The 55,639-nt window shown below is 71.5% G+C and carries 52 protein-coding genes and 2 pseudogenes (1 of these 54 only partly in view); 23 read left to right on the top strand and 31 right to left on the bottom strand.

Annotation, left to right across the window (positions count from 1 at the left end; all coding sequences use genetic code 11):
- Positions 1-666, bottom strand: the 5' portion of a protein-coding gene (locus ACIP79_RS27360) for an SDR family oxidoreductase (protein WP_401227346.1). The gene continues 213 nt to the left of window position 1, outside the view; 666 of the gene's 879 nt are visible here — the first part of the coding sequence; its start codon is at positions 664-666; the stop codon falls past the left edge of the window.
- Between the two features lie 131 nt (positions 667-797).
- Here ACIP79_RS27360 and ACIP79_RS27355 point away from each other — a divergent pair, with 131 nt between their 5' ends.
- Complete coding sequence (locus ACIP79_RS27355) at positions 798-1,643, top strand: pentapeptide repeat-containing protein (RefSeq protein WP_401227344.1); 846 nt, start codon at positions 798-800, stop codon at positions 1,641-1,643.
- Here ACIP79_RS27355 and ACIP79_RS27350 read toward each other — a convergent pair.
- The gene (locus ACIP79_RS27350; protein WP_401227342.1) at positions 1,605-3,089 is read right to left on the bottom strand and encodes a cytochrome P450; all 1,485 of its coding nucleotides are present in this window, start codon (positions 3,087-3,089) and stop codon (positions 1,605-1,607) included. The genes ACIP79_RS27355 and ACIP79_RS27350 overlap by 39 nt on opposite strands.
- A gap of 107 nt (positions 3,090-3,196) precedes the next feature.
- Between ACIP79_RS27350 and ACIP79_RS27345 the strand changes: the two genes are divergently transcribed.
- Positions 3,197-3,805 (top strand): TetR/AcrR family transcriptional regulator, encoded by a 609-nt coding sequence (locus ACIP79_RS27345; protein WP_383687838.1) that lies wholly within the window; start codon positions 3,197-3,199, stop codon positions 3,803-3,805.
- Positions 3,806-3,916: 111 nt separating this feature from the next.
- The gene (locus ACIP79_RS27340) at positions 3,917-4,642 is read left to right on the top strand and encodes a DUF2470 domain-containing protein (RefSeq protein ID WP_401227340.1); all 726 of its coding nucleotides are present in this window, start codon (positions 3,917-3,919) and stop codon (positions 4,640-4,642) included.
- Here ACIP79_RS27340 and ACIP79_RS27335 read toward each other — a convergent pair.
- From ACIP79_RS27335 to ACIP79_RS27320, 4 genes are all read right to left on the bottom strand, one after another.
- Entirely contained in the window at positions 4,610-5,845 is a 1,236-nt protein-coding gene (locus ACIP79_RS27335; protein WP_401227338.1) for a lactonase family protein, read from the bottom strand. The two genes, ACIP79_RS27340 and ACIP79_RS27335, sit on opposite strands and share 33 nt — an antisense overlap.
- Before the next feature lie 128 nt (positions 5,846-5,973).
- A complete protein-coding gene (locus tag ACIP79_RS27330) occupies positions 5,974-7,032 on the bottom strand; it encodes a hypothetical protein (protein ID WP_401227337.1) in 1,059 nt (352 codons plus the stop codon).
- A gap of 45 nt (positions 7,033-7,077) precedes the next feature.
- Entirely contained in the window at positions 7,078-8,289 is a 1,212-nt protein-coding gene (locus ACIP79_RS27325) for an aromatic acid exporter family protein (protein WP_401227365.1), read from the bottom strand.
- Between the two features lie 186 nt (positions 8,290-8,475).
- Entirely contained in the window at positions 8,476-9,135 is a 660-nt protein-coding gene (locus tag ACIP79_RS27320) for a CGNR zinc finger domain-containing protein (RefSeq protein WP_401227336.1), read from the bottom strand.
- Positions 9,136-9,261: 126 nt separating this feature from the next.
- Here ACIP79_RS27320 and ACIP79_RS27315 point away from each other — a divergent pair, with 126 nt between their 5' ends.
- Positions 9,262-10,260, top strand: coding sequence for a zinc-binding alcohol dehydrogenase family protein (locus tag ACIP79_RS27315; RefSeq protein WP_401227334.1), 999 nt, complete (start codon positions 9,262-9,264; stop codon positions 10,258-10,260).
- Between the two features lie 111 nt (positions 10,261-10,371).
- Here the strand turns inward: ACIP79_RS27315 and ACIP79_RS27310 are convergent, their stop codons facing one another.
- From ACIP79_RS27310 to ACIP79_RS27295, 4 genes are read right to left on the bottom strand one after another with little or no spacing between them, the layout of a single operon-like run.
- Complete coding sequence (locus ACIP79_RS27310) at positions 10,372-11,730, bottom strand: GH1 family beta-glucosidase (RefSeq protein ID WP_401227332.1); 1,359 nt, start codon at positions 11,728-11,730, stop codon at positions 10,372-10,374.
- A 29-nt stretch (positions 11,731-11,759) separates the two neighbouring features.
- Entirely contained in the window at positions 11,760-12,599 is an 840-nt protein-coding gene (locus ACIP79_RS27305; RefSeq protein WP_401227364.1) for a carbohydrate ABC transporter permease, read from the bottom strand.
- A 28-nt stretch (positions 12,600-12,627) separates the two neighbouring features.
- Positions 12,628-13,626 carry a carbohydrate ABC transporter permease gene (locus tag ACIP79_RS27300; protein ID WP_387181082.1) on the bottom strand — a complete coding sequence of 333 codons (999 nt, stop codon included), beginning with the start codon at positions 13,624-13,626 and terminating at the stop codon, positions 12,628-12,630.
- 14 nt (positions 13,627-13,640) lie between these two features.
- On the bottom strand, positions 13,641-14,957 hold the full coding sequence (locus tag ACIP79_RS27295; protein WP_401227331.1) for an ABC transporter substrate-binding protein: 1,317 nt from the start codon (positions 14,955-14,957) through the stop codon (positions 13,641-13,643).
- A gap of 202 nt (positions 14,958-15,159) precedes the next feature.
- On the opposite strand from ACIP79_RS27295, the gene ACIP79_RS27290 reads away from it, so the two are divergent.
- On the top strand, positions 15,160-16,494 hold the full coding sequence (locus ACIP79_RS27290) for an ROK family protein (RefSeq protein ID WP_401227330.1): 1,335 nt from the start codon (positions 15,160-15,162) through the stop codon (positions 16,492-16,494).
- 138 nt (positions 16,495-16,632) lie between these two features.
- Positions 16,633-16,875 (top strand): hypothetical protein, encoded by a 243-nt coding sequence (locus tag ACIP79_RS27285; RefSeq protein WP_401227328.1) that lies wholly within the window; start codon positions 16,633-16,635, stop codon positions 16,873-16,875.
- Between the two features lie 60 nt (positions 16,876-16,935).
- Here the strand turns inward: ACIP79_RS27285 and ACIP79_RS27280 are convergent, their stop codons facing one another.
- Together ACIP79_RS27280 and ACIP79_RS27275 are read right to left on the bottom strand one after the other, a co-directional pair.
- Complete coding sequence (locus tag ACIP79_RS27280; RefSeq protein WP_401227327.1) at positions 16,936-17,895, bottom strand: SDR family NAD(P)-dependent oxidoreductase; 960 nt, start codon at positions 17,893-17,895, stop codon at positions 16,936-16,938.
- Between the two features lie 542 nt (positions 17,896-18,437).
- Positions 18,438-19,469, bottom strand: coding sequence for a PHP domain-containing protein (locus tag ACIP79_RS27275; RefSeq protein ID WP_401227325.1), 1,032 nt, complete (start codon positions 19,467-19,469; stop codon positions 18,438-18,440).
- Between the two features lie 172 nt (positions 19,470-19,641).
- Between ACIP79_RS27275 and ACIP79_RS27270 the strand changes: the two genes are divergently transcribed.
- Entirely contained in the window at positions 19,642-19,878 is a 237-nt protein-coding gene (locus tag ACIP79_RS27270; protein ID WP_387181134.1) for a hypothetical protein, read from the top strand.
- Between the two features lie 97 nt (positions 19,879-19,975).
- Here the strand turns inward: ACIP79_RS27270 and ACIP79_RS27265 are convergent, their stop codons facing one another.
- The 3 genes from ACIP79_RS27265 to ACIP79_RS27255 all read right to left on the bottom strand — a co-directional run bounded on the left by ACIP79_RS27265 (position 19,976) and on the right by ACIP79_RS27255 (position 22,767).
- Positions 19,976-21,229: a ricin-type beta-trefoil lectin domain protein gene (locus ACIP79_RS27265; protein WP_387181137.1), complete on the bottom strand. Its 1,254-nt coding sequence runs from the start codon at positions 21,227-21,229 to the stop codon at positions 19,976-19,978.
- A gap of 138 nt (positions 21,230-21,367) precedes the next feature.
- A complete protein-coding gene (locus ACIP79_RS27260; RefSeq protein WP_383688995.1) occupies positions 21,368-22,009 on the bottom strand; it encodes a VanZ family protein in 642 nt (213 codons plus the stop codon).
- Positions 22,010-22,116: 107 nt separating this feature from the next.
- Positions 22,117-22,767, bottom strand: coding sequence for a DUF4230 domain-containing protein (locus ACIP79_RS27255; RefSeq protein ID WP_383688994.1), 651 nt, complete (start codon positions 22,765-22,767; stop codon positions 22,117-22,119).
- 525 nt (positions 22,768-23,292) lie between these two features.
- On the opposite strand from ACIP79_RS27255, the gene ACIP79_RS27250 reads away from it, so the two are divergent.
- Positions 23,293-24,246 (top strand): ribose-phosphate diphosphokinase, encoded by a 954-nt coding sequence (locus ACIP79_RS27250; protein WP_387181143.1) that lies wholly within the window; start codon positions 23,293-23,295, stop codon positions 24,244-24,246.
- Positions 24,247-24,282: 36 nt separating this feature from the next.
- Here the strand turns inward: ACIP79_RS27250 and ACIP79_RS27245 are convergent, their stop codons facing one another.
- From ACIP79_RS27245 to ACIP79_RS27235, 3 genes are all read right to left on the bottom strand, one after another.
- Entirely contained in the window at positions 24,283-24,666 is a 384-nt protein-coding gene (locus tag ACIP79_RS27245; RefSeq protein WP_401227322.1) for an anti-sigma factor antagonist, read from the bottom strand.
- Positions 24,667-24,918: 252 nt separating this feature from the next.
- Entirely contained in the window at positions 24,919-25,356 is a 438-nt protein-coding gene (locus ACIP79_RS27240) for a MarR family winged helix-turn-helix transcriptional regulator (protein WP_401227320.1), read from the bottom strand.
- A gap of 80 nt (positions 25,357-25,436) precedes the next feature.
- Positions 25,437-26,387, bottom strand: a complete 951-nt coding sequence (locus tag ACIP79_RS27235) for an NADP-dependent oxidoreductase (RefSeq protein ID WP_401227318.1) — start codon at positions 26,385-26,387, stop codon at positions 25,437-25,439.
- Between the two features lie 70 nt (positions 26,388-26,457).
- Here ACIP79_RS27235 and ACIP79_RS27230 point away from each other — a divergent pair, with 70 nt between their 5' ends.
- Together ACIP79_RS27230 and ACIP79_RS27225 are read left to right on the top strand one after the other, a co-directional pair.
- Positions 26,458-27,405, top strand: coding sequence for a GlxA family transcriptional regulator (locus tag ACIP79_RS27230; RefSeq protein ID WP_401227317.1), 948 nt, complete (start codon positions 26,458-26,460; stop codon positions 27,403-27,405).
- A 77-nt stretch (positions 27,406-27,482) separates the two neighbouring features.
- A complete protein-coding gene (locus tag ACIP79_RS27225) occupies positions 27,483-28,343 on the top strand; it encodes a hypothetical protein (RefSeq protein WP_401227315.1) in 861 nt (286 codons plus the stop codon).
- Positions 28,344-28,347: 4 nt separating this feature from the next.
- Here the strand turns inward: ACIP79_RS27225 and ACIP79_RS27220 are convergent, their stop codons facing one another.
- Both ACIP79_RS27220 and ACIP79_RS27215 read right to left on the bottom strand, forming a co-directional pair.
- Positions 28,348-28,902, bottom strand: a complete 555-nt coding sequence (locus ACIP79_RS27220) for a TetR/AcrR family transcriptional regulator (protein ID WP_401227313.1) — start codon at positions 28,900-28,902, stop codon at positions 28,348-28,350.
- On the bottom strand, positions 28,899-29,261 hold the full coding sequence (locus tag ACIP79_RS27215) for a DUF1304 domain-containing protein (protein WP_401227312.1): 363 nt from the start codon (positions 29,259-29,261) through the stop codon (positions 28,899-28,901). Before ACIP79_RS27215 ends, ACIP79_RS27220 begins: the two co-directional genes overlap by 4 nt.
- Positions 29,262-29,416: 155 nt before the next feature.
- On the opposite strand from ACIP79_RS27215, the gene ACIP79_RS27210 reads away from it, so the two are divergent.
- From ACIP79_RS27210 to ACIP79_RS27180, 7 genes and pseudogenes are all read left to right on the top strand, one after another.
- A complete protein-coding gene (locus ACIP79_RS27210) occupies positions 29,417-31,009 on the top strand; it encodes a hypothetical protein (RefSeq protein WP_401227311.1) in 1,593 nt (530 codons plus the stop codon).
- A 439-nt stretch (positions 31,010-31,448) separates the two neighbouring features.
- Positions 31,449-33,104: pseudogene (locus ACIP79_RS27205) on the top strand (ATP-binding protein); the annotation flags it as partial.
- Between the two features lie 773 nt (positions 33,105-33,877).
- Positions 33,878-34,135 (top strand): hypothetical protein, encoded by a 258-nt coding sequence (locus tag ACIP79_RS27200; protein WP_401227309.1) that lies wholly within the window; start codon positions 33,878-33,880, stop codon positions 34,133-34,135.
- Positions 34,132-34,542 carry a roadblock/LC7 domain-containing protein gene (locus tag ACIP79_RS27195; protein ID WP_383689063.1) on the top strand — a complete coding sequence of 137 codons (411 nt, stop codon included), beginning with the start codon at positions 34,132-34,134 and terminating at the stop codon, positions 34,540-34,542. The genes ACIP79_RS27200 and ACIP79_RS27195 overlap by 4 nt, the downstream gene beginning before the upstream one ends.
- Positions 34,539-34,910 (top strand): DUF742 domain-containing protein, encoded by a 372-nt coding sequence (locus ACIP79_RS27190; RefSeq protein WP_383689062.1) that lies wholly within the window; start codon positions 34,539-34,541, stop codon positions 34,908-34,910. Before ACIP79_RS27195 ends, ACIP79_RS27190 begins: the two co-directional genes overlap by 4 nt.
- Positions 34,891-35,496, top strand: coding sequence for an ATP/GTP-binding protein (locus ACIP79_RS27185; protein ID WP_383689061.1), 606 nt, complete (start codon positions 34,891-34,893; stop codon positions 35,494-35,496). The genes ACIP79_RS27190 and ACIP79_RS27185 overlap by 20 nt, the downstream gene beginning before the upstream one ends.
- The gene (locus tag ACIP79_RS27180) at positions 35,493-36,809 is read left to right on the top strand and encodes a cytochrome P450 (RefSeq protein ID WP_401227307.1); all 1,317 of its coding nucleotides are present in this window, start codon (positions 35,493-35,495) and stop codon (positions 36,807-36,809) included. Before ACIP79_RS27185 ends, ACIP79_RS27180 begins: the two co-directional genes overlap by 4 nt.
- A 102-nt stretch (positions 36,810-36,911) precedes the next feature.
- Here ACIP79_RS27180 and ACIP79_RS27175 read toward each other — a convergent pair whose 3' ends face one another.
- The 3 genes and pseudogenes from ACIP79_RS27175 to ACIP79_RS27165 all read right to left on the bottom strand — a co-directional run bounded on the left by ACIP79_RS27175 (position 36,912) and on the right by ACIP79_RS27165 (position 41,541).
- Complete coding sequence (locus tag ACIP79_RS27175; protein ID WP_401227306.1) at positions 36,912-37,943, bottom strand: 7-epi-alpha-eudesmol synthase; 1,032 nt, start codon at positions 37,941-37,943, stop codon at positions 36,912-36,914.
- A 434-nt stretch (positions 37,944-38,377) separates the two neighbouring features.
- Positions 38,378-40,009: an amidohydrolase gene (locus ACIP79_RS27170; protein ID WP_401227304.1), complete on the bottom strand. Its 1,632-nt coding sequence runs from the start codon at positions 40,007-40,009 to the stop codon at positions 38,378-38,380.
- 39 nt (positions 40,010-40,048) lie between these two features.
- A pseudogene (locus ACIP79_RS27165) lies at positions 40,049-41,541 on the bottom strand (APC family permease).
- 159 nt (positions 41,542-41,700) lie between these two features.
- On the opposite strand from ACIP79_RS27165, the gene ACIP79_RS27160 reads away from it, so the two are divergent.
- The 4 genes from ACIP79_RS27160 (at position 41,701) to ACIP79_RS27145 (ending at position 44,670) form a co-directional block, all read left to right on the top strand.
- Entirely contained in the window at positions 41,701-42,432 is a 732-nt protein-coding gene (locus tag ACIP79_RS27160) for a TetR/AcrR family transcriptional regulator (protein WP_401227303.1), read from the top strand.
- Positions 42,433-42,480: 48 nt separating this feature from the next.
- The gene (locus tag ACIP79_RS27155) at positions 42,481-42,951 is read left to right on the top strand and encodes a pyridoxamine 5'-phosphate oxidase family protein (protein ID WP_401227302.1); all 471 of its coding nucleotides are present in this window, start codon (positions 42,481-42,483) and stop codon (positions 42,949-42,951) included.
- A gap of 83 nt (positions 42,952-43,034) precedes the next feature.
- Complete coding sequence (locus ACIP79_RS27150; protein ID WP_401227301.1) at positions 43,035-43,427, top strand: VOC family protein; 393 nt, start codon at positions 43,035-43,037, stop codon at positions 43,425-43,427.
- Between the two features lie 124 nt (positions 43,428-43,551).
- Complete coding sequence (locus ACIP79_RS27145; RefSeq protein ID WP_401227300.1) at positions 43,552-44,670, top strand: cation diffusion facilitator family transporter; 1,119 nt, start codon at positions 43,552-43,554, stop codon at positions 44,668-44,670.
- Between the two features lie 61 nt (positions 44,671-44,731).
- Here the strand turns inward: ACIP79_RS27145 and ACIP79_RS27140 are convergent, their stop codons facing one another.
- Positions 44,732-45,178 (bottom strand): nitroreductase family deazaflavin-dependent oxidoreductase, encoded by a 447-nt coding sequence (locus ACIP79_RS27140; RefSeq protein ID WP_401227299.1) that lies wholly within the window; start codon positions 45,176-45,178, stop codon positions 44,732-44,734.
- Between the two features lie 97 nt (positions 45,179-45,275).
- Entirely contained in the window at positions 45,276-45,878 is a 603-nt protein-coding gene (locus tag ACIP79_RS27135; protein WP_401227298.1) for a TetR/AcrR family transcriptional regulator, read from the bottom strand.
- A 91-nt stretch (positions 45,879-45,969) separates the two neighbouring features.
- Between ACIP79_RS27135 and ACIP79_RS27130 the strand changes: the two genes are divergently transcribed.
- Together ACIP79_RS27130 and ACIP79_RS27125 are read left to right on the top strand one after the other, a co-directional pair.
- Positions 45,970-46,428: a DUF1348 family protein gene (locus tag ACIP79_RS27130; RefSeq protein WP_383687846.1), complete on the top strand. Its 459-nt coding sequence runs from the start codon at positions 45,970-45,972 to the stop codon at positions 46,426-46,428.
- A 32-nt stretch (positions 46,429-46,460) separates the two neighbouring features.
- Positions 46,461-47,000: a flavoprotein gene (locus tag ACIP79_RS27125; protein ID WP_401227297.1), complete on the top strand. Its 540-nt coding sequence runs from the start codon at positions 46,461-46,463 to the stop codon at positions 46,998-47,000.
- On the opposite strand, the gene ACIP79_RS27120 is transcribed toward ACIP79_RS27125, so the two are convergent.
- The 6 genes from ACIP79_RS27120 to ACIP79_RS27095 form a co-directional block, all read right to left on the bottom strand.
- Entirely contained in the window at positions 46,978-48,651 is a 1,674-nt protein-coding gene (locus ACIP79_RS27120; protein ID WP_401227296.1) for a phospholipid carrier-dependent glycosyltransferase, read from the bottom strand. The genes ACIP79_RS27125 and ACIP79_RS27120 overlap by 23 nt on opposite strands.
- A 107-nt stretch (positions 48,652-48,758) precedes the next feature.
- Positions 48,759-49,736 carry an endo alpha-1,4 polygalactosaminidase gene (locus tag ACIP79_RS27115; protein WP_401227295.1) on the bottom strand — a complete coding sequence of 326 codons (978 nt, stop codon included), beginning with the start codon at positions 49,734-49,736 and terminating at the stop codon, positions 48,759-48,761.
- Positions 49,737-49,970: 234 nt separating this feature from the next.
- Entirely contained in the window at positions 49,971-50,777 is an 807-nt protein-coding gene (locus ACIP79_RS27110; protein WP_401227294.1) for a phytanoyl-CoA dioxygenase family protein, read from the bottom strand.
- 78 nt (positions 50,778-50,855) lie between these two features.
- Positions 50,856-51,350 (bottom strand): universal stress protein, encoded by a 495-nt coding sequence (locus ACIP79_RS27105; RefSeq protein WP_401227292.1) that lies wholly within the window; start codon positions 51,348-51,350, stop codon positions 50,856-50,858.
- 5 nt (positions 51,351-51,355) lie between these two features.
- Positions 51,356-52,654: an arsenic transporter gene (locus ACIP79_RS27100; protein WP_401227290.1), complete on the bottom strand. Its 1,299-nt coding sequence runs from the start codon at positions 52,652-52,654 to the stop codon at positions 51,356-51,358.
- A gap of 401 nt (positions 52,655-53,055) precedes the next feature.
- A complete protein-coding gene (locus tag ACIP79_RS27095) occupies positions 53,056-55,425 on the bottom strand; it encodes a SpoIIE family protein phosphatase (protein ID WP_401227289.1) in 2,370 nt (789 codons plus the stop codon).
- Positions 55,426-55,639 lie beyond the last annotated feature (214 nt).

Below are 55,639 nucleotides of genomic sequence, written 5' to 3'. Positions count from 1 at the left end.
CCGGTCCAGGCTGCCGCGGATGTCGTCGGTCATGTCCTGGTGGGGCATCAGCCCGGGGACCAGCCCGTTGACCTGGATGCCGTACGGCCCCCACTCCACGGCCAGTGTCTCCACCAGGTTGTGCACCCCGGCCTTGGCCGCCGCGCTGTGCGCGAAACCCGGGCCGCCCGTCCAGGCGTACGACGCACCGACGTTGACGACCGAACCGGGGGTGCCCGCCGCCAGATGGCGCCGGGCGAACTCACGGGTCATCAGAAACGTTCCGGTGAGGGTGATGTCGACGACCGCGCGCCAGGCGTTGGGAGACATCTCCTCCGCGGGTACGGGGAAGTTGGCGGCGGCGTTGTTGACCAGCACGTCCGGGAGGCCGCAGGCGTCGTACACCTCGCTGATCCGGTCGGGGTCGCGCACGTCGCACACGGCCGCTGTCACCCGTCCGCCCGAGGACGCCAACTCCTCCTGCGCGGCGCGCAGATGATGCTCACCGCGGCTGGCGATCACCAGATCGGCGCCGAGTCGCGCGAACTCCGCCGCGATGGCCTTGCCCAGTCCGGTACCGCCGCCGGTGACCAGGACCAGCGAGCCGTCGTACGTCCCCGGAGGCAGCGCGCTCGCGCCCAGCGGGGGAGGGGCGGGAAGGCCAGGGAGCGACGGGGTCTCATCCATGGCCGTCTCGATACCCCCTGTGCCGCCAAACCTCCAGAGGCAGGGCGGCGCCGTTCGCACCCGCTCGGCGCCGTTCGCACCGGCTCGGGGACGGCGGAAAACGCGTTGCCCCAGTTCAGTAGGCTGGAGCCATGCGAGAAGACGGTGGGACGGCTCATGACCGGCTCGGTGAACTGCGGGCCGACTGCGGCGAGTGCTTCGGACTCTGCTGTGTCGCGCTGCCCTTCAGCCGCTCGGCCGACTTCGCGATCGACAAGAGCGCGGGGAAGCCGTGCCCGAACCTGCGGACCGACTCCCGGTGCGGCATCCACACCGAACTGCGGGAGAAGGGCTTCTCGGGCTGCACGGTGTACGACTGCTTCGGCGCGGGCCAGAAGGTCTCGCGGATCACCTACGGAGGCCGGGACTGGCGCGAGGGGACCGGTGAGCGGGCCCGGCAGATGTTCGAGGTGTTCCCGGTGGTGCGCCAACTCCACGAACTGCTCTGGTATCTCGCGGAGGCGCTGACCCTGGAGGCCGCCCGGCCCGTGCACGGAGACCTGCGCCTGGCGCTCGACAGGACCGAGCTGCTCACCCGCCGAACCCCGGAGGAACTCGGCGAGTTGGACGTGGGAGCGCACCGGCAGGAGGTCAACGTGCTGCTGCTGCGGACCAGCGAACTCATGCGGGCCGGGACAGGCCGGGCAAGGACGAAGGACCGCCGGGGCGCCGACCTGATGGGCGCCCGCCTCAAGGGCGCCGATCTCCAGGGCGCCGACCTGCGCGGCGCCTACCTCATCGCAGCCGACCTGACCGGTGCCGATCTGCGGGGCGCCGACCTGATCGGCGCGGACCTGCGGGACACCGACCTCACGGACGCCGACCTGACGGGCGCCTTCTTCCTGACCCAGCCGCAGGTGAACGCGGCCCGGGGAGGCGCCGGGACGAAGCTGCCGGGATCAGTCACCCGCCCGGGCCACTGGACGGCCGGGCACTGAGTCCGGCGCGGGAGTGCGGGCCTCCAGGCGCAGCCGCAGCCCTTCCGGTATCAGCGTCAGCCGCTCGGCCACCCGGAGCCGGTAGCCGGGATCGGGCCGAAGCTCGTAGCGGCGCAGCAGCAGCCCCAACACCAGCGTCGCCTCGTGCAGCGCGAACTGCCTGCCGATGCAGGCCCGCGCCCCCGTGCCGAACGGCTTGAAGGTGTGCGCGGCCCGGGACCGTACCGCCTTCGCGTCGAAGCGCTCCGGGTCGAACTCCTCGGCGTCCGCGCCCCACACCTCCCGGTCGCGGTGCAGCATCGCCGTCAGGACCAGCGTCCAGGCGCCCCGCCGCATCGGGTGCACGCCGCCGAGGACCGTGTCCGCGCGGGCCTCGCGCGCGAAGGCGGGGGCGGTGGGCCACAGCCGCAGCGACTCGTCCAGCACCCGGCGCACGTAACGCAGCCTGGCTATCTGGTCGTAGCCGGGCCGGGCCGTGTCGCCCCACACCCGGTCCACCTCGGCCCGCGCGCGGGCGGCGACCTCCGGGTGGCGGGCGAGGTAGTGCAGGGCGAAGGAGAGCGCGCCCGAGGTGGTCTCGTGGCCCGCGACCAGGAAGGTGATGACCTGGCGGCGGATGTTCTCCGGCGAGAGCCGTTCCCCGGTCCGCGGGTGCGCGGTGTCCAGCATCCGGTCGAGCAGATCGCCGTCGCCGCTGGAGGACCTGCGTTCCGCCACCACCGCGTCGACCGTGCGGTTGAGGTACGCCATGTCGGCCTCGTTGCGACGGGCGGGGCCGCGCAGCAGCAGCGGGGCCAGCGGCGCGGGGACCGCGTTGAGGCGCTGGGCGTAGGTCAGGGTGCCCACCATCGCGGTCACGAAGGGGTGCGGCCGGGAACGCTCGAAGGACCCGAAGTCGTGGCCGAAGCCGGTCCGCGCGATCGTCTCCAGCGTCAGCTTCGTCATGTCACCGGGGACGTCCACGGCACGCCCGGCCGCCCGTTCCCGGTCCCAGCGGTCGATGAGGCGCTCGGTCACCGCGAGCATCATCGGGTGGTAGCCCTCCATGGCCTCGCGGCTGAAGCCGGGCGCCAGGACGTCGTGGGCCAGCTGCCAGTTCGGCTCGTGGTTGTACGCCGTGAACAGCCCGTCGCCGGCGACCGGACGGAGGTTGGCCACCCCGAGGCCCACATGCTTGGCGAACCGCGACTCGTCGGCCAGCTCCGCCGCGAGTTCCGCGCCCCCGACGAACACGATCTCCTTGCCGAAGCCCCTGCGCCGGAAGATCGGCCCCAGTTGACGCCCGAGCCGCAGCGAATCCTGGATGGGGGTACGGACGTTGGCGCCGATCGCGTCGCCGATCAGCGGGAGCCGGTGGGGTGGATGCGGAATACGGTGCAGCTCCGGCCAGCCGAGCTCCGCACTGCGGAACCCCTTGGGCAGCGTGGCCGCCTTCGCCTCCGCCATGACGCCATCTCCCTTTGTATCGCGGCAGGTTGAGTCTGTTGTACGTCAGTTCAATAGCGGGTTCAGTGTCGTCCCCCTGTTGAACCGGCGTCAAGTAAAGTGCGGGCATGTCCGGGACCCAGGGCGAGCGGGTGCGCCGTCGCCTCAGCACCGAGGAGCGCCGGGAGCAGCTTCTCTCGGTCGGGGCCCGGCTGTTCTCGGAGAGCCCGTACGACGAGGTGTGGATCGAGCAGGTCGCCGAGATCGCCGGAGTCTCGCGCGGACTGCTCTACCACTACTTCCCGACCAAGCGGGACTTCTTCGCCGCCGTCGTCGAGCGTGAGAGCGGGCGGATGCTGCGGATGACGGCCGCGGTGCCTGGCATCCCGGTACGCGAGCAGCTCGGCGCGGGTCTCGACACCTTCCTCGGCTATGTCGAGCAGCACGCGCACGGTTTCCGCGCCTTCCACCGTGCGGACGCGGCCGGCGACCAGGCTGTACGGAAGGTCTATCAGCGGGCGCTGGCCGCGCAGGAGCGGCAGATCCTCGCCGCCCTGGCCGCGGACCCGGAGATCGGCCGGGCGCCGCAGGAGCGGCCTGAGCTGCGGATCGCCGTCCGGGGCTGGCTGGCGTTCACCACCGCCGTCTGCCTGGAGTGGCTGCGAGGCTCGGAGCTGACGAGGGAACAGGTGCGTGATCTGTGCGCACGGGCTCTGCTGGGCGCGATCGCTCCCTGAGGCCGGCTCCGGTCACCGCTCCGTCAAAGCGTTCTCAAAGGTCGGCGTGTGTGGTTGGCGTACACCCGGATCTTCGATAAGTTAGGCAAGCCTTACCTAAGGAGGACTCTGATGGGTGACCGTCACACCTGGACGGCCGCGCCTGCCGCGGCGGAGCGCGCACGTTCGGTGCTCGCCGCGGCATGGTCGTGCGCCGTGACCGCGGAGGGCGGCCGGGAGGAGTTCGTCGGCGCGCACTCGGTGGCCGCGGACGGCAGGATCCTCCTGCACGTGCCGGACGACAGCGCGTTGCTCACGGCCGCGATCTGCGCGCCCCGCGGCGAGCCCTCGGCGGTCCTGGAGTTCGCCGACGTCGCGCCCGTTCCGGTACGCAACCGGATCCGCGCCCGCCTGTGGCTGGCCGGCTGGTTCGCCCCCGAGGACGGTCATCTCGCGTTCCGTGCCACGCGCGCGGTGCTGCGCCAACCGTCCGGGACGGTCGTCGTGGACCTCGACGAGTTGGCGCGGGCCGATCCGGACCCGCTGGCCACCGGCGAGGCGGCACTGCTCACGCATCTCGCCGACGCCCACCCGGACGCGATCGACCGGCTGACCCGCCTGGTCGAGCCGGACAGCCTGCACGGCGCGGTGCGGGTCCAGCCCCTCGCCGTCGACCGGCACGGACTCACGCTGCGCGTCGAACGGGCCCGCGGCAACGGCGACGTACGCCTGCCCTTCCACAAGCCCGCCGACACCGTCGCGCAGCTCACCGAGCGGATGCACGTCCTGCTCAACCAGGCCGCCTCCGCGTCCTGCCCCCGCGCCCTACAGCGGCACCGCACAGACAGCGACGGGTGAGGCGAACGGCTCGCCCGCGAGCAGGAGTTCACCGCTGTCGCCGTCGACGTGGAACACGCTGACCGTGCCCGACCGCTGGTTCGCCGTGAACAGCAGCCGCTCGTCGGGCGAGAAGGCGATCTGGCGCGGGAAGTCGCCGCCGACCGGGACGGTGTCCAGCAGTCGCAGACGGGCGCCTGCCGCCTCGACCGCGTAGCGCGTCAGGCTGTTGTGGCCCCGGTTGGCGAGATAGGCGTACGACCCGGTCGACGTCACCAGGATCTGCGCCGGATAGCTCGTGCCCGCGCCCGTGCCCGTCGGCTGTGGGTCGCCCGGTGTGAGCCGCCCGGTGGCCGGGTCGTAGGCGCAGACCGCGACCGTGTTGTCGACCTCGTTGGCGAGGTAGGCGAAACGGCCGCCGGGGTGGAACGTGAGGTGACGCGGTCCCGCACCCGGGCGGGTGTGCGCCTGGGAGACCGCGGTGAGCGTGCCCCTGGACTCGTCCAGGAGGTAGGTGTAGACGGTGTCGGTGCCCAGGTCGACGGCGAGCACATGCCCGCCGTCCGGGCTGGTGACGAACTGGTGGGCGTGCGGCCCCTGTTGGCCCGGACCGGGCGCGGGACTCGAGTGCGTGACCAGTGTGGTTCGCTCGCCGAGCGCGCCCGAGGCGTCGATCGGGTGCACGGCCACGCTGCCCGAGCCGTAGTTGGCGCTCAGCAGCCACCGCCCGCCCGGATGCACGGAGAGGTGGCAGGGGCTCGCGCCCCCGGTGCTCCGCGTGCCGAGAACCTTGTCGTCCGCGAGCCGTACGGCCGTCACCGCGCCCGCCTCCCGCTCATCGACGGCGTAGAGCGTGCCGCCGTTCGGATGCGGTGCGAGATACGAGGGGTCGCCGACGCCGGTGACGACGGCGCCCGTACCGGTGACACGGCCCGACTCCGGGTCGTACGTGGCCAGGCCGATGCCCTTTCCGCCGCCCTGGACCGAGGCGTACGTCCCCACGAACAGCGGGCGGGGTTCCGAACCGCCGACAGGCGGCCCGGACGCGCTCTCGCTCGGGCCGGCCGTCGGTGGAACCGCCCCGGAGGGGACCGCCGACGGCCCGGGTGCGGCGGGCGCCGCGACCGTGGCCACCGCGGCGACACCCGTCAGCGCGCCGACGAAACGGCGTCTGGTCCAGCCGCCGTCGTCCGGGCCGCGCGTCGGATCTGCCCCACTGCTCATGCCTGCACCTCGGGTGTCGGTCGGCTCACCTGTGACACCCACCTTGACGTGCGGCGCCGGACAAGTGCAAGAACGGCAACGGCCGTTGCGTACGCCGCAACGGAAGCCCGCCGCCTACCGCCTCCCGCTTACCAGTCCCCGTCCCCGACCGCCTTGCCCGGCGCGTCCCCGAGCGGCTTCACCTGGCCGGGTGAGGGCTGCTGCCAGGGCTCGTGGTCGTCGCCGAGCCAGTCGCCGACCGGCTGCACCGAGCCGAGGGCGTCCGTGGGGGAGAGGTCGGCGGCGTCCTGGTCGTAGTAGTCGAACCACGGCAGCCCCGCCCTCGTGTACGCCGCGCGGTCCACGGGGGAGGGCGGGGGCGCCTCGCCCGTGATCCGGCGCCACTCCGGAGGCGTCACCAGGTGCACGAACACGCGCCCGGCGGGCTCCTCGGCCCAGGCACCGAGCGGCCGGTCGTCGCGGTAGACCTCCTGGCGCATCGAACCGCCGACTCCGAGCCCCATCGCCGGGGAGCGCCTCGGCGCGCCGCCCGGGGGGCCACCGGCAACTGGTGCCGCGCCCGGCGCGGGAGGCGCGGCCATCGGGAACGCGCCGCCGTAGCCACCGGCGGACCCCGCCCGCTCCCTGAGCGACCGGGCCCTGCGGAGCTCCGCCTCGCGCCAGGCGCGCAGCTCCTCGTCGCGCAGCGGGAACGACTGCAACTGCACGCCGCCCCACACCTCCTCGCCGGTGACCTGGCCCTCGACGGTGGCGCCCAGGCCGAGGGGCACGGCCACGAACTGCCGGACCGTCCCCTTGCCGGAGTTGATCCCGTCGAGCCACGGCTGACGCGGCAGCACCACGTAGTTCTGCGGGTCCCGGGTGAGCCGGGAGCTCCACGGTTTGCCCGAGACCGCGCACACCTTGCCCACGCCGACCTGGAGCGCGGCAGGTTCCGCCGTGCCCCCGAAACTCAGCCACATCGCCTCGCGCAGATACACCGGCAGCATCACACCGCCGCGCGCCCGCCATTCGGCGGGAACCGTGTCCGCGTAGTCCTCGACGCGGCGGACCGGGAACTCGCCGAGTCCCGGGGGCAGCGCGTGCGTTCCCGTCTCGGGCAGCCGCAGGGTGCGGATGAACCGCACCCTCACCTCGCCCGGAAGGTGCAGTGTGTTCCCGTCGATCCGCACGGCACTGTCGCTCATCCGTCCGCTCCCCTCGTCCATGTGAATCTTCCTGATGCGGCTTCCTCAGCTAGAACGACGGCGAGCTGGCCGCCGGTTCCTGCGAAGCCGCCGCGGAACTCGCAGATACGAGCGCAGCCGGGTGAGCCGGGGCCACCGTTCGCGCTGCTCGCGGCTGCACCGGTCCAGCTCCTCCAGGAGCCGGTGGCTGCGGTGCTCCGTGTCGAGCTCGGCGATGACGCGGTTGACCTCGGTGAGCACCGCGCCGTGCAGCTCCCACTGGCTGGCGTCGCGCTGGACCTCATCGAGGAAGAGCTGGGCCAGTTTGTCCCGGGTGGCGGCGGCCGTGACGAGTTCCGCGGCGAGCCGTTCCTCCGCCGACTCGGCGCTGCGGGTCACGTCGGTGGTCACCAGCACGGCGAAACTGACGATGGCGTCGGCGACCTCGGACAACAACTGCTCAAGCACGGCCCCGGACTGCGGCTCGAACAGGGGCTCGGGCTCGCGCTGCTTGGCGAGATCGGTGAGGCTGCGGGCGAGCACACGCAGGACCACGGTGCAGATCTCCAGCGTGTCCAGGCCGGTGCGCAGCACGACCCGGTGCAGGAGCCCTTCGCGCACTCGGGGATTGAGCTTCAGGCTGTCCTCGGCCTGCCGCAGCGCCGCGTCCACCTCGACGATGTCGTGGTCGAGGCGCCGGGCCTCGTGCAGCCGGGCCGCCGCCAGTGAGGCGGGAGTGCGGCCCGCGGCCTCCTCGCCGATCCGCAGCATCAACTGCCGCATCCGGCGCGCCAGGTCCGCGATGGATTCACCGGCCACGCCCACCCACACCGGAGGCGCGAAAAAGAGGTTGAAGGCAAGCCCCACGACCGCCCCGATCAGCGTCTCGAGGACCCGGGCCCACGCCGTGTCACCCACCCGGGTGACGCCGAGGATCAGCATGGCGCTGATCGCCACCTCGGGAACGAACTCGCTGACCCGTACGAGATGGCCGACGGCCAGTGACGTGACGATCAGCAGGGCCAGACTCCACCAGGTCAGCCCCACCAGAGCGCTGAAACCGATGGCGATGAGCACGCCGGTGACCACCGAGTTCACGCGCCGGATGCCGGTGGTGATCGTGGCGTACAGGGTGACCTGCACGACCAGCAGGGCCGTCAGCGGCGCGGTGAGCGGCGCCGGCTCGGGACTGAGATGCAGGGCGATGACGTACGCGATCGTCGCCGCCCCCGCCGATCTCAGGGCCTGGACGACCACCGGCTCCCGTCGGCGTTTCACGAGCTGGGCGACGGACGTCGCCCACTCACCACGGTCCTCACTGCGTTGCTCTTGCACCCTGAGGCCCTTCCCGTTCCTAGGTGCAGTGAACGTGTGGGGAAAACCACATCCCCACCCCGAGTTTCCCCCCGTCCCGGCGCCGGGGCCCGCCGGACGGTTCGTACGGGTCCTGGAACGCGTCGCGCTTCACCGGGTGGAGGCGGCCCGGCTGCGGTTGCGGTAGCCGGCCACCTTGGCGAGGTTGCCGCAGCGGTCCATCGAGCACCAGCGCCGACGCCGGGCCTGGGAGTCGTCCAGGAACAGCAGGGAGCAGGTGGGGTTCTCGCACTCCTTGACCCTGGCGGACAGCGGGCCGCCGAGCAGGAGGACGGCGTCCCGGGCCACGGTCGCGAGGGCCGCGGGTCCGGGCCGGTCGGCCTTCCAGTGCAGGGGCGGCACGGAGCCGGGTCCGGCCGTGCCGAGCTGGGGGGCGAGGTCGGCGCGGGCCGCCGCCGCGTTGACCTCTGCGATGTCCTCCGGCTCCGGTGTCTCCCCGTCCATCGCGGCGCGTACGAGGCGGTGGACGGCCTCGCGCAGGGTGCGGGCGTGGGTCAGGTCGCCGGGGGTGACGTGGAGCGGCGCGGTCTCGTCCGGCGTGTGCAGGCCCGCCTCGCCGATCCACCGTGCGAGGGCGGCGGGGTCCGGGAGCCGTTCGAGGGGGGTGACGCCGTGCCGTTTGCCGAGGGTGGCCACGAAGTCCAGGCAGGGGCGCCCGCCGATGAAGGGAAAGGCGAGGGCCGGGTCGGTGGCATCCGGCGCCGGATCGGAGCCGCTCGGCGGCGGTGGGGAGGCGGGTACGCGGGGCATGGCCCGAGTCTAGCGCTTGACACCGGTTCAGGGGGTGTCGCATGGTGACACCAGTTCAACCGGTGTCGCCGCTTCGAGTGCCGAGGCGCCGCTCCGGTGGGTCCTCCCGAGAGAGCAGGTACACGGATGCGTGCGGTACGGATCGACGAGTTCGGCGGGCCTGAGGTGCTGGTGTCAGTGGAGGTGCCCGACCCGGTCGCAGGGCCCGGCCAGGTGCTGGTGCGGGTTGCCGCGGCGGGCGTGAACCGGGCGGACGCCCTGGTCCGTGCCGGGACGTACCACCGGGCCGGGCGCCCGCCGCTGATCCCGGGCGTGGAGGCGGCCGGAACCGTCGCCGCGGTGGGCGAGGGGGTGACCGGCGTCGCGGTCGGGCAGCGGGTGATGGCGCTGGACGGAGTGAACGCACCCGGCTTCTACGCCGAGTTGGCGGTCGTACCGGCAGACCGGGTGACCGTCCTGCCGGACGGCGTGGACCTCACGGAGGCCGCGGCCCTGCCCGTCGCGTGGCTCTCCGCCTGGTACTGCCTGCGCACCCTTGCCCGGGTGACCAAGGACGACACCGTGCTGGTGAAGGCCGCCGCGAGCGGGGTCGGCAGCGCGGCCGTACAGATCGCAGCCGGGACCGGCGCGCGGGTCATCGCGATGGCCGGCTCACCGGAGAAGACCGCCTGGGCGGCCGGATTCGGCGCCGAATCCGTCATCGACACCTCGGCGCACCCCGACGACGCCGAGGTCGAGGAGGTGCTGCGGCTGACGGACGGGCGCGGCGCGGACATCGTCCTCGACACCGTCGGCGGCCGTGCCTTCGGGCGCAGCCTGCGCGAGATCGGCCACGGCGGACGGGTCGTCGCCCTCGCCAACGTCGCCCTGGAGACGAGCACCGTGGACACCCGCGACTTCTACCCGAAGAACGCGTCCGTCCTCGGCTTCCAGCTCACCAACCTCCAGATCCACGGCTACGACCCTCGCGCGGACCTGCGGGAACTGGCCGAGCGGGTGGCGGCCGGAACGTACCGCGTCCCCGTCGAGACGGTGCTCCCGCTGGAGCGTGCGCGCGCGGCACACGAACGGCTGGAACAGCGCGACAACAAGGGCAAGATCGTGCTCGCGGTCACGGAGAGCTGAGCGGAGAGCCGACCGGCCGGATCGCGCGCGGAGCGGGGGCCCACGGGGTGTGGACAAGCCGGTGGGCCCCACCCTGACCGGGGTGGGGCCCACCGGAGGCCGAACCGGCCGTCAGGCGGCGTTCCGTCGCTTCCTGGCGTGTGCCCGGATGATGTCCGCGTACCGGTGACCGCTTCCCTTCACCGTGCGGCGCTGCGTCTTGTAGTCCACGTGCACGAGCCCGAAGCGCTTGTCGTAGCCGTACGCCCACTCGAAGTTGTCGAGCAGCGACCACGCGAAGTAGCCGGCGAGCGGAACGCCCTGGGCGGCGGCGGACGCGCAGGCCGCGAGGTGCTGCTCCAGGTACTCGGTCCGCTCGGGGTCGTCGACGGTCCCGTCCGGGCGTACGACGTCGGGGTAGGCGGAGCCGTTCTCGGTGACGTAGATCTTGCGGGCGCCGTAGTCGTTAGTCAGGCGGAGCAGGAGGTTCTCGATACCGATGGAGTCGACCTCCCAGTCCATGCCGGTGCGGGGCAGGCCGAGGCGGCGGACCGTACGCACGCGGGGCGCCGGCCCGGTGGGGTCGTCGGCGACCGTGGACGGGAAGTAGTAGTTGAGGCCCAGCCAGTCCAGGGGCTCCGCGATGATCTCCAGATCGCCCTGCTGCTCCGGGAGTTCGACCCCGTAGACCTCCCGCATGTCCTCGGGGAAGCCGCGGCCGTGCACCGGGTCGAGCCACCAGCGGTTGGTGTGTCCGTCGAGCCGGCGGGCGGCGGCGACGTCCTCGGGGCGGTCGGTGGCGGGCTCGATGTAGGAGAGGTTGTTGACGATGCCGACCTGGGCGCCGGGGACGGCCGCGCGGATCGCCTGGGTGGCGAGTCCGTGACCCAGGAGCAGGTGGTACGACGTCTGGACAGCGGCCGTGAGGTCCGTCCAGCCGGGGGCCATCCGGCCTTCCAGGTGTCCGATCCAGGCCGAGCAGAGCGGCTCGTTCAGGGTGGTCCAGTGCTTGACGCGGTCACCGAGGCGCTCCGCGACGACCGCCGCGTACGAGGCGAAGTGGTGGGCCGTGTCGCGGGCGGGCCAGCCGCCCCGGTCCTGGAGGACCTGCGGCAGGTCCCAGTGGTAGAGCGTGACGGACGGGGTGATGCCCGCCTCCAGCAGGGCGTCGATCAACCCGTCGTAGAAGTCGAGCCCCCTGGCGTTGACCGGGCCGTCGCCGCCCGGTACGACACGAGGCCACGCGACGGACAACCGGTAGGCGTTGGTGCCCAGTTGGCGCATGATGCCGATGTCCTCGCGCCAGCGGTGGTAGTGATCGCAGGCGAGGTCCCCGTCGTCGCCGTTGTCGATCTTGCCGGGGGTGTGCGAGAAGGTGTCCCAGATGGAGGGGGAGCGGCCGTCCTCGGCGACGGCGCCCTCGATCTGGTAGGCCGACGTGGCCGTGCCCCACAGGAAGTCCTCGGGGAGGGCGGCAAGGTCGATGGTCACGGAAGTCCCTTCGGGGAGAGGAGAGTTGGTCACTTGACGGCTCCCGCGGTGAGCCCGGTGACCAGAAAGCGCTGGAGCAGCAGGAAGCCGGCGACCACGGGGACGCTGACGACGAGCGACGCGGCCATGATCTGGTTCCAGTAGACGTTGTTGAGCGTGGAGTAGCCCTGGAGACCGACGGCGAGGGTGCGGGTCTGGTCGTTGGTCATCACCGACGCGAACAGCACTTCCCCCCAGGCGGTCATGAAGGCGTAGACGGCGACCGCGACGATGCCGGGGATCGCGGCCGGTACGACGACCCGGAACAGCGCGCCGAGCGGGCCGCAGCCGTCCACCAGTGCCGCCTCGTCCAGATCGCGCGGCACGGAGTCGAAGTACCCGATCAGCATCCAGATCGAGAACGGCAGCGAGAAGGTGAGATACGTCAGGATCAGGCCGCCGCGGGATCCGAACAGGGCGATACCGGTGGCGTTGCCGATGTTGACGTAGAGGAGGAACAGCGGCAGCAGGAAGAGGATGCCGGGGAACATCTGGGTGGACAGCACGGTGACCGTGAAGACGCGCTTGCCCCGGAAGTTGTAGCGGCTGACGGCGTACGCCGAGAAGACCGCGATCACCACCGAGCAGGCTGTCGCCGCACCGGCCACGATCAGCGAGTTCACGAAGTACCGGGCCAGCGGGATCGTCGACCAGATGTCGATGTACGGGCGGATGGTCAGTCCGCTCGGCACCCACTCGAACTTCTCCTGCACGTCCTGCAACGGCTTCAGCGAGCTGGAGATCATCACGTAGACCGGTACCAGGACGAAGCCGGTCAGCAGGGTGAGGAAGATCCGCCGGGTCCACAGGAAGGACCGCGGTGGCGCCATCGGCGATCGGGAGGCCGTCGTGGAGGGGCTAGACATCGGCAGCCTTCCTTCCTCGGGTGGTCAGCAGGAGGTAGACGCCCGTCACGACGAGCAGGAAGAGCAGCAGCAGGACGGACATGGCGGAGCCGGTGCCGAAGTTCCAGCTGACGAAGGACGCCTGGTAGATGTGCACCGAGATGAGGTCCGCGGACGCCGGGGCGCTCTTGCCGAACAGGACGAACGGCGTGTTGAAGTCGTTGAACGTCCACAGGAACAGAACCAGCACCAGCACCTGGTTGACCGGGCGCAGCGACGGCAGGGTGATCCGGCGGATCTGCTGCCAGACGCCCGCGCCGTCGAGCGCGGCCGCCTCGTACAGGTCCTTGGGGATGTTCTGCAGGCCCGCCATGACGATGAGGAAGGCGAACGGCCAGCCCTTCCACACCGACACCGTGAGCAGGGCGTAGAAGGCGTTGTCCCCGATGAGCCAGAAGGACGGCTTGTCGGTGATCCCCAACTGGTCGTGCAGGACGTGGTTCACCAGGCCGTTGTCGTGCTGGAACATGAACACCCAGGTGATGACGGCCGCGTACACGGGCAGCGCGTACGGCACCAGGAACAGGGCGCGCAGCAGACCGCGGCCCCGGAAGGCGTCCTGCATGCAGATCGCGGCGGCTGTGCCGATCAGCCAGCACAGGCCGACCGACAGCACGGTGAAGCCCACGGTGACGAAGAACGAGTCGAGCAGCGCCTTGCCGACCGGCGCGTCGAAGTCGACGGCCACCTTGTAGTTGTCCACGCCGGACCAGGGAGCGGTTCCCCAGTCACGGATGTAGAACTGCGTGAGCTCCTTGAAGCTCATCACGACGCCGATCACCATCGGCACCAGGTGGACCAGCAGTTCGAGGATCAGGGCGGGCAGAAGCAGCAGGTAGGGCAGTCCGATGCGTTTGATCCGCCCGGGGCGGCGCGGGCCGCGCGCCGCACCGGGGGAATCCTTGCGCACCGTTCGATCGCCGGCCTCGGGGGAGGCGGTCGTGGTGGTCATTTTTGTGCTCGCGCTCACTTGGTAGGCATCTGCGTCTGGGCCTTCTCGAGTTCGGCCTTCACCGACTCCGTGGTCACCGGGCTTCCGCCGGCGGCGCTCGCGAACAGGTTCTTGATCGCCGTACCGACGGCGGTCTCGAACTGGGACTCGTCGGCGACCTGCGGAGCCGCGATCGCGCTCTTGGCGAGAGTGTCCTTCAGGACCACGTTAGCCGTGGTGTTGAAGGCCGAGTCCGCCTGCGCGGTCTTGACCGGCGGGATGGAGCTGTACGCCGTGTTCAGGATCTTCTGCTCGGCGTCGCTGGTCATGAACTTCACGAACTCGGTCGCGCCGTCGAGGTTGTCGGAGTTCTTGAAGACGGACATGTTGATGCCCATGACCATCGAGTTGACGTTCTCACCGGTCCCCGGGGTGCCCGACTGCACCGGCACCGGGGCGATGCCGTAGTCGTCCGGACTCATGCCCTGCGACTCGAGGTTGGCGGACGCGGACTGCCACAGCAGCATCCCCGTCTTGCCCTTGGCGAAGTCGCTGACGGACTGGTTCTGCGCGTACTCGGCGTTGCCCGGCGCGACGACCTTGTCCTTGGCCATCAGGTCGACGAACTGCTTGACGCCCTCGACCACGCCGTCGTTCGTGAAGTCCGGCTTGCCGTCGGCGGTGAAGAAGTCCGCCCCGTGCTGCTTGGCGAAGACGACCGCGTGGTGGATGTTCTCCGACGGGTTGGAGCCCTCGAAGGCCGCGCCCCACTTGCCGCCCTTGGAGAGCTTCTTGCCGTCGGCGACGAACTCGTCCCAGGTGGTCGGCGGCTTCGCGATGCCGGCGTCGGCGAACATCTTCTTGTTGTAGTAGAGCGCGTAGGCCATCGAGTAGAGCGGCACGGCGGCCGGGTCCTTGCCCTGCGCGCCCGTGGAGCCGAGCGCCGAGTCGACGAAGCGGTCCTTGCCGCCGATCTTGTCGAAGTTCTTGGCGTCCCAGGGCAGCAGTGCTCCGGTGGCCTGGAGGGAGGCGCTCCAGGTGTTGCCGATGTTCAGGACGTCGGGGCCCTGACCCGAAGTGGTGGCGGTGAGGATCCGGTTGAGCAGATCGGACCAGGGCACGACCTCCAACTCGACCTTGATCCCGGTCTCCTTCTCGAACTTGTCGAGTTCGGGCTGGAGGACCTTCTTGTCGACCTCGACACTGGCACCCTGGTTGGAGGCCCAGTAAGTCAGCGTCTTGGGCGAGTCGTTGGATCCGCCGTCCGTCGACGAGCCGCCGCCACAGGCGGTCACGGCGGTCAGCATGGAGACAGTGACCGCACCGGCGGCCGCGGCTCGGATTCTGCGCATGGCTCAGGCGTCCCTTTCGGAAGGAGCGTCGTGACGGCGTCCGCGACAGGTGATGACACCGCGCACACGTCCCTTGCGAGTGTTCACTTCTCGAACGACCCTCACGACTTAATTTAGGATGTGAGTTAAGACTCGGAAGAAAGTCGCGTCAAGGGATCGCGCAGCGGTATCTTGCAAGCCGGGCGAACCGGAGGGGAGCCACATGACGGGGCGGAACGGGCGGACAGTCCGTGACCTGCGGCGGGGCAATCGAACCGCCGTACTGCAACGGTTGTATTTCGACGGGCCGATGAGCCGCTACGAACTGGGCCCGGCCACCGGACTGAGTTCCGGCTCGATCAGCAACGTGGTGGCCGAACTGGTCGCCGACGGACTGGTCGAGGAGGCGGGCAGCGTCGACTCCGACGGCGGCCGCCCGCGCACCCTGTTGCGAGTCGCGCCCGCGAGCGGCCACATGATCGGCGTCGACGTCGGCGAGACCCGCGTCCGCGTCGAGCTCTTCGACCTCACCCTCACCGAACTCGCCCGCACCGAGCGGCCGTTGGAGCACATGGGCTTCGACGTCGAGGTCATCGTCGGTCACATCCGCGACGGCATTGCCGAGGTGCTGGCTGCGGCCGACATCGCGCCCGAGCAGCTCCTCGGCGTCGGCATCGGTGTTCCCGGCATAGTGGCCCGCACTCCCGATCGTGGTGCGGTCGTGCACGGCCAGACGATGGGCTGGGACGCCGTCCCGCTGGAATCCCTGCTCCGGTCGACCTGCGAACTCCCCGACACCGTCCCGTACTTCGCCGACAACGGCGCCCGCACCCTCGGCCAGGCCGAGATGTGGTTCGGCAACGGCCGCGGCGCCCGCAACGCGGTCGTGGTCCTCTTCGGCTCCGGCGTCGGCGCCTGCCTGGTCACCGAGGACGTGGAGTACGGCAGGGCGGTGGAGTGGGGGCATCTGACGGTACGAGTCAGGGGGCGCCGCTGCCGGTGCGGTGCCCTGGGCTGCCTGGAGGCGTACGCGGGAGCGGAGGCACTCCTGGAGCGCTGGCGCGAGGAGGGCGGACGCCCGCCGGAGGGCGTCGACGAGGAGACCGCGCTGACCGCGATGCTCGCGGCGGCCTATCCACCCGGCGACGCCGGGGACACGAGCGATGCAGGGGACGCCGGGGGTTCCGGGCTCGTCGAGCCGGACGCGGTGGCGCTGGCGGTGCTGGAGGAGACCGCCGAGTATCTGGGCGCCGGTCTCTCCGACCTCATCAACCTCTTCCAGCCGGAGCGCATACTCATCGGCGGCTGGGCGGGCCTCCAGCTCGGCGCCCGGTTCCTGCCCGCCGTACGCCGGCACGCGGTCGCGTACTCCCTGCGTTATCCCGCCGAGCGGGTCTCCATCGACCTCGGCAAGCTGGGCCCGGACGCGGTCACCGTCGGTGCCGCCATCCTGCCGCTCGCCGACTTCTTCGCCCGGGGCGGCCGGCGTGCCGAGCCGGCCGGCGCGAGCCCGTCCCCGGCCTGGCGCACCGCGCTGGAGGAGCGGGCGCCGCACTGAGCCGCGGAAGGGCGGTTTCGCCGATCACTCCGGAGGTACTCGTGCCGGGCCGAAGACGGCCTTGCACGAGTGCGCGGGCCGTCCTGTGCGGGGCGGGCCGACCCGTCGACCGTCGAACTGTCGAAGAAGGGGTGCAGCATGACCGAGTACCGGCCCGAGGGGATAGATCCGAACACCGACCCGGTCCCGCGGGACATGCCGGACCAGCAGGTCCAGGAGGGCGAGGACGCCTGGGACGTGGCTCCCCGGTTCGAACCCGATGACGGGGAGCCCGCGGTGGACGTCCCCGACACGGACGAGGCGGGTTCGGCCAGGAAGGGCGTGTCGCGCTCCGACACCGTCCACCCGGAGGACCCTGGCGCGGAGGAGTCCCCGGCCTGACCGTGGCGGAGCGGCCGGGGTGGCGGCCGGGGGACTACTGGGCCGGCGGGCTTTCCCACGTCACGCGAACGCGTTCACGCCCGTCAGCTCCGCCGACAGCTCCCACAGGCGCGCCGCCTGCTCGGGGTCGATCGCGTAGGCCTTCACGCCGGTCCGCTCGCCGTCCGCCGGAGCGGGCTCGGCGATGTCGCAGTCCTCGCAGTAGACGCCGCCCATGCCGGCCAGTCGCGGGGAGGTCGCCGCCCAGACCTGCGTGGCCGCGCCCTGCTCGGGCGACTTGAAGACGTCGGGGTGCAGCAGCTTGCCGTCCTCGTCGATCCAGCCGCGCTCCACCATCTCCTGCTTGGGGAGGTGCCGCTGGAGCGGCGTGAGGATGCCGCCGGGGTGCAGTGCGAAGGCCCGTACGCCCGACTCCTTTCCGAGCCGGTCGAGCTGGACGGCGAACAGCACGTTCGCGGTCTTGGCCTGCCCGTACGCCTCCCACTTGTCGTAGCCGGTCTTCCAGTGCGGGTCGTCCCAGCGGATCCCCGAGGCGTGGTGGCCGGTGGAGGACACGGAGACGACACGCGCTCCGCCAGGCGCGATCGCGGGCCAGAGCCGGTTGACGAGCGCGTAGTGGCCGAGGTGGTTGGTGGCGAACTGGGCCTCCCAGCCGGGGCCGACACGGGTCTCGGGGCAGGCCATGATTCCGGCGCTGTCGATGACGATGTCGACGGTGCGGCCCGTGGAGAGGAACCGCTCGGCGAAGCCGCGGACGCTGTCGAGGTCACCGAGGTCGAGTTCGTCCACCTCGACGCCCTCGATGCCGTGCACCGCCTCGCGCGCCGGGTCGGGGCGCCGCGCGGGGACGACGACCCGGGCGCCCGCCTTCGTGAGCGCGCGCGTCGTCTCCAGGCCGATGCCGGAGTACCCGCCCGTGACGATCGCCAGCTTCCCGGCGAGGTCGACGTGCTGAAGGACTTCGTCGGCGGTGCTCCGGGCGCCGAAACCGGAACCGATCTTGTGCTGTGCAGTGGTCATGTCTCGCACGCTACGAATTGGAGAGCACTCCAAGTCAAGCGGACGCCGCCACCCGGGGTGCGGGCAGGAAAAGACCCCGACCGGACGGGGGAATCGCGGTCGGGGTCGTCCGAGGTGGGCACGGATGGCGGTCGCCTCTCGGCGGGGGGGGCTCCGCAGGGCTTCAGCCGAACGATCTTCCCTGCGGGCGATGGATGAGGCCCGGGGACACTGTTCCATCCGCACCCACGGTTGGTTCAACGGGGAACTACCGGTGAGTGTTCCCCGGGGCCGATCCGGAGGCGGTGACGTGTGTCACGAGGGGGAGGACTCCGCCGGGGCGCCGACCCGGGCGCGGCCTCGGTAGCTCGCGCTCGGTCCTGACAGGAGCCGGAGAAGCGAGCCCGGTACCGACGGTCACCCGCCGCTCTGGCGGTGGTCACGGGCTGCTTGGCGGTGGTCGTGCGTCGCTCGGGCGGTGGTCACCCGCCGCTCAGGCGGTGGTCACGGGCCCCTCGGCGGTGGTCATGCGTCGCTCGGTGGCGGTCACGCGTCGCTACAGGTCAGCTCACGCGTGTCGGTGTCGTCCGGTCCTTCGTCCAGGTGAGCAGTTCGTCGGCGGTCCATGTGGTGATCACCCGCTCCGCGGGCACCCCGCACTCCTCGGCCCGCGCGCAGCCGTGGATCTGCCAGTCGAGCTGTCCGGGGGCGTGCGCGTCGGTGTCGACGGAGAACAGCACGCCCGCGTCGACGGCGCGGCGCAGCAGTCGACGCGGCGGGTCGAGGCGTTCGGGGCGGCTGTTGATCTCTACGGCCGTGCCGGACTCGGCGCAGGCGGCGAAGACCGCGTCCGCGTCGAACTCCGACTCGGGCCGCCCGCGCCCGGTGACCAGCCGGCCCGTGCAGTGACCGAGCACGTCGGCCAGCGGATTGCGTACGGCCGCGACCATACGACGGGTCATCGGCCGCGCCTCCATACGCAGCTTGGAGTGCACGGACACCACCACGACATCGAGCCGCTCCAGCAGTTCCGGCTCCTGGTCGAGCGAGCCGTCGTCGAGGATGTCGCACTCGATGCCGGTGAGCAGCCGGAACGGCGCCCACCGCCGGTTGAGTTCCGCGACCACGTCCAACTGTTCGCGCAGCCGCTCCGGGGACAGCCCGTGGGCCACGGTGAGGCGCGGGGAGTGGTCGGTGAGCACGGCCCACTCGTGGCCGAGCCGCGCCGCGGTCCGGCCCATCTCCTCGATCGGGGAGCCGCCGTCCGACCAGTCGGAGTGCAGATGACAGTCGCCGCGCAGCAGCGCCCGCAGCCGCTCACCTCCCTCGGCGAGCGGCGCCCCGGCCTCCCCCTCCAGCTTCTCCAGGTAGCCCGGCACCTGCCCGGCCAGCGCCTCGTGCACGACCTGCGCCGTCTTGGGGCCGACGCCCTTGAGCGACTCCAGGGTTCCGGCGGCGGCCCGGGTGGCCACCTCGCCCTCCGGGAGCGCGGCCAGTACGGACGCGGCGGTGCGGAAGGCACGTACGCGATAGGTGGGGGCCTGGTCCCGCTCCAGCAGGAACGCGATCCGGTCCAGCGCCTCGACGGGATCCATGGGAACCTCCCTCCCCCCAAGGGTTGCCCAGCCCTCGCCCCGGCGCACGGTGGACGGCGGGATCAGGCCGCGGCCGGTTCACGGCCGGTCCGCGGTCGGTCTGTAGCCGGTCCGCTCACCCGGCCACCCGCCCCAGGCCGCTGACCGGCGGAAACCGATCTAGGCTCGTTTCATGACCGAAAGCGCGAGCCCGAACCTCTCCTACCCGCGGATCATGGTGCTGGGGGTACAGCCGGGGACGCCGCCGTTCCGGATCGTGGAGATCGACGGCGAGGTGGTCGGCCGGGCGCGGGCGCTCATCGACGTACTGACGACAGCCGCGGCCCACGGCATCCCGATCCATGACCTCGACGACCCGGCAGTGGTGCGCTGGGTCGGCGGCGACAAGCTGACCTGGTTCCCGCGCTGAGCACCCCGCACGGGCGGTGCGGAAGGCGGTGGAACGCGAAGGGTCCGGCAGGGGCAACCCCTGCCGGACCCTCCGTACGTCCGCTCCGGGCGGTCGGTCAGCCGACCGTCCATTTCTGGTTGGCCGTACCGCCGCACGTCCATATCTGCAGACGTGTGGCGTTGGCCGAGTTGTTCCCCGTGACGTCCAGGCACTTGTTGGCCTGGGGGTTCACGATGTCGTTGGCCGAACTGACCACCCACCGCTGGGCGGCGCTCCCGTTGCAGTCGTAGAGCTGCACGGTCGTGCCGTCCGCCGTGCCGGCGGCGGTGACATCGAGGCACTTGCCCAGCGCCCGGATGGTGCCGTCGGAGCCGACCGTCCACTGCTGCGCGGCGCTCGCGTTGCAGTCGTAGAGCTGTACGGCGGTGCCGTTGGCCGAGCTGCCCCCCGCCACGTCCACGCACTTGCCCGCGAGGCCCCTGATCGGGACCCCGGCGGCCGGGCTGTCTCCAGTGGTCACCTTCACCTGGTCCACGACCAGGGTCTGCGGGAAGACGGTGGAGCTGTTGGGGTCGCCGGGCCAGTAGCCGCCGACCGCGAGGTTGAGGATCAGGAAGAACGGCTTGTTGAACACCCAGGCGTTGCCGCCCACATCGGCGGGCGTACGCGTCTGGTAGACGACGCCGTCCACCGACCACTTGATGGAGTTGGGCGCCCAGTCGACCGCGAAGGTGTGGAAGCCGTCCGCGAAGGCCTGGCCGTTCGGCAGGGTGTAACCGGCGCCTATGCCCGCGGAACCGGAGTATCCCGGCCCGTGGATCGTGCCGTGGACGGTCGACGGCTCGAAGCCGACGTTCTCCATGACGTCGATCTCACCCGAGGCGGGCCAGCCGACCGACCCGAGGTCGTTGCCGAGCATCCAGAACGCGGGCCACATGCCCTGCCCGCGCGGAACCTTCAGCGTGGCCTCGACCCGGCCGTACTGCGCCGTGAACTTTCCGGCGGTGTTCAGCCGGGCCGAGGTGTACTGGCAGGTTCCGTACCAGCACTGGTAGTTGGCCGGGTTCTCCTTGCGGGCGGTGATCACCAGGTGGCCCTGGCCGTCCAGCGCGGCGTTGTTGGTGCCGGACGTGTACATCTGCCGCTCGTGGTTGTTGACGTTGTCGCCGGTCTCGATCTGCCACCTGGAGGAGTTGACAGCCGAGCCGGCGGCACCGTCGAACGTGTCCTGGAACGTCACGGCCGCGGCGCCCACGGCGGCGGCGTCCCCTTCGGGACGCGCCTGCGCGGGAGCGATGGCGGCCGAGCCGACGAGCACGGCGGACAGAGCGGCAAAGAGGCATCTTCGGAGCAGGCGTGGGGAGGCCACGACTCTCCCTTCCGTACGGCGACCCGTGGGGAGGCCTGGGCCGGCTGAGGTGGGGGGAACATGCTTTGCCTCTTGATTTAAGAAGTGAGGTAAGGGGGTGTCAAGGTCCTGGTCCGGACCTTTCGTTCACAGGGCGCCTCAGCTGTCCTTGGAAGTGTTCCGGCTGCGCCGCCGCCCGTGCACCGCCCGGCTGATCCGCCGCCCCAGCAGCAGATAACCCAGCAGGGCACCGCTCGTGTTGAGGATGACGTCATCGATGTCGAAGGCGCGCCCGGTGATGAACGTTCCCTGGAGCAGCTCCACCAGCAGCATGACCGCGGCGGTCAGCAGCACGACGCGCAGAACTCCCCGGGTCCTGGGCGCCAGGACCGGCAACAGCAGCCCGAAGGGCAGCCCCAGGACGATGTTCCCGCCGATCTGCTTGAAGGCGTCGCGCAGCTCGGGCTGGTCGAGATAGGCCCGCAGGGAACGGCCGGGGTGCAGATTGGTGTGGATCAACGACTCGGAGGCAGGGGACGGTTCGAGGGTCAGCCGGGCCAGTACGGCGGCGAAGGCCACCATGGCGCCGAGAGCCAGCAGAATGACCAGCAGCCGCACGGGAAGGGGGAGTGCCCCCCGCTCCCGTGCGGGCTCTCGTCTCCGCTCCTGCTTCCGGGCCGACGGCTTCCGCGCCGGCTTCCGAACGGACGGTTTCCGCGTGGACGGCTTCCGTTCCTGCTTCGGCTCCGACGGCTGGCGACCCGACTTCGCGGTACGAGCGCGCAACGCCGTACGCAGCATGCGATCCTCCCAATTTCAACTGCCTGTGGATGAAGCCGACTACCCGGGATGGGGATTTCGATGTTCGGACGGCGCGGTGGCCGGTGAGCTGCGCGCGAGGGCGCGGCTCACTTGCCGTAGGTGACCTTCACGTCCGTGAAACCGAGGGAGGACAGCAGGCCTTCGAGCATGCTGGTGGTGTTCTCCTCGGCGCGTGCGGTGAGCCGGCTGTCCTTCGCGGCATCGCTGATGTGGTCCACCGCGAGGCGCTGCACGGCCTGTTCGCCGTTCGGGTTGTCGGAGAAGACGTCGCCGATCCGGTCGAGAAGGCCGCGCTGCTTGGAGACGGCGTACGAGTGGTCGAGGTCGAGGGCCGGCTTGCCCAGCGCCGCGTGCGGCAGCCGCAGCGTGGCCGACGTACGGTCGTCGTTGACCACCACGTCCTTGTCCTGGATCTTGCCCAGGTCGACGTACGAGTCGACCGTGCCCGCGCCCACGTACAGCGTGCGGGTCCCGCGGAGCGCGTCGGGCAGGTACTTGGCGTCCTTCTCCAGGTCCACGACCACCTGGAAGTTCCCCGACGCGGCGTCGTAACGGCTCATGTCCTGGATGGACTTGAGGAGTGTGGGGCCCGTGCGGTCGTTGGTCTCGGTGCCGAACACATCGCGGAGCCCCGGCAGAACGGCCATCCGCAGGCCGGCGAACAGCACCACGAGCACCAGCACGAAGGCGCTGAGCACCTTCGCCCACCCGGGCAAACGCTTGATGGACGTCGTCATGTCGACTGCCCCCTTTCCTGGTAAGCGCATGCCCGCCAAATCCCTTGGTAGGCCGTTCCGTTGGTGATCGAATTCCGCTCATGGGGGCACGCGGGCCCGTCCGACGCGTCCGTCCGCCCCGGTGCACCGGGAACGGGGCGGTCCGAGGGGGCGCACCACGTGCTCGGGCCTCCTCGCGGAGCGCCGCGCGCGGGTCCCAGGGCGTCTACCGGCCCCACTGAATATGCGGTACGCCCTCTACGCCATGACCACCGATTGCGCGGTACGTCCTCCGCGCCCTGCGATCTGCCCCTGTCCCGGTGCGGTACCCGATCCGATGCGCGAGACTGTACGCCCCCGCCCAGCCCCTGCCTACGCTCTCGCCGAGCCGTCTCCGACCACCGGAACACGGGGACGAGCCTGGTCGTCGGCAACCGCATCACGCCCGGTGGGGGCGCCCGACAGGGGCCAGTAGCATGAGGCACGCATCCCGGGTCGATCATGTTCTCCGGCGGCGCATCCGGTTCGATCATGCGAGGAGCGGTCGTGCGTGACATCGCCGTGTTCAGCGGTAGTGCCCATCCCGAACTGGCCGCGGAGGTCTGCGCGCATCTCGGCGTGCCCCTCAGCCCGAGCCGGACCAGCCGGTTCGCCAACGACTGTCTGGAGGTGCAGCTCCAGTCCAACTGTCGCGAACGTGACGTCTTCCTGGTGCAGCCGCTGGTCAGGCCGGTGCAGGAGAACCTCGTCGAGCTGCTGATGATGTGCGACGCGGCGCGCGGCGCGTCCGCCGGGCGAATCACCGTCGTCATGCCGCACTACTCGTACGCCCGCTCGGACAAGAAGGACATGCCGAGGATCTCGCTCGGCGGGCGGCTGGTCGCGGACCTGCTGGTGGCCGCCGGGGCGAGCCGGGTCCTGGCGATGACGCTGCACTCCCCGCAGGTGCACGGGTTCTTCTCGGTGCCGGTCGACCATCTGCACGCCCTGCGGGAACTGGCCGCGCACTTCCGCCACCACGACCTCTCGCGTACGACGGTCGTCTCGCCCGACCTCGGCAACGCCAAGGAGGCCGCCCACTTCGCGCGGCTGATCGGGGCCCAGGTGGCCGCCGGCGCCAAGCAGCGGTTCGCCGACGACCGGGTGAGCATCAGTTCCGTCATCGGTGAGGTGGCCGACCGCGATGTCATCGTGCTCGACGACGAGATCGCCAAGGGCAGCACCGTCCTCGAACTCCTGGACCGGCTGAGGGAGTTGGGGCCTCGCTCCATCCGGGTGGCCTGCACGCACGGCCTGTTCGCGGCGGGCGCGCTCAAGCGGCTCAGCGACCAGCCGGACGTCCTGGAGATCGTCTGCACGAACACCGTGCCGATCCCGGCGGGCGAGCACACCGAGAAGCTGCGGGTGCTGTCCATCGCCCCGGCGCTGGCGGAGGCCGTGCGGCGCATCCACAACGGTGAGTCCGTCAGCGCCCTGTTCGACACACCTGAGAACGAGTAGACCTGTTCGACACACCTGAGAACGAGTAGAGCCGGGTCACCAGGATCCGGACGTGGCCTCCGGCCGTGCCAGCGCCTCGTCCAGCGACGCGGACGGGGGCAGCAGATGCGCGAGTCCGGTCACCTTGAGGATCCGCAGGGTCAGCGGGTGGGTGCAGACCAGATGCAGCCGGCCGTCGCGGTCGAGCACGCGGCGCCTGGCGCGGTACAGCAGACGCAGGCCCGAGCAGTCGAAGAACTCGACCGGCCGCAGGTCGATCACGACCTGCGGCGTGGGACCGCCCGTCGCGGAGTCCAGGTACGGCGTGATCTCCACCGCGGCGAGGATGTCGATCTCTCCGTGCAGCTCCAGCACGGTGTGACCCTGGTGCCGATGGACGCGCAGATGCCGGGATAGTGGCGCGGGGCCATGCTGTGCCATGACGGCATCACCTCCAACCGGCTGCTGTACCGCTCCTCGTCGCAGGGTCCGGAGTCACCAGGGGCCGGGGTGACGGCGCCCGTGAGCTTAGACGTCGTACCGGGGTGCTGGTGGTTGCAAAACCGTTCCTCGCACTGCAATTTACCCTCGTTAGAGTGAATCTCAGCATGTTCGATTGACATATGTCTGCGATTTGCGCGGAGCGTCGCTCCGGTGGCTGAGAGTCGTTGTCCTACAGGAGTGCCGCCGAAGCTACGACAGCGCGTGCCAGGCCCTGGACAGGGCCTGGCGGAGTTGGTCGGTCTGGTGCGGTGTGAGGTCCCGGACCATGCGTTCTTCCAGTTCCCGGACGGGGACGGCGAACCGTGCGAGGAGGTCGAGTCCCTCGTCGGTGAGATGGATCAGCAGCTCGCGCCGGTTGCCCGGATTCCGCTCCCGGCGCACGAGTCCGCGGTTCTCCAGCGCGCGTACCACATCGGCCACGGACTGGGCCGTCACGAACGAGTCCCGCGCGAGCTGTGCCGCCGGGAGGCCGTCGTGCCGCTCCAGCACCGTCAGCGAGGTGTACTGGAGCGCGGTGATCCCTTCCGGTCTCACGAGTTCGTCGAGGTGCGAGCGCACGACGAGCTCCACCCGTTTGACCATGTAGAGCAGCGACGGGGATGCCTTCGTTGCCTCGGTGCCGACCATGGGCGCAGCCTAGGTCATTGACAGGAAACCTGTCGGTAGGGCTCCCGCTGGCGGCATCCCCGTCCTGCCGGTGGGTGCTCTCAGTCGACGACCAGCACCAGCTTCCCGGTGGTCCGGCCGGTGTCCCCGAGCGTGTGGGCCTTCGCGGCCTCGGCCAGCGGGAAGGTTCCGGCGATCGTCGCGCGGAGCCTGCCGGACTCGACCAGCTCCGCGATCGCGTTCATTCCGGCGTGATCGGCCTCCACGAGCAGTTCGATCGCCCGTACGCCGAGCTTGTCGGCCTCCTCGATGAGGTCCTTCGCACCCCGCGGCAGGATCGACACCAGGAGGCCGCCCTTGCGCAGGACGCGCAGCGAGCGGGACCGGTAGTCGCCGCCGACCGTGTCCAGCACCACGTCGACGTCGCTCACCGCTTCGGTGAAGTCCGTCTCCCGGTAGTCGATCGGCTCGTCGACCCCGAGTTCGCGCAGGAAGTCGTGCTTGGCCGCGCTGGCCGTACCGATCACGTACGCGCCGCGCGCCTTGGCGATCTGCACCGCCAGATGGCCGACCCCGCCGGCCGCGGCATGGATCAGGACCCGCTGTCCCGGCTGTACGTCGGCGGTGTCGACCAGGGCCTGCCAGGCGGTCAGCGCGGCCAGCGGAACGGCGCCCGCCTGCTCGTGGCCGACGTTGGCGGGCTTACGGGCGAAGGCGCGTGCCGGACCGGTGACGTACTCGGCGTGCGCGCCGACGCCGAACGGGTAGGGCAGCATGCCGAAGACCTCGTCCCCGGGCTTGAAGAGGGTGACCCCGATGCCGATGACCTCCACCACTCCCGAGACGTCCCAGCCCAGGACGAAAGGCGGCACCTTGATGAATCCGGCGCCCTCGCGGTGCTTCCAGTCGGTCGGGTTCAGCCCCGCCGCGTGCACCCGGACCAGCAGTTCGCTCGGCCCGGGTACGGGCCGCTCCAGCTCCACCTCCTTGAGTACCTCGGGACCGCCCAGGACGTCCTGGCTGATGGCGCGCATCGTGTTCGTTCGGCTCATGCGCACCAGCCTGCCGGAACGCGGCGATCGGGAGAATGGCAAGATTGCCAATCTCCGATAAGATCGTGCCATGTCTTCGGTGGAACGTGTCGTGGTCCTCGCCCTTGACGGCGTCTACCCCTTCGAGCTGGGCATCCCCAGCCGCATCTTCGGCGCGGCGGACGGCCGGTACGAGGTGCTGACCTGCTCGGTCGACGGCGGTTCCGTGCGGAGCAACGCGGACTTCTCGATCGTCGTCGAGCACGGTCCCGAGGTGCTGGGCACCGCGGACACGGTGGTGATCCCGCCCGTCAGCCCGCAGCGTGTCTCCACGGAACTCCCCGCCGAGGTGGCCGACGCCCTCGCGCTCATCCGGCCCGGCACCCGCATCGTCTCCATCTGCACGGGCGCGTTCGTGCTCGCGGCGGCCGGTCTGCTGGACGGGCGGCGGGCGACGACGCACTGGCAGGTGGCCGGCCTGTTCCGGCGCATGTTCCCGCACGTGCCCCTGGACCCGGACGTGCTGTTCGTCGACGACGGCTCGATCCTCACGTCGGCCGGCGCCGCCTCCGGAGTCGACGTCTGCCTGCACATCGTGCGGGCGGACCACGGCAGCGAGCTGGCCAACACCGTGGCGCGGCGCTGCGTGGTGCCGCCCTGGCGGGACGGCGGCCAGGCCCAGTACATCGAACAGCCCGTGCCCGAGCCCGCCTCGACGAGCACCGCCGCGACCCGCGTGTGGGCCCTCGCCCGACTGGGTGAACCGCTGGCGCTGGCCGATCTCGCCGCCCATGCCCGGATGAGCCAGCGCACCTTCGCCCGCCGCTTCAACGACGAGGTCGGCCTGAGTCCGGGCCGCTGGCTCATCCAGCAGCGGGTCTCCCGGGCCCGCCACCTCCTGGAGTCCAGCGACCTCTCGGTCGACCAGATCGCCGGCGAGGTCGGCTTCGCCACCGGCACCTCACTGCGCCAGCACCTGCACACGGCGATCGGCGTCTCCCCGCAGGCCTACCGGCGTACGTTCCAGGCGGCCCGCTAGATCGCCGGCGCGGCACTGAACGATCACCGTCACCCGTGCGTCGGAGGAGGGAAGAGCAGTCGGGGACAGGGGCGGGCATGCGTGGACGGATCGTGGCGACGGTGGCGGTACTGGGGCTGGGGATGGCAGTCGTGGGGTGCGGGGACGAGGTGCGTGACGACCTCGTGATGTCCGGAACTCCACCGGTCTCGCCGTACGCCGGGCCCCTGGACCTGCCGTTCAGGGAGAGCGCCGACGGAAGCGAACGGGAGGCCGAGGAGAGCTCGGGCGCGGCCGGCCGGGCGCTGGAGTGCGACGGCGAGATCTACTCCGGCGGCGGAGGGGACGGCTGGACCAAGGGGGAGGGCGGCTCGACGCCGGAGGAGGGGCTGAACGCCTTCTTCGACATGCAGCAGCCCGAACTGCCCGACCGCGGTTACCGGATCGAGAGCGAACAGGCGGACCGCGTCCTGTTCTCGTACGACGTCGACGGCAGGACCAAGGTCGCCGTCGTCGTCGCCAAGGACCAGCCGCACCGCCCCGGTTGGGGCCCCGAGACCAACGCCGCCTGCGACCCGGCCGAACTTCCCGCGAGCTACACCGACGCGAAGTCCCTGGAGATCTGGACCGATCGCGCCGGCGACCGCGTGCCCACCACTGTGCTGAGCAGCTACTCCGGTGCGGAGCACTGCGACTGGGGGAGCGCGCACTTCCTGTCGACGGGCATGGACGGGGGCGGCAGGCAGTACGCGCGGGATCCGCGCGGGGTGCTCGGTACCGAGCTGCTCACGGCCCTCTACGACGGCGACGTCCGCATGCCCGCCGACGCGCGCGACACCGGATATCGCCTCGACGAGCGGGAGTTGTGGCTCTCGGCCGACAGGGCGACGGCGTACGTCCGGACGCCGGACGCGGTGGAGGCCTGGCCGGCGACGAAGGACCAGGTCGCCTGCAAATGAGACGTCAGCGGCTCCGGTGCAGGGTGACCAGCAACTGCCAGACCTGGTGGGCGACTTCCTCGGAAGTGGCGTCCAGCAGACCGTGCAGCCAGTCGCCCAGCACCCCCGCGAAGGTGGCCGCCACGGCTGAGGCGACTAGCGGGGCGTCGGGCGCGCCGACCAGGGTGCGCTCGGCGAGGCTGCGGGCCCGCAAGTCCCGGTGCAGGACTCGGCCGAGCGGGCCGCCGCCACCCGGGCTCAGGAGAGCGCGGTAGAGGGCGGCGTGCGGGGGGAGTCCGGCGAAGAACGCGAGAAGGGCGGGCGGCGCGGCCACCGGGTCGGGCCGCCCGCGCCAGGCGTGCAGCGCGTCCACCGCCTCCCGTACGACATCGGCGCAGGCGTCGACGGCCAGCGCCTCCAGGTCGGCGTAGTGCACGTAGAAGGTGGCCCGGCCGACCCCGGCCCGTCGCGCCAGGGCGGCGACACCGACCTCCTCCAGCGGGCGCTCGGCGCACTCCTCCAGGAGGGCCTGTCGCAGCCTCGCCCGGGTGCGGGCGGCCCGCGGGTCCCGCTCGGTCACCGGGCGAGGAGGACGGCGGCCAGGGCGAGCGCGCCGGGCAGCGCCTGCGCGAAGAGGATGCGCCGGTTCGCGGTCACCGATCCGTAGAGTCCGGCGACGACCACGCACACCAGGAAGAAGACCTGGACGCGGAAGCCCGTCGGATCCCCGGCGACGAGCCCCCACACCAGGCCCGCCGCGAGAAACCCGTTGTAGAGGCCCTGGTTGGCGGCCAGCGGCGCGGTCGCCCGCGCCATCTCCGCGTCGAACCCGTGCAGGCCCCGGCCCGGCGCGCGCTCCCACAGGAACATCTCCAGGACCAGGATGTACGCGTGCAACGCGGCCACCAGACCCACCAGCACGTTCGCGACCGTCTCCATAGTTCCGCAAGCCCCACTGTTCGGTCGTGCACTTCTTGGACAGGTGACCACTATACCTGGACACCTGTCCAGAAACTTCAGCGGTGCCCCGGGTTGCCCCGCCCGTTGGCCGGGTAGCGATGGAGCGGTCTTCCGTCGTCCGAGGGGGAGTTGACGTGTCGGGCAGCCTCGCGCCGGCCGGGTGGAGCGGCAGTGAGCGGGGAATGTGGGCCGCCTTCCGCAGAGGGGAGTGGTTCGAGGACCAGGGCGAGGTCAGGGCGTCCGTCGTACGGAGGCTGCTGCTCGCCCCGCCGCCGCCCGAGCCGGGGCACCTGCCTCGGCTGCGGCTGCGCGATGTGCGGATCACCGGGCGGCTCGACCTCGCCGAGGCCCACGTCTCGGGCACCCTGCGGCTGCGCAACTGCCACTTCGACCAGGCTCCCTCACTCGACGGAGCGACGCTGGGCGCCCTGGAGATGCGCGACTGCGTACTGCCCGCGCTGTCCGCGGTGGGAGTCACGATCGGCGGGAAGTGCGAGATCGCCGGGTGCCGGGTGGAGGGGCCCATGGATCTCTACGGCGCCACGATCGGCGGCACGCTGCACGTGGAGAACAGCCGTCTCACCGGGCGTGGTGAACGCCGTGGCGAAGGGGCGCTGCAACTGGTGTGCGCCACCGTGGGTGGAGACATCCAGGCAGGCTGGGGGTTGCGCGTCGACGGCTGCACGGACCTGCGGGACACCTCGGTGCGCGGCAGCGTCGTGCTCAAGGGCGCCGAGCTGATCAACCCCGAGGGCACGGCGCTCAAGGCCAACAGGCTGCACATCGGCGGGGACCTGAACTGCCGGGGCGGACTCGTCGCCGAGGGCACCGTCGACCTGTGCGACGCCCGGGTGGGCGGCGGCGCCCTCTTCGAAGGGGCCCTGCTCACCGCTGAGCACGGGCCCGCGCTGCGGGCGCACGGCATAGACGTGGGTGCGGTGTTCAACTGCTGCGACGGGTTCACCGCCCGCGGCAGGGTCACCCTCAGCAGCATCACCGTACGCAGCCGGGTCTGTTTCCACGACGCCGTCATCGACGTACCGCCCGGGACCCCCGCCCTCACCTGCCGCCGCTCCACCGCGTCCGAACTCGCCCTGCGTCCCCGCGAACCCGTGCGGGGCACCGTCGACCTCAGTCACACCCGGCTGACCATACTGCGCGGCGCGCCGCGGAGCTGGCCCGGCACGGTACGCCTGGAGGGCGTCCTCTACGACAGCCTGCTGCCCCAACTCCCCGCCGAGCAGAGGCTTCCCCTGCTCGCCCGCGACCCCGAGGGCTTCACTCCCCAGCCGTACGAGCAACTCGCCGCCGCGTACCGCCTGCACGGCCGTGACGCCGACGCGCGTACGGTGCTGCTGGCCAGGCAGCGACGGTTGCGCCGCACGCTGCCGTGGCCGGGGCGGGTGTGGAGCCGGCTCCAGGACGTCACCGTCGGATACGGCTACCGGCCGATGCGCGCCGTCTGGTGGCTGTGCGCGATCATGCTCAGCGGGATCCTGCTGTTCACCCGCTGGCCTCCGCAGGCGCTGGACCCCGGCGGGCCGCCCCACTTCCAGGCCGCCATCTACACCTTCGACCTGGTGCTCCCGCTCGTCGACTTCGGGCAGGAGGAGGCGTTCAGCCCGCGTGGCGCACTGCGGTGGGCGGCCGTCGTCCTGGTCTGCCTGGGGTGGCTGCTCGCGACGACGGCCGCCGCGGGAGCCAACCGCACACTCCGCAGATCCTGACCCCGACGTCCACGGCGGGGGCGGACCGGCACGGGGACGCCGCCGGGGGGCTGGTCCGGCGCTCGACGCGACGGTGTGGTGGTCACCTGTGGATCCAGTACGGGTCGTCCACTCGCGGACGCGGCCGAGGCTGCCCGGCTGGTCCGGAACAACGCCCATATGGGAAAGGCCGACGTGCTGTCGCCGGCCCCCGGGCCTGGCCTCGATATCACCGAAACCGAGTCTCCCGGAGGGCGTCTGCGCGTTCCTGTCGGAGCGTGACCGAATACTCACGGGTAAGCGGAAGGGAGTTGATCTTTTCGATCACAAACCCGATAAGCTCCGCTGCGGCGCCGGGAGTTGAAGCGAACACACTCCGTCGCCGCGCGCTGCGTGCTCGGCAGGTAGGGCGCCCGCACACCCCCCACTTGTTCGGTCATGTTGTTCTCGAAGGATGCAGATGGAACTCCCCACTCCGCCCCCGGCGGCGCGGGCGCCGGTCGCCTGGTACAGCTGGTGGCTGATGCCACTGGCCCTGGGTGCCGGGACCGTCACGGCCGCGGTCGCGGGGCCGGACCAGACCCAGATACCCGCCACCTTCGCCGGAGCCGCCGCCACCGCGGCGAGTGCCGTCTGCGTACGGCTCCTGGTCCGCGCCCAGCTCCAGCTGCGCCGGAACGCGGGCGACTTCCGCTCCTCACAGGCCGACCTCACCCAGCAGTGGGAGCAGCATGTGGCGGGTCTGGAACGGAAGTTCACGGCCGAGCGTTCCGTCCAGGAAGCCCAGCTGGACGAGCAGCTTCACGCCTATGAGGCGCGGTTCGCCGATTCGGCGCACGCCCAGGAGGCACGGGTCGCCCGGCTGACGGAGGCGTACGAGGCCAGGATCGCCGCGCAGACGGAAGCCTCCGAGGCCGCGCTCGCCGCCCGGACCGAGGTCTGGCAGGACCAACTCGCCGCGCAGCGGGCTGCGGTGGCGCTCCTCGCCGACGAGCAGCTGCCCGAGGCGCTCGAACGGCTGCGAGCCGGGGACGCCATCGACGACCTGCTCCCGTCCGTCACCCGGTGCGCGGAGGTCGGGCCCGAGTTGCAGGCCGAGCTGCGCAAGGTGCTCAGGACCGCGCTGATCGGCGTGGAGCGGGAGTTCGACCGGTCCACCTCCGCCGAACAGGCCGTGATCAGCATCGGCAGCCGCATTCATGTACTGACCAGTAAGCTGCGCGGGCGCCTGCACGAGATGCAGGGCGAACACGGGCGGCTGCCCGTCGTCGCGCGCGGACTCATGGAGCTGGACCAGGAGATCGGTCCCGCCGACCGGCTGGCCGCCAGCATCGGCGTACTCGGCGGTTCGGACCGGCCCGGACGCCAGTGGCAGGAGCCGCAGCGGCTGCTCAGCGTGGTCCGCGGTGGCATCGGCCGGATCAAGGACTTCGACCGCGTCGAGGTACGCCACCTCCCCGAACTCGGCGTCGACGGAGGTCTGGTGGACCACCTCACGCTGGTCTTCGCCCACCTCCTGGACAACGCGGCGCGTTACTCGCCGCCCACCGAGGCCGTGGTCGTCTCCGGCAAGGAGGTGCCCAACGGCGTCGGCATCGAGATCCAGGACGCGGGCAAGGGGCTGAGCGAGGAGAAGAAGCGCGAGGCCGAGCAGTCCCTCGCGGGCACCGCGGCGGGTCCCGGGATCGGGGGTCTTTCGGAGGACGCGAGCCTTGGCCTGCGCGTGGTGGGCGCGCTGGCGCGCCGCTACGGAATCCGCGTCACCTTCGCGGACTCGCCCTGGCTCGGCACCTCGGTGGTCGTCGTCGTACCCCACAAGTACTTCAGCCCGCTGCCGGCCGCCGTCGCCGAACCGGCCACCCCGCTCGCCCCGTCGGCCCCGGCCGCGCCGGACGAGACCGCCGAGGCCGAGGACACCACCCCCGGTGGCCTGCCCCGCCGCCGGAGCAGGCGGAGCGACCAGCAGGCCCCGTCGGCCCGACCGAAGCCGACCGAGCGCCCCGACGAAGCCGTGGCCGCCGTACCCCCCGACGCCTCCTTCACCGGCCTCGCCGCGTTCGCCACGGCCGGCCGCGAGACCGACCCACCGCGCGCGGCGGTCGCGGATCACGGACCGGTCGGTCCCGGCGAGACACCGGCGGATCGTGCCTCGGCGGCTGCCGCCGCGGGAACGACCGCGGATCGCGGATCGGCCGAAACGAGCGACACGACCGCAGCCCGGGACTTGCCGCCCGCCGGGGAGACGATCGGGGCCCGCGGGCCGGTCGCCCTGGGCGAGATGCCCGCGGAGGGCGATCCGGCCATGGCCGGTGAGGCGTCCGCGGACCACCGGCCGACGGAGGCCGGCGAGGGGACCACCGACGGTGGTCGGGTCGAAGGTGCCGAGGTGCCCACGGACGGCGGTCCGGTGGACGTCGGTGCGGGGGCAACGGGGCCCGGCCCCGTTGGAGGCGTCGAGGTGACTACGGACCGTGGCCCGGTCGGAGGCGCCGAGGAGATCACGGACGGCGGTCCGGTGGACGTCGGTGCGGGGACAACGGGCCCCGGCCCCGTCGGAGGTGCCGAGGTGACTACGGACCGTGGCCCGGTCGATGGCGCCGAGGAGATCACGGACGGCGGTCCGGTGGAGGACGGTGCGGGGGCAACGGGGCCCGGCCCCGTTGGAGGCGTCGAGGTGACTACGGACCGCGGCCCGGTCGAAGGTGCCGAGGAGACCACGAACGGTGGTCCGGTGGACGCCGGTGCGGGGACAACGACCCCCGGTCCCTTCGGAGATGCCGAAGGGACCACGGACCGTGCGCCCGTCGGAGGCGCCGAGGAGGCCACCGACCGTGGCCCCGGCGAAGCCGGTGAGGGACCACGGCCCCCGGCCCCGTCGGAGGTGCCGAGGTGACCACGGATCCCGGCGCCGTCGAAGCCGGTGAGGAGGCCGTCGACCGGGGTCCCGTCGAGACCGGTACGGAGGCCGCTGGCCCCGGCGCCGGCGGAGACGGTGAGGCGGACACCGGCCGGGGCCCGGACGGTGTCACCGAAACAACATCCCGGCACGCCCCCGCAGCCGTCGCCGGGGTGACCGCGGACCGCGGGCGGGCAACCGGACGCGAGTCGAACGAGTACCGCACTGAAGAGAGCGACTGGTCCACATGACGCAACAGGGAACCGACGTGAGCTGGGCGCTCCGTGACCTGACGGAGAGCATCCAGGAGATCCGCTTCGCCCTCGTGGCATCGAGCGACGGCAAGGCGATCACCTCGTACGGCGCCGAGGACCCCGACGACGTGGACCGCTTCGCGGCCGTCGTCGCGGGCCTGCAGGCGCTCGCCCAGCCGGTGGCGGAGCAGTTCCCCCAGTACGCCGGGCAACTGCGGCTCGCGATGATCGAGGTGGACGGCGGTCACCTCTTCGTGGTGCGGGCCGGCGTGGAGACGTACCTCGGCGTACTCGCCAGGGAGGGCCTCGACCAGGGCCTCCTCGGACACCAGATGAGGGACCTCGCCCGCAGGATGGGCGAGCTCCTCGGCACCAGTGCGCGTCAGGAGGAGCACTCTGGATGAGTGCTCCCCGCCGTCCCACGGACCCGTCCGGTCTGGAGCGCTACTACGTCCTCACCGGCGGCCGCAGCGGACCGGACGGCGAGGCGTCGAGTCTCGACGTGGCGACCCTGATCATCTCCCGCGCCGCCCCCTCCCCGGGGATGCAGCACGAGCACGAGGAGATCGTCAGGCGTTGCCGCGATCCGCTGTCGGTGGCCGAACTGGGCGCCCACCTCGGACTGCCCTTCAACATTCTCGCGGTGCTCCTGGCCGATCTGCTGGACGCAGGCCACGTGGAAGCCCGTAACCCCATCCCGGCGTCACGCGCCGGCAGCGGGCCCGACCTCGCGCTCCTTGAGGAGGTACTCAGTGGACTTCAAAGGCTTTGACCACCCCGACCGGGGGTCGGACGGCGGCACCCGCTCGGTGAAGGTGATGATCGCGGGCGGCTTCGGCACCGGAAAGACCACCATGGTGCGCTCCGTCAGCGACATCAAGCCGCTGACCACCGAGGAGACCCTGACCCGGGCCAGCGCGGACGTCGACAACCTGATCGGGGTGGCGGACAAGCAGGAGACCACCGTCAGCCTCGACTTCGGCAAGATCGGCATCAACGACGAGCTGGTGCTCTACCTGTTCGGAACGCCGGGCCAGGAACGGTTCTGGTTCCTGTGGAACGGCCTCTTCAAGGGCGCCCTCGGCGCGGTGGTCCTCGTCGACACGCGCCGACTGGCCTCCAGCTTCCGGGCGATCGAGGAGATGGAGCGGCAGGACGTCCCCTTCGTCATCGCCCTGAACGTGTTCCCCGACTCCACGGAACACCCGGTCGAGGAGATCCGCGACGCGCTCGACATCTCCCCGCACATCCCGGTCATCGCCTGCGACGCCCGCGACCGGGCATCCAGCCGTGACGTACTCATCGCGCTGATACGTCACCTCAAGGACCGCTCGGCCGCCGCACTGGAGCCCCGATGAACGCCCAGCCCCTGAACGGCCCCGACTCTCCCCGCGGTTGCCCCGTCGCGCACGGCGGCGGAGCCAGCGGTGACCGCGACGGTGACGGCGGCAGTGACGGTGGCGGTGACGGCGAACTCACCCGGCTGTACGGGCCGGAGGCGGCGATCGACCCGCTCGGCATCTACGCACGGCTGCGCAAGGAACACGGCGCCCTCGCTCCGGTACTGCTGGAGGGCGACGTCCCGGCCTGGCTGGTCCTCGGCTACCGGGAGAACCGCCGGGTGCTGGACAACCCCCGCCAGTTCAGCCGGGATTCGCGCATCTGGCGGGACTGGAAGGAGGGACACGTCGACAGCGCGTCCCCACTGATCCAGATGCTCGGCTGGCGCCCGGACTGCGTGTCGCAGGACGGCGAACCGCACCGCAGACTGCGCGCCGCGGTCACCGACAACCTCCACGCCATGGCGGGGCGCGGCGTCCGCCGGCATGTCACGCACTTCGCGAACAGGCAGATCGACGCGTTCGCGGAGACGGGGAGCGCCGAACTGGTCGGCGACTACGCCGAGTACCTGCCGATGCTCGTGCTGACCCGGGTCTTCGGCCTCGCCGAGGGCGAGGGCCGCAACCTGGCCGTGTCCTGTGCCCATGTGATCAAGGGCGGCGAGGACGCCCTCGTCCACAACGACCGCATCATGCGCATCCTGGCCGAACTCGCCGAGCGCAAGCGCCTGGAGCCCGGCTCCGACTTCACCAGCGGGCTGCTCGGACACCACGCCGACCTCGACGACGACGAGATCGTCAACCATCTGCGGCTGGTGCTGATCACGGCGCACACCACCACCAGCAATCTGCTGGCCCGGGTGCTGCAACTGATCCTCACCGACACCTCCCGGCTGGCGGGGCTGGTCAGCGGACAGCTGAACGTCTCCGCGGTCGTCGAGGAGGTCATGTGGAACACCCCGCCGCTGGCGGTGCTGCCGGGACGGTTCGCCACCGCCGATCTCGAACTCGGCGGACTGCACGTCAAGGAGGGCGACCTGCTGGTCCTCGGACTCACCGCGGGCAACCTCGACCCGGAGATCCGGCCCGACCCCGATGTGTCCCCGTACGGCAACCAGTCGCACCTCGCGTTCAGCGGTGGCCCGCACGAGTGCCCGGGGCAGAACATCGGCCAGGCCATCATCGAGACGGCCGTCGACGTCCTGCTGCACCGGCTGCCCGGTCTGCGGCTGGCCGTGCCTTCCGAGGAACTCACCTCGACCGCCTCGACCTGGGAGGCGCGTCTCGACTCGCTCCCGGTGGAGTTCACAGCACAGACCAGCCGGGTCTGACCGCTCCCGACCGCCTCTGCCCGACCGTCTCCGCGGCCGGTGGACCCGATCGCCTCAGCCCGGCCGGTGGACCCGGCCGGGCAGAAGCGTGTGAACCCGGTGTCAGACCGCGAGCAGGTCGTCCAGCGAGCCCTTGCCCGCCAGCTCGGCGGTCGCGGCCGGACCCTCCTTCGACGCGGAGTACCGCCCGGTGGTCAACGCCCATTCGTAGTTGCCGTTGATCCAGTGCTGGATCGCCTCCACGCCCATCCGCACCTGGACCCGCTGCTCGGCGGTCAGACCGAGCTCCTCGCACATCAGCGGTACCCGGGCCTCGAGTTCGAGGTACTCGTCGAGGCACCCGGTGGTCATCCGGTACGCCTCGGCCGCGGCCTCCTCCCAACTGTGTCCGCGCTCCCGGTGCAGCACGGCGATCAGGTTGTGGCCGTCCCCCCGGCGTTTCTCGCGCTCGAAGGAGTGGATGTCGTTCATGAACCCGATGGTGTCCGCGGCCAGATCCCGCATCCGGACCATGAGGGGATGGGCCTGCACCTGCGCCGGCACCTCGAAGCCCCGGCTGCGTTCCCCCGCGTCGATGCTGTGGTGGATGCCCACCGTGCGGCGCCGGAACTCGGCGTACTCCTTCAGGCCGAGCGTCCCCGCCAGCCCCCTGGCCGCCAGGTCGACCTCCTCGGTGTGCGCCACCAGGAACCTTCCCCAGGAGGCCGCGAACCGGGTGCGCCAGGTCAGCGACATGCCGTCCGAGAGCCGGCCCCAGACCTCCGCCCACGCCACCGTGATCGGGCACTCGACCCGCGGCGGGGTCCCGGCGGGACGCAGCGGCGTGGCTATCAACTCCCGCGCCACCTCCGCTATCCGGTCCGCGCGGTCGGGCTTGCCGACGTCGAACTGGTCGTCGAACAGGAACGCCAGGGAGAACCAGTTCATCAGGAGGATCATGTCGTCGGCCGACGCGTGGGGGTAGGTCCGCGCCGCGGCCTGGGGGAGGTCCCAGGACCGGTACTCCTCGAAACCCGCCTGACTGCGGACCAGCCCCATGTCCCACACCCAGCGCAGATGGCGCTCACGGGCGTACTCGAGATGTTCGCTCACGGGGGTCCTGAAGGGGAGGTCGAACCTGACGTCCTGCGACATTCGCGTCCTCTCTTGCGGCGTTACACAGGCCCCCGCCCCTGCGCACGGGCGACCGGAATTGTTCGCCCGCTTACTCGACGGCGCTCTCCGAGACAGGAACTGACGACTCGGATTCCGCTTCGAGACTGCCCAGAGCCTAAACGATCTATGGTGTGAGCTGTGCAACGCGTGGGACAGGTGTGACGCGGCCCAACTCCCCCCGCAGCAGGTGGAGTCGGGCCCGGTCGCCGGGCGGGGGCAAAGCCCGGGGGAGAGGGCGCTAGGGCCTGTCTGACAATTCCCGTCTGCCCCGCGACGCCATGCACGCACTCTCGCCGCACCGGGCGCAGACCCAAGTACGTCCAGTACGAGGGTCCACGCCCGGCACGGCGAGAGCACGCACCTGACGCCGCGAGGCCGCCCTCCGGGCGACGACGGGAATTGTCAGACAGGCCCTAGGCGTCGTGCGCCGCGTGGACCCGCTCCCCTCCCACATAGGTCAGCGCGACCTTCGTCCTGCCGATCGCCTCCGCCGGTCCGGCGAACGGGTCACGGTCCAGGACGACCAGATCCGCCAGGGCCCCCACCCGTACGCTTCCTGTCTCGTCGAGGTGGTTGGTGTACGCCGATCCCGCGGTGTACGCCGTCAACGCGGCCCGGAGACCGATGCGTTCGTCCGGCAGGAACACCGGGCCCCGTTCGCCGGGGGCCACCCGGTTGACGGCGACGTGGATGCCCTGGAGCGGGTCGGGGCTGCTGACCGGCCAGTCGCTGCCCGCCGCGAGTCGTGCCCCCGAGCGCAGCAGAGCCTCGAACGGGTACTGCCAGGCCGCCCGTTCGGCTCCCAGGAAGGGGATGGTCAGCTCGTCCATCTGCGGTTCGTGCGCGGCCCACAACGGCTGGATGTTGGCCGTGGCGCCGAGACGCGCGAAGCGCGGTACGTCGTCGGGGTGCACGACCTGGAGGTGCGCCAGGTGCGGACGCGTGTCGCTCGGCCCGTTCGCCTTCCGCGCCGCCGCCACGGCGTCCAGCGCGTCGCGCACGGCCCGGTCGCCCAGCGCGTGGAAGTGGCACTGGAAGCCGAGGGCGTCCAACTCGGTGACGTACGAGGGGAGTCGGGCCGGGTCGATGAAGCTGGTGCCCCGATTGGCCGTGGCGCAGCCGCATTTGTCGAGGTAGGGGTCGAGAAGCGCTGCTGTGCCGGTCTCGGCGACCCCGTCCAGCATGAGCTTGACGCTGCCGGCGCGGAACCGGCCGTGGCTCAACGCCGCCCGCCGCTCGACGAGTTCGGGGATCTGTTCGGCCCCGCGCTCGCGGTCCCACCACAGGGCGCCGACGACCCGCGCGGTCAGCGAGCCCTCGCGGGCCGCCGTCAGATAGGCCTCGGACGGGTCGTCCATCCCGATGAAGTCCCCGACCAGCGCGTCCTGCCAGGCGGTGATGCCGAGTGCGTGCAGATGCCGCTGGGCGTGCAGCAGGGCGGCGAGCCGGTCCGCCGGGGTGGTCGGCGGCGTGAGCCGGCCGACGTACTGCATGGCCCCTTCCTGGAGCATCCCGGTGGGCTCGCCCGAGACGTCCCTTTCGAACCGTCCGTCGGCGGGGTCGGGCGTGTCCCGGGTGACCCCGGCGAGTTCCAGCGCGCGGCTGTTCACCCAGGCGCCGTGGTGATCGCGGTTGGGCAGGTACACCGGCCGGTCCGGTACGACCGAGTCGAGGAGCTCCTTCGTCGGCGTACCCCCGTCGAACGCCTCCATGGACCAGCCGCCGCCCGTGATCCACTCGCGGCCGGGGTGTGCGTCGGCGTAGGCGCGGACGGCGGCGAGCGTGTCCGTGGACGTCTTCGTGCCGGTCAGGTCGCACTGGGAGAGTTCGAGGCCGGCCGGCACCGGGTGGATGTGGGCGTCCTGGAACCCGGGCAGCAGCAGCCGTCCGGCGAGCTCGACGACTTCGGTCCGCGGGCCGATCAGCTCGCGCGTCCCGTCGTGGCCGACGGCGGTGATCCGGTCGCCGGTGACGGCGACGGAGGTCACGGTCGGCCCCTCGGGGGTGAGGACGGGGCCGCCGGTGAAGAGGAGGTCAGCGTGCATGTTCCGTTTCCTTGGGTGAGCGGGGTGCGGGTGTTCCGGTCAGTGCGGTGCGGCCAGCAGTTGGGGCGCGTCGGCGTCGGTGCCCCGGCCCGTGCGGAAGTACGGGGACTTGCGCACCCACTTCGCCCACGCGGCGGCCAGGAAACCGGAGACGACCATCAGGGTCGGCGTGAGCAGCAGGAACCACCCGTTGTCCGCGCTGAGTTCGAGGTGGTCGGTGGAGGTGTAGAAGGACCAGCCAGATAGCCGCCGAGCCCGAGCAGGGCCGCCGCGCTCAGGGACGGCAGGACCACGGCCCGGATCCCCTGCCGCCAGTCCTCGCGCAGCAGAGCGCGGAAACGCACGGCGGCGGCGAGAGCCGTGAGGGCGTAGGAGAGGGAGACGACGATCCCGACCGCGTTCACCGTCGCCATGATCATGTCGGCGAGCCTGGGGATCACCAGCGCGAGCGCGGCCACGCCCGTCGCCAGTGCCCCGATCAGGAGTGTTCCGGCCGCCGGAGTCCCGTACCGGGCACTGACCCTGGACCACACGGGGCCGAGGGTACGGTCCCGGCTCATCGCGAACATCCCGCGGGCCGTGGGGATCACCCCGGCCTGGAGCGAGGCGACGGCCGAGAACATCAGCGCCACCAGCGGCAGCGCGGCCAGTGGCTGGGAGGCGAGCCTTTCGCCGAAGAACGCCAGCCCTTCGGCGCCGTGCCCGGCCAACTCCTCCTCGGACAGGACGCGTTGGAAGGCGAGTGAGCCGAGCAGGAACAGCCCCAGCATCGTCACCAGCGTGATGATCCCGGCCCGGGAGGCGTCCTTGGGGTCACGCACCTCCTCGTTCACCGTGAACGCCGCCTCGAATCCCCAGTAACAGAACACCGACAGCAGCAGCCCCTGCGCCAGCGCCGACGCCGAGGGGATCGCGAAGGGGTCGAACCAGCTCAGACTGAAGGGGTGCGGGCCGGTGACGATGCCGTAGCCGCAGAAGCCCAGCAGGACGACGTACTCGAAGACGAGCAGCCCGCTCTGCAGCCGCGCGGCCGTCCTGATCCCGGTCACCGCGGTGAACGTGACCGCGACGAGGACGCCGATGCCGACCACCGTCGTCTGGGCCGTGGAGCCCGGGTCGAGCGTGAGCCCGGCGACCTCGTGCACCCCGGCCTGGCCGGCGAGTTGAAGCATCGCCGAGCCGGTGACCGCCGTCGTGTAGGCGAGGAACGCCACCGTGGCCACGATGCTCACCCAGCCGACCAGGAAACCGAGCCAGGGATTGAGCGAACGGCCCACCCACACATAGCCGTTGCCTGCGTTGGGCTCGACCCGGTTCAGCCGGGTGTAGGCACCCGCGATGCCGAGGATCGGGAGGAAGGCCAGCAGCATGATGGCGGGCAGATGAAGCCCGACCACTCCGGCGGTGACGCCGAGACCGATGCCGATGCTGGTGGTCGCGGCCGTGCTGGACGCGGCGATGGCGACCCCGTCCACGACGCCGAGTGACTTGCGCAGCGTCGGGGGGTCGACACCGTAGGGCTTCTCCGTCATGGCCTGCTCCGATCACATCAGGAGGCGGGCGCGAGGTCGGCCCGGTGACGGCAAATGAAACTGCCCGGGGTCTTAACAGGTCAACGCTGTTGACATAAGGTGCCACCCAGGAACTCCGGGGAGTGCCACCCAGGAACTCCGGGGAGTCAGGGAGAGTCCATGAACGACCGAGTCGTCCCGCCCGCGGCCCGAAGACGCCGGCGCCCCACCAAGACCGGGGTCGTGCTCTCCGAGAAGCTGATCGTCGATACGGCGCTGCGACTGCTCAAGGAGCACGGCGCCGACGCCCTCACCGTGCGCAGACTCGGCCTCGCCCTCGGCGCCGACCCCAGCGCCCTGTACCGCTACTTCCACGACACCGACGACCTGCTCCTGGCCATCGCCGACGAGCTCATCGGCCGTACGCTGCGCACCTGGCACCCCACCGGCGACTGGCGCGCCGACCTGCGGACCCTCGGCCTCGGAGTGCACTCGGGAGCCCTCGCGCATCCCCAGGCGGCCGTGCTCAGTTCCTACCGCGTCACCGGCCGGGTGCACGAGATCCAGGCCGTCGAGACGATCCTCGGGGTGCTGCGCGGCGCCGGCTTTCCCGATCCCGACGCCGTCCGGATCTACCACGCCTTCGTCGACCAGGCCCTGGCCTTCGCGGCCCTCGACTCCGCGAGCGTGGCGCTGCCGCGCGCCGCCCGCGAGGCGGAGGCCGACGTCTGGCGGGCGACGTACGCACGGCTGCCCGCCGACACGCACCCGCACATCGCCGCCACGGCCCGCCATCTGGTGGCCGACATGCGGCACAGCGCCTACCCGGCGGCGCTCGATCTGCTGCTGACCGCGGCGGCCGCCCGCCTGGCGGAGCTGACGGAACAGGGGAACACCCACCCGTCACCCTGAACGCCGCCCAGCCGTCAGCCCGTACGCCATTCATCAGGAGGCCGCTCGATGACGAACCCGCCCGCCCGCACCGCGAAGCAGCGCATGCGGGACACCCTGCACCGGCTGGAGCACGACGAGGACACCTGGGTGGCCACCGCCGACGGCGACGGCGACGGGGGAGCGCCGTACCTCGTCCCGCTCTCCTTCCTCTGGGACGGCGAGACCCTGCTGCTGGCCACCCCGGCCGCCAGCCCGACCGGCCGGAATCTGCGGGCCGGCGGCAGGGCCCGCCTGGGCATCGGCCCGACCCGGGACGTGGTGATGATCGACGGGACCGTGCGGACCCTGGAAGCGGCCGAGCTGGCGGACGGCGTCGCCGACGCGTTCGCCCGCAGGACCGGCTTCGACCCACGCCGACTGACCACCCATTACCTCTACTTCAGCGTCACGCCGCAGCGCGTGCAGGCCTGGCGTGAGGCCAACGAGATCGCCGGACGTGACCTCATGCGCGACGGCGAGTGGCTCGTGGCGGACTGAATCGGCCGTACGGGGTAACAAGGGGGGCGAGGCAGCAGACGCCCGGAGAGGTGTTCGGCGCCCGACATCCCTACGGAGGAAGCATGACACTGGTCACGGCAGGCGTCGTGGTACTGGACTGCGCCGAACCCGAGAAACTCGCCGCCTTCTACAAAGAGCTGCTGGAGGCCGAAGAGACGGACGCGAACGCGAACCGGGTGGAGATCCGGGGCACCGACGGCATCCGGATGGCGTTCCGCCGGGACATGGCGGCGACACCGCCGAGCTGGCCGCGTCCCGAGAGCTCCCTCCAGGCCCACCTCGACTTCCATGTGTCGGACCTCGACGAGGCGGAGCGCAAGATCATCGGCCTCGGCGGGCGGGCCCTGGAGACGGGCGACGCCTCGGGGCTCTACGAGGAGAGGGGCTACGCCGATCCGTCCGGGCACTCCTTCACCCTGCGCTATGTGGCGGCGACGTCGCCGAAGCAGGACTGACCGGACCTGACCCGACCGGACTGGACCCGACCGGACCGAGCTGGACCGGACGGGATCCGACCGACGCCGGAGATCGGTGCCCTCTGCACGGTGTGAGCCGGACGGCCCTGGGAAACCGGTCGTGATGAGCAGCGCATCGAAGGATCTCCCCGAGCGGCCGGAGCAACCGGACGGCTCGGGGCAGTTGGACCCCGTCGACGGGCCGGCCCGGTCGGACCATGCCGCGCGGCCGGATCAGTCGGACCAGCCGGATCAGTCGGACCGCAAGACGCGGGTGACCGTCCTGGTGGCTCTGGGCGCCAATCTGCTGATCGCCGTGGCCAAGGCGGCGGGCGGTCTCCTCTCGGGCTCGCCCGCGCTGCTCTCGGAGGCCGCGCACTCGGTGGCCGACAGCCTGAACGAGGTCTTCCTGCTCGCCGCGCTGCGCCGCAGCCGCCGTCCCGCCGACTCCACGCACCCCTTCGGCTACGGCAAGGAGCGGTTCTTCTGGTCGCTGCTCGCGGCCGTGGGCATCTTCGTGATGGGCGGCTGCTTCTCCTTCTTCCAGGGCTTCGAGGCTCTCCGGAGCGGTGCCGAGGAGTCCTTCGGCGGCTACATCGTGGGATTCGTCGTCCTCGGAGTGGCCCTGCTGGCCGAGGGCGCCTCGCTGCTGCGGGCGCTCCACCAGGTGCGCAAGCAGGGCGGCAAGGGCGGCCTGCGCGATCCCGCACTGCGTACCGTCGTCGCCGAGGACGGCACGGCGGTGCTCGGCGTGACCCTCGCGATCGCCGGCATGGCACTGCACATGGTCACCGGCCAGGTCGTGTGGGAGGCCTCCGCGTCCCTCGCCATCGGGCTGCTGCTCGTCGGCATCGCCTTCTGGCTGGGCGGCGACGCGCGCGAACAGCTCATCGGGCGGGCCGCCGACGAGGAACAGCGCCGCGAGATCCTCGCCGTGCTGGACGCGCAGCCGGAGATCGACAGCGTCGAGGAACTGCTGACCATGGAAATGGGCCTCGACTCGACGCTGGTCGCCGCCCGCGTCGACCTCGTCCCGGGAATCGACAGCGAACGGGTCGAGGACGTCGCCATCCGCATCAAGCGCTCCGTGGCCGAGGCCGTCCCGCAGGCCCGCCCGGTCTTCCTCGACGTGACCGACGCACGCACCGCGCGGGCGGAGGCACATGGGGAGACGGCAGGCGACACGGCAAGGGACATGGCAGGCGAAAGCCCCGCCGCGACGGGGGGACGCGACGGGGCCTGATGGTCGAGTGCCCGGCGCCCGGCGGCTCATGCGCGCCGACGCCGACGAACTTCGGCGCGGGTCAGTCGTCCGTCGGCTCCAGCACGAAGACCGGGATCTGCCGGTCGGTCTTCTTCTGGTAGTCGGCGTACGCGGGATACGCCGCGACCGCGCGCTCCCACCACCGCGCCTTCTCCTCGCCGGTGACCTCGCGAGCCGTGTAGTCCCGGCGCTCGGCGCCGTCCTGGAGTTCGAGGCGGGGATCGGCCCTGATGTTGTAGTACCAGACCGGGTTCTTGGGTGCGCCGCCCAGCGAGGCGACCGCCGCGTAGCTGCCGTCGTGCTCGACGCGCATCACCGGGCTCTTGCGGATCTTGCCGCTCTTGGCGCCCCGGGTGGTGAGGATGACGACGGGCATCTTCGAGCCCTGCAGCGTCGTCCCCTCGGTGCCACCGGAGCTCTCGTACAGCTCGACCTGGTCGCGCACCCACTTCGTCGGGCTGGGTTCGTACTCACCCTCAAGAGGCATGTCTTCCGTCCCATCTCGCGGCGTACTGGTTCGTTCTCAGCACAGTTCAACAGCAGCACCGGCGCAACTCATCCCCGTCGGCCACTTCCGGCCCGGATCATCGCTGGGCCTCCATCAGCAGCCGAGCGGCCACCCCCGCCTGCCCGGCCGGATCCACGCTTCCCGTGATACCCGCGGTGACCATGGCTCCCTCCGAGAGCAGGAACAACTGGTCGGTGAGGGGAGCGGGGAGCCCGGCATCGGTCACGAGGGCTTCCAGGTATGCCCTGAACGCCTGCTTGTGGGCGCGGACCTGGGCGTTCACGCGTGGTGAGGTGGCGCCGAGTTCGCCGTAGGAGTTGATCCAGGCGCAGCCGCGGAAACCGGGCTCCGCGAACCACTGCCCCAGCCAGTCGAACACCGCGAGCAGCCGTTGCCCCGGCTCGACCTGCCGGTCCACGTGCTCGGCCAGCCGCCGGCGCCAGCGGATGTCACGCCGCTCCAGATACGCCACAACCAACTGCTCCTTCGCGGGGAACAGTTGGTAGAGGCGCTTGAGCGAGACCCCGGAGGCACCCCGGATGTCGTCCATGCCGACGCTCTGTACGCCGCGCCCGTAGAAGAGCTCCTCGGCGGCGTCGAGCGCCTGCTCGCGGGCGAGGCGCAACGCCTGTTCCCGGGCGAGGCCGGATGCCTGTCCGCGCGCGGTCGTGCCGTCCATGTACGGGCCCATCCTTGACGTGAGAACGATCGTTCTCTACGTTAGCAGGCGCCCGGAGAACGCTCGTTCTCTCCTGTTCCGAGGAGCACCCATGGCCGACCGCCCGCCCTTGCCGCCGTTCACCCGGGAGACCGCCGCCCAGAAGGTCCAGGCCGCCGAGGACGCCTGGAACACCCGGGACCCCCACAAGGTCTCGCTCGCCTATACCGAGGACTCGGTCTGGCGCAACCGCGACACCTTCGTACGAGGCCGCGCCGAGATCGTCAGCCTCCTGACGGCGAAGTGGGCACGCGAACTGGACTACGCCCTGCGCAAGGACCTCTGGGCCTTCGACGGCAACCGCATCGCCGTCCGCTTCCAGTACGAGTCCCGTGACGCCGAGGGCCGTTGGTGGCGCAGCTACGGCAACGAACTGTGGGAGTTCGACGAGCACGGCCTGATGGCCCGGCGCGAGGCGAGCATCGACGACGTACGGATCGAGGAGGGGGAACGCCGGATCCTCGGTCCACGGCCCGACGCCGAACGAGGGGACACCTTCCCGGTGCGATGAGGGCCCTGTCCGTGTTCACTAGGGTCTTCCGGGTGAACGAACAAGCGGAGAAGCCCTTCCTGTACGTCGTCGTCTGCGCGGCCGGTATCGCCTCCGATGTCGGCGAACTCATCGCCGCGGCACAGCGGCGGGACTGGGAGGTCGGCGTCATCGCCACCCCGCAGGGGCTCGGTTTCATCGACGTCGCGGCCATCGAGGCGAGCACCGGCCGCCCGGTCCGATCCGCGTGGCGGTCGCCGGGTGACCCCCGGCCCTTCCCGGCACCCGACGCGGTGGTCGTGGCACCCGCCACCTTCAACTCCGTCAACAAGTGGGCGGCCGGGATATCCGACACCCTCGCCCTGGGAACTCTCTGCGAGGCGTACGGACTCGGTGTCCCGATCGCCGTACTGCCTTGTGTGAACGAGGCGTTGGCGGCGCACCCCGCCTACCGGGCGAGTGTCGACCGGCTGGTCCTGATGGGCGTACGGTTCGGCGATCCGTACGCCGGGGAGGTCCGACAGGACGGCGGGCGACCGGAGTTCGGCTGGGAACGGGTGCTGGACCTCCTCACGGACGGCGGAAGATCGTGATGGAGTGCCCCACGTCGTCCACCGGCCTGCTCCCGTCGAGCAGCGCGGCCAGCCGTCCCTCCGCCTTGGCGATCGAGGAGTCCGACACGACGAGCAGACCGTGCACCTCGCCCGGCGGCACCTCGCGCGGGTCGGCCGCCTCGATGCCGTAGGCCGACGGCACACCGGCGCCCTTGTAGACCAGCCAGACCCGTTCGCCCGGATAACGCTCGTCCAGCCGGTCGGCGAGACGGCCCAGGTCCTGCCCCCAGTCGACGTTCGAGTCGTGCAGCCGCAGATGGGTCTTGGCCGGTCCGCCGAACGCCTCGTTCGAGTAGGGCAGGTAGTAGGGGAACGTGCGCAGCGAGCTGACGGCCACGAACAGGAGCAGGACCGCCGTCCCTGCGTACGCCCATCTCCTGCGGGTCGCGACGACGGCTGACGCGGCCACCGCGAGGAACAGCGGCATGAAGAGGGCGTAGCGGACCCCGAGGTCGCGGGAGCCGTCCATCGCCGTGGCCAGCAGCAGAGCCGGGAGGACCAGGAGGTAGGGGGCCGCGGACCGCAGACGCGGCGTGGCGACCACCGCCACGGCACCGGCCGACCACAGCGCCAGAGCGCCGAGCGGCGTCTTCACCAGCAGCGCGGCCGGCAGGTAATACCAGAGCGAGCCGGTGTAGTGCCGGCCGAACAGGAAGCCGCCCCAGGTGTCGTTCTCGAAGCCGAACTGGATGCGCATCCCGTCCCGGTAGGGCTGTGGGAACGGCAGCCGGTCGATGAGGAAGCCGCGCAGGCCTTGGACGTCCGGGACGTCTCCGGGCGTGGTCCAGCGCAGCCGGGGGTCGACGACGAGGTACGTGATCCAGACCGTGACCAGGGCCACCAGCGCGACCCCCGACACCGCGGCCAGGGCCCGGCGCGCCTTCGCGGGCATGCCGGGACCTCCTGTCCGCCAGACGGACACGGCGGCCAGGAGCAGCACCACCGGAACCGCGGGCAGCATGCTCATCTTCGTGGCGACCGCCGCGCCGAGCGCCGCCCCGGCGAGCGGCAGGGCCGGGAGCGGACGCCGGCGCGCCCGCCAGAGCAGCCACACGGAGGTGAGCAGGAATCCGCAGGCCGGTACGTCCAGGGTGGCGAGCGAGCCGTGGGCGATGACGTCGGGCGACAGGGCGTACAGGGCGAGAGCCGTCAACCCGCCCGCGCGGCCCGCGAGTTCACGGCCGAACGCGAGGACGACGAGCCCGAACAGGAGCGTCAGCGCGATCACCGGCAGCCTGGCCCACAGCATCACCCGCCAGGGATCGTTGCCCGACTCGTACAGCAGGCGTCTTCCCAAGTCCGTCTGGTCGGCCCTGGAATCGGGCTCCAGGTGCGGTTGGGCGAAGACCAGCCCGCTCCCGATGATCAGTTTGCCCAGCGGAGGATGCTCCGGGTTGAAACGCAGGCTGTGCTGCTGGACGTAGACCGTCGCCGTGCCCGCGTAGACGGGCTCGTCGATCGTCGGCGTCTGCCGCACGGCCGTCGTGACCATCGCCACCGCCATCTGGACCAGCAGCGCGGCCACCGCGAGCACGAACAACCGCCGTCCGGGCGCCGGAAGACGTCCCGGCCGGCTCTCGGTGTTCGCCGGCAGGCCCGCGTACTGCCTGACGAGGCGAAGTGTCGTCATGTTCTTCTGTACGTCCACTTCGTGCCTCTCCGTTCACCCGAGGGCGATTGTCCCGGGTGGACGCCGGTCCGTCCGGGAGACGGTCGGCGGGTCCTTCGGTGAGAGGCTCAGCGGGTCCTGCGGACGTACGCCTTGTCTCCCGGCTTCGACACCATCACGTCCCGGCGCACGATGCTCAGCCGGTCGCCGAAGGCCGAACGGGCCTTGCGCAGACCGCTGTCGGTGTACTCGATGACGACCACCCGGTCGTCGAACGCCTTCGCGTACACCCCGCACTCGTCGTACTCGCCGCACTCCTCCGCCACCGCGAAGTCGAGCCCGGCCTGCTTCCTCAGCCCCGCCAACTCCGCGGTGTTCTTCTGGCCGATGGCGAGGTGCCGGGCGTGTGCGTGGTCCGAGAGCAACTTGATGAAGGCGGTGACGTCGCCGGCGCTCAGCAGGTTCTCGGAGCGGGTGTAGCTGTCGTAGTTGTCCGGCTCGATCGCGTCGAACCCCTTGTCCGCGCAGCCGTCGATCCACTGGTTGACCCGCGCAGCGACGCGCTCGCGCTTGGCCGGGGTGCCGATGTCGAGCAGCGCCTCGTCCCAGTCGCCGTCGACGACCACCTTGCCCCGCGCGTCACGCAGCAGCAGGTCGGCGGGCCACTGGTGCCGTTCACCCGGCTGGACCTGGAAGGCGTTGACGTAGCAGATGTTGTAGAGGCCGGGCGCGGGGGAGTCCGAGCGGTCGCGGCTGACGATCCGGACTCCGGACGCCGGGGGATAGGCACCCCCGATCTGGTAGTCGAACCCCGCGTGCAGCGGCGGGAGTTCGACCGCCGACGCACGCGGGGCCGTCGTCCGTGACGGGGCCGGACTCGGGGTGGGACTCGCGGTCGCCGTCCGGCTCCGGGTGGGTGCCGGTGTGGTGGGCGGCTTCGAGACCGTGGTCGCGGTCGGTGACGGACTCGACGGCCGGGGCGCGGCCCGTGTGGCGTCGCCCTTTCCCCGGTCCTCGCCTGAACCGCATCCCGCCAGCATCGAAAGGGCTGTCAGGACACCGACCGTCCCCAGGGCACCGACGCGGGCAACACGCTTGACGGACATGTCCGCTCCATCAATCTCGGGTACGGCCCCGCCTCGGACGCTCCCGCGGTCCTGGCGACTTTGGCCGGACTTGAACCATGTCCGCTACCGGCTGGGCGTACCTCTGCGCGCCGGGTCGCAACACGGCACGAATTGATCCAAGCGCGCCGGTCCGGCCCAGTCAAGGTCGTCACCGGGCAGGGAGGCCCATCCCACATTCGACGGGGAAAGGGAACGGGATCAGGGGAAACGACGTCAGTGGGGAGCCGGCGCCGTGAACTCGGTGCCGCACGGGCCCGCGCCCTCGCTCACGGGCAGCGGTACCGGCTCCCCGCTCATCGTCAGCGTCCGGTAGAAGCCGCCGATGCGTTCGGTGGAACGGCCGACGTAGTGACCGATGAACGAGCGGCGGAAGCGGTCGGCGCTGCGGTTGGGCCCCGAGCCGTGTACGAGGCTGCCGTTGAAGAACAGCACGTCGCCCGGCGCCATGTCGACGGGCACGGGCGTCAGGCCGGGCGGTGGGGGCACGTACTCGCGCACGAAGGACAGCTCCGCGTCCGCCTCCTCCGGGCAGAACAGGTCCATCCGGTGTGTGCCCGGCACGACCTCCAGACCGCCGTTCTCCCGGTCGATCACGTCGCAGGCGATCCAGGCGGCCACACAGGTGCCCGGTTCGACCCGCAGATAGAAGTTGTCCTGGTGCAGCGCCTGGCCCCGGGCGCCCGGCGGCTTGAAGTAGAACATGCTCTGTGCGGCCAGCACCTCCTCGCCCAGCAGCGTCTCCGTGACGGCCCGCAGCCGCGGGTCGAGAAGCCGCCGCAGCGAGAGCGTGCTGATGCGGTGCGGATGGAGGACACGGGGATAGGCGTGCAGCGGATCAGCCGGGCCGTCGGTCTCCGTGGCGCGGGGCTCGAAGTGTCCCGGCACCGGGCCCGCGGCGTGCAGCGCCGTGAACTCCGCGCACAGGGCGTCTGTTTCGGCATCCGTGAACATCCCGCGCACCACCGCGGAGCCGTCCTCGTCGAACCGGTGGCGCAGCCCGCTCATGTCCGTGAGGGTCATCCGGCTGTCCCTTCTCGGCTGTCTCCACGATGTCTCACCCGATGCCGCCGCGCTCACCGGCCGAGGTCTCCGGGAACGTCAGTGGGCACCTGGGCCCGGAGGGCTCGGCGGCGGCCCGGCCTCCGGCGCCGGTTCGGGCCGGACCAGCAGGACGGGGCAGGGCGCGTGGTCGACCACGAACCGCCCCGCCGGTCCCAGACTGTGCGGGCCGGGGCGGGAGCGGTCACCGTCGCGGGCCAGCACGAGCAGGTCGGCGCCCGCCGCGGCGGCGACCACCTCCCGCTCGGGGCGCCCGCCGCGCTCCAGCCGGGTACAAGGGCGCCCCAGCCGCTCGGCCGCCGCGTCGAGGAGCCGGGTCGCCGCCGGGACTTCGAGGTCCTCCAGCCGGTCACCGGGGTCGGCCTCGGAACGCGCCCGGCCGAGCAGCCCGGCGAAGGCGCCGTGCGCCAGCCCGGGAACGTCGTGCTGATCGACGTACAGCAGGACCGTGTCGGTGGCCTGCGGCGCGTGCCGGCGTACGGCGTCCACGCACGCGGGCCAGGTTCCCTCGACGAGCCAGACGACCACGCGCATGACGGTCAGCCTCCGATGACTTGGAGTGAGAGCCACAGAGCCACTACGGCCGGGATCAGCGCGGCCGGTACGGCGATCAGACCGAGCCGGGTGAACTCCCCGAGGTCCACGCGGTGGTCGTGCTGGTGCACGATACGCCGCCACAGCAGGGTCGCCAGAGAGCCCGCATAGGTGAGATTGGGGCCGATGTTGACCCCGAGCAGGACCGCCAGCACCGCGCCGGGCCCGGACCCGGCGGCCAGCGGGATCAGTACGAGGACGGCGGGCAGGTTGTTGATCAGGTTGGCCAGCACGGCGGCGAGCGCCGCGATGCCGAGCAGCGCGAGCAGGCCGCTGCCGTCCGGGAGCAGCCGCCCCAGGGCGTCGGCGAGCCCGTGGTCGACGACCGCCCTCACGACGATGCCCAGCGCGAGCACGAACGCGAGGAAGGCCGGTGCGGTGGCCCGGACCACGGTGAGCGGGGTGGCCCGCCGCCGGACCAGGGCGCGGGTGGCGAGCACCAGAGCCCCGGCCGCGGCCGACCACGCCGGGTCGATGCCGACCGCGGAGGCGACGACGAACCCGGCCAGCGTGCAGCCCACGGTGATCAGCGCGAAGAGCGGCATGGCGGGCGGCTCGTCGGCGTCCGGAGCGGGCATGGCCGTCGCCCCCAGGTCGCGGGCGAAGAAGCGGCGGAAGACCACGTACTCGGCGGCGATGGCCACCAGCCAGGGGAGGGCCATCAGTGCCGCGAAGCGGGTGAAGCTCAGACCGCTGGCGCCGAACGCGAGCAGGTTGGTGAGGTTGGAGACCGGCAGGAGGAGCGAGGCGGTGTTCGAGAGGTGGGTGCAGGCGTACACGTGCGGCTTGGGACGGGCGCCCATCCGCGCCGCGGTGGCGAACACGACGGGCGTGAGCAGCACGATGGTGGCGTCCAGGCTGAGCACCGCCGTGATCGCCGAGGCGAGCCCGAAGACGGCGGTCATCAGCCGGCCGGGCCGGTCCGCCGCCCAGCGCGCCATCCACGCTCCGCAGGCCCGGAAGAGCCCTTCGTCGTCGCAGAACCTGGCCAGCACGAGGACCGCCGCCAGGAAGCCGATCACCGGTCCCAGGTGCTCGGCCTCGGCGACCACGTGGTCCCAGGAGATCGCACCCGTGACGATCACCAGCCCGGCGGCGGGTACCGCCACGACCGCCTCGGGCCAGTCGAAAGGGCGGATGACGGCGCAGGCGAGCACGGCGACGAGCAGGACTACGGAGAGGGTCTCGGCGAGCGGGGCGTTCAGGGTTCGGTCCTCCGGGGCACGGGCGTGTTGCCCCTGCATCCAATCAGGAAGGCCCCGTCAGAGCCCTGCCGGCGGTTTCGCGGGCCCGAAGTGCGCTCGTTCCCCCGACACCTTTCAGCTTTCCGCCGAGGCCGTCGGCACGCGTGCCCGGCGGGCTTCTCCGAGGCCGTCGGGCGCACGTACCTGGCGGCTTCCTCCGAGGCTGTCGGCGCGCGTACTTGGCGGGCTTTTCCGGAGATCATCGGCGCACGTACCTGGCGGCTTTCCCGAGGCTGTCGGCGCGCGTGCTCGGCGGGCTTTTCCGGAGATCATCGGCGCACGTACCTGGCGGCTTTCCCGAGGCCGTCGGCACGCGTGCTTGGCGGGCTTCTCCGGGCCCACGGCCGCACCCGCGCGGCGCGATCCCTTGAGGCAGGGCCTCGCCGTGCGTCGCCCCGGCGTCACTCCTCGACCAGCGTCAGCTCCGCCCAGATCGTCTTGCCGTCCGACGTGTGGCGGCTTCCCCAGCGTTGTGTCAACTGGGCGACCAGGAGCAGGCCACGGCCGCCCTCGTCGAAGATCCTGGCCCGGCGCAGATGCGGCGCGGTGTGGCTGCTGTCGGAGACCTCGCAGATCAGGGTGGTGGTGTCGTGGATGAGGCGCAGCCGGATGGGCGGTTCGCCGTACCGGATGGCGTTGGTGACCAGTTCGCTCACCACGAGCTCCGTGGTGAACGTCGCCTCGCTCAGACCCCAGTCGTCGAGCTGCCCGACGACCTGCTTGCGGATCGGGGCGACGAGTGAGGGGTCGGCGGGAATGGCCCAGGTGGCGACCTGGGACGCGGGCAGCCCGCGGGTACGGGCGAGCAGCAGGGCCACGTCGTCCGGGGCGCCGCCGACCGGAAGGAGCGTTCCGAGGATCGCGTGGCACGCCCCCTCCAGCGAGTCCGCGTGCTCCTCAAGCGTGTCGCTCAGCACCTGATGGCCGGCGTCGATGTCCCGCTCGCGGCTCTCGATCAGGCCGTCGGTGAACAGCGCAAGCACCGTGCCCTCGGGAACGTCGAGTTCGACGCTCTCGAAGGGCAGTCCGCCGAGGCCGAGCGGCGGTCCCGCGGGGACCTCGATTTTCCGGGCCGGGCCGCCCGGCGGAAGCATGACCGGTGGCGGGTGGCCCGCGCGGGCCAGGGCGCAGCGCCGGGAGACCGGGTCGTACACCGCGTACAGACAGGTGGCGCCGACCTCGCCGGTGGTGCCTTCCGCCCCGGCCTCCACGGACAGTCGTACGACGAGGTCGTCGAGGTGGGTGAGCAGTTCGTCCGGGGCGAGGTCGATGTCGGCGAGGGTGCGGACGGCGGTGCGCAGCCGTCCCATGGTCGCCGAGGCCTGGATGCCGTGGCCGACCACGTCGCCGACGACCATCGCGACCCGCATCCCGGCCAGCGGGATGACGTCGAACCAGTCGCCGCCGACCCCGGCGCGTGCGGCGGGGAGGTAGCGGGAGGCGACTTCCACGGCGGCCGTGCGGGCCGGCGACTGGGGGAGCAGGCTGCGCTGGAGGGCGAGCGCCGTCTCGCGCTCGCGGGAGAAGCGACGGGCGTTGTCGATGCAGACCGCGGCCCTCGCCGTCACCTCCTCGGCGAGCAGTACGTCCTCGGAGGTGAAGGGGTCCAGGCGTCGGTATTGCGAGAGGACGGCCACGCCGAGGGTCTGGCCACGGGCCCGGATCGGCACCGACATCGTGGTGTGGATGCCGTAGCGCGCGACACGCTCGGCGCGCGGTCCGTCCCAGCCCAGCCGGTCGTCCATCGACGCGGCCGTGTCGGGCGCCACGGTCGTGCGCCCCGCGATCAGCGAGTCCGCGTGCGGCGAGAGGGCCGGGTAGACGTCGATGTCCCCGGCTGCCACGACGGCCTCGGGGGAACCCGGGTTCACCGACCGGTGGGCGGCCCGGCGCAGTGTGAGCGGGGCGGTGGGAGGCTCCACGAGGTGTTCGGCCCCGTGCTCGGGAGGGTCCAGCAGGTCGACGCTGACGAAGTCGGCGAGGACAGGGACGAAGGCGTCCGCGAGCTCCTGGGCCGTTCGGGTGACGTCGAGGGTGCTGCCGATGCGGACGCTGGCCTCGTTGACGATCTGGAGGCGCTTGCGGGCCATGTAGTGCTCGGTGAAGTCGTGCGCGGACACACACACGCCGAGGGCCCGGCCCTCCTGGTCGGTCAGCGGGGCGATCCGTGCCAGCCAGGCGTGCGCGCGGTCCTCGCCGCCGGTCCGCAGATACGTCTCCATGTCGCGGCCCTCTCCGGACAGGAGCACGGCGCGGGCCGCCGCCTCGAGCTGCTCGCTCTCCCGCTTGCCGCCGTCCTCGGAGAGCCGCAGGCCGCGGACGCGGGCTTCCGGAAGGCCGAGCACCGCGGACATCGCGTCGTTGGCGCCGTACAGCCGCATCCGTGTGTCGTAGACCGCCGTGGCGCAGGGTGACTGGGCGAGTACGGCTCTGGTCAGCGGGTCGTCCGGTGCCGGCGGGCCCGGTGGCGCCACCGGCGTGAGGACGAGCCAGCCGCCTGCCGGTTCCCGGTGGGCGAGCAGCCACACGGTCAGGACGCGCCCGTCGCGGTGCCGCAGGGCGAGGGTGCCGGTCCAGCGATCCTGGGCGGGGTCCGGGGCGGGTGCCGTGGCGCCGGGCGCGAGCAGGTCCGTGGCGGGGCTGCCCTCGACCTCCGCCGGGGCGTGGCCCAGCAGCCGGCGGGCTCCCTCGTTCCAGCGGACCAGGGTGCCGTTCGAGTCGATGACCGCCCTTGCTGTGGTGGTCTCGTCGAGGGGGTGGACCGGGCTCATCGTCGCCACTCCATTGCGCACACTCACAGTGAACAAGCGCGTCACTCCTGTCCCAGGGTAGTGCGTGGACGACATCCGCACCTGGGGCGGCCCGTGGGGCCCGGCGGGGCCAGCCCAGCCCGTGCCCCGGGCCCGGCCCCCGGGGGCGCGGCCGCGCCGGCGGGCCCGGCCCGGGCGCCGCCCGGCCCCCCGCGCCGCCCGCCGCGCGCCGCCG

The sequence above is a fragment of the Streptomyces sp. NPDC088747 genome (assembly GCF_044751025.1).
Classification (GTDB): Bacteria; Actinomycetota; Actinomycetes; order Streptomycetales; family Streptomycetaceae; genus Streptomyces.
This window is presented reverse-complemented; position numbering and strand designations above follow the sequence as displayed.

Bases quoted from the DNA above. Each gene is read 5' to 3' on its own strand.
- ACIP79_RS27105 (WP_401227292.1), bottom strand. From the start codon at position 51,350: ATGCGCGTGGTCGTCTGGCTCGTCGAGGGAACCTGGCCCGCGTGCGTG.
- ACIP79_RS27130 (WP_383687846.1), top strand. From the start codon at position 45,970: ATGGCCGACCGCCCGCCCTTGCCGCCGTTCACCCGGGAGACCGCCGCC.
- ACIP79_RS27115 (WP_401227295.1), bottom strand. From the start codon at position 49,736: ATGTCCGTCAAGCGTGTTGCCCGCGTCGGTGCCCTGGGGACGGTCGGT.
- ACIP79_RS27305 (WP_401227364.1), bottom strand. From the start codon at position 12,599: ATGGCGCCACCGCGGTCCTTCCTGTGGACCCGGCGGATCTTCCTCACC.
- ACIP79_RS27245 (WP_401227322.1), bottom strand. From the start codon at position 24,666: ATGGCACAGCATGGCCCCGCGCCACTATCCCGGCATCTGCGCGTCCAT.
- ACIP79_RS27240 (WP_401227320.1), bottom strand. From the start codon at position 25,356: ATGGTCGGCACCGAGGCAACGAAGGCATCCCCGTCGCTGCTCTACATG.
- ACIP79_RS27290 (WP_401227330.1), top strand. From the start codon at position 15,160: ATGACGGGGCGGAACGGGCGGACAGTCCGTGACCTGCGGCGGGGCAAT.
- ACIP79_RS27100 (WP_401227290.1), bottom strand. From the start codon at position 52,654: ATGCAGGGGCAACACGCCCGTGCCCCGGAGGACCGAACCCTGAACGCC.
- ACIP79_RS27275 (WP_401227325.1), bottom strand. From the start codon at position 19,469: ATGGATCCCGTCGAGGCGCTGGACCGGATCGCGTTCCTGCTGGAGCGG.
- ACIP79_RS27195 (WP_383689063.1), top strand. From the start codon at position 34,132: ATGACGCAACAGGGAACCGACGTGAGCTGGGCGCTCCGTGACCTGACG.
- ACIP79_RS27110 (WP_401227294.1), bottom strand. From the start codon at position 50,777: ATGACCCTCACGGACATGAGCGGGCTGCGCCACCGGTTCGACGAGGAC.
- ACIP79_RS27120 (WP_401227296.1), bottom strand. From the start codon at position 48,651: ATGACGACACTTCGCCTCGTCAGGCAGTACGCGGGCCTGCCGGCGAAC.
- ACIP79_RS27135 (WP_401227298.1), bottom strand. From the start codon at position 45,878: ATGGACGGCACGACCGCGCGCGGACAGGCATCCGGCCTCGCCCGGGAA.
- ACIP79_RS27340 (WP_401227340.1), top strand. From the start codon at position 3,917: ATGGGTGACCGTCACACCTGGACGGCCGCGCCTGCCGCGGCGGAGCGC.
- ACIP79_RS27270 (WP_387181134.1), top strand. From the start codon at position 19,642: ATGACCGAAAGCGCGAGCCCGAACCTCTCCTACCCGCGGATCATGGTG.
- ACIP79_RS27160 (WP_401227303.1), top strand. From the start codon at position 41,701: ATGAACGACCGAGTCGTCCCGCCCGCGGCCCGAAGACGCCGGCGCCCC.
- ACIP79_RS27335 (WP_401227338.1), bottom strand. From the start codon at position 5,845: ATGAGCAGTGGGGCAGATCCGACGCGCGGCCCGGACGACGGCGGCTGG.
- ACIP79_RS27175 (WP_401227306.1), bottom strand. From the start codon at position 37,943: ATGTCGCAGGACGTCAGGTTCGACCTCCCCTTCAGGACCCCCGTGAGC.
- ACIP79_RS27260 (WP_383688995.1), bottom strand. From the start codon at position 22,009: ATGCTGCGTACGGCGTTGCGCGCTCGTACCGCGAAGTCGGGTCGCCAG.
- ACIP79_RS27150 (WP_401227301.1), top strand. From the start codon at position 43,035: ATGACACTGGTCACGGCAGGCGTCGTGGTACTGGACTGCGCCGAACCC.
- ACIP79_RS27350 (WP_401227342.1), bottom strand. From the start codon at position 3,089: ATGGCGGAGGCGAAGGCGGCCACGCTGCCCAAGGGGTTCCGCAGTGCG.
- ACIP79_RS27170 (WP_401227304.1), bottom strand. From the start codon at position 40,009: ATGCACGCTGACCTCCTCTTCACCGGCGGCCCCGTCCTCACCCCCGAG.
- ACIP79_RS27155 (WP_401227302.1), top strand. From the start codon at position 42,481: ATGACGAACCCGCCCGCCCGCACCGCGAAGCAGCGCATGCGGGACACC.
- ACIP79_RS27140 (WP_401227299.1), bottom strand. From the start codon at position 45,178: ATGCCTCTTGAGGGTGAGTACGAACCCAGCCCGACGAAGTGGGTGCGC.
- ACIP79_RS27180 (WP_401227307.1), top strand. From the start codon at position 35,493: ATGAACGCCCAGCCCCTGAACGGCCCCGACTCTCCCCGCGGTTGCCCC.
- ACIP79_RS27285 (WP_401227328.1), top strand. From the start codon at position 16,633: ATGACCGAGTACCGGCCCGAGGGGATAGATCCGAACACCGACCCGGTC.
- ACIP79_RS27235 (WP_401227318.1), bottom strand. From the start codon at position 26,387: ATGAGCCGAACGAACACGATGCGCGCCATCAGCCAGGACGTCCTGGGC.
- ACIP79_RS27190 (WP_383689062.1), top strand. From the start codon at position 34,539: ATGAGTGCTCCCCGCCGTCCCACGGACCCGTCCGGTCTGGAGCGCTAC.
- ACIP79_RS27215 (WP_401227312.1), bottom strand. From the start codon at position 29,261: ATGGAGACGGTCGCGAACGTGCTGGTGGGTCTGGTGGCCGCGTTGCAC.
- ACIP79_RS27345 (WP_383687838.1), top strand. From the start codon at position 3,197: ATGTCCGGGACCCAGGGCGAGCGGGTGCGCCGTCGCCTCAGCACCGAG.
- ACIP79_RS27225 (WP_401227315.1), top strand. From the start codon at position 27,483: ATGCGTGGACGGATCGTGGCGACGGTGGCGGTACTGGGGCTGGGGATG.
- ACIP79_RS27315 (WP_401227334.1), top strand. From the start codon at position 9,262: ATGCGTGCGGTACGGATCGACGAGTTCGGCGGGCCTGAGGTGCTGGTG.
- ACIP79_RS27330 (WP_401227337.1), bottom strand. From the start codon at position 7,032: ATGAGCGACAGTGCCGTGCGGATCGACGGGAACACACTGCACCTTCCG.
- ACIP79_RS27355 (WP_401227344.1), top strand. From the start codon at position 798: ATGCGAGAAGACGGTGGGACGGCTCATGACCGGCTCGGTGAACTGCGG.
- ACIP79_RS27300 (WP_387181082.1), bottom strand. From the start codon at position 13,626: ATGACCACCACGACCGCCTCCCCCGAGGCCGGCGATCGAACGGTGCGC.
- ACIP79_RS27145 (WP_401227300.1), top strand. From the start codon at position 43,552: ATGAGCAGCGCATCGAAGGATCTCCCCGAGCGGCCGGAGCAACCGGAC.
- ACIP79_RS27095 (WP_401227289.1), bottom strand. From the start codon at position 55,425: ATGAGCCCGGTCCACCCCCTCGACGAGACCACCACAGCAAGGGCGGTC.
- ACIP79_RS27320 (WP_401227336.1), bottom strand. From the start codon at position 9,135: ATGCCCCGCGTACCCGCCTCCCCACCGCCGCCGAGCGGCTCCGATCCG.
- ACIP79_RS27280 (WP_401227327.1), bottom strand. From the start codon at position 17,895: ATGACCACTGCACAGCACAAGATCGGTTCCGGTTTCGGCGCCCGGAGC.
- ACIP79_RS27230 (WP_401227317.1), top strand. From the start codon at position 26,458: ATGTCTTCGGTGGAACGTGTCGTGGTCCTCGCCCTTGACGGCGTCTAC.
- ACIP79_RS27295 (WP_401227331.1), bottom strand. From the start codon at position 14,957: ATGCGCAGAATCCGAGCCGCGGCCGCCGGTGCGGTCACTGTCTCCATG.
- ACIP79_RS27255 (WP_383688994.1), bottom strand. From the start codon at position 22,767: ATGACGACGTCCATCAAGCGTTTGCCCGGGTGGGCGAAGGTGCTCAGC.